The following is a 55,455-nucleotide window of genomic DNA, read 5'->3' as shown; positions in this document are numbered from 1 at the left end:
CTATGTCGTCTGCATCTGAAATGGGGCCGGACGGGGCTTGGCCCAAGTCCAGCGCGGCGACGATGTCCTCGGCCTGCGGCCGCGCCGCGTCGGGGATGCCGACCCGCAGTACGCCGAACAGCGGCAGCTCGCCCATCCCGCCCAGCAGCTGCTCGCCGAACACGAAGGCCGGGATGCCGGCGTCTTCCAATGCGTGCTTGACCAGGTGGGCGTCGAACAGGTTGTCGGCCTTGTACACGATGTGCATGCGGCGGCTCCGTGGGACAGGGTTCCAGCATACGCCCGGGGGCTGAATGGTGGTGGTGCGTTCTGCCGGCCAGCGGCCGGCACTACCGGAAGAGGGGGTGCCGGCACTACCGGAAGAGGGGTTGGTAGTGCCGGCCGCTGGCCGGCATTCCCACACCCCGCCGGGCAGCCCTGCCCCTTACGCGCTAAACTGTTGGTCTTTCTGCCTTTCTCTTCGCCGACTCATGTCCGAGCACACCCCCGCCAGCCCCGAGACCCCCGCCGACAGCCACGAGAAGCGCGATTTCATCCGCCAGATCGTGCGCGAGGACCTGGCCAGCGGAAAGCACCAGGCGATCAAGACCCGCTTCCCGCCGGAACCGAATGGCTACCTGCACATCGGCCATGCCAAGTCGATCTGCCTGAACTTCGGCATCGCCGGCGAGTTCAGCGGCGTCTGCAACCTGCGCTTCGACGACACCAACCCGGCCAAGGAAGACCCGGAATACGTGGCCGCGATCCAGGACGACGTGCGCTGGCTGGGTTTCGAATGGAACGAGCTGCGCCACGCTTCTGACTACTTCCAGACCTATTACCTGGCCGCCGAGAAGCTGATCGAACAGGGCAAGGCCTATGTCTGCGACCTGTCGGCCGAGGAAGTGCGCGCCTACCGCGGCACCCTGACCGAGCCGGGCCGTCCGTCGCCGTGGCGCGACCGCAGCGTCGAGGAGAACCTCGACCTGTTCCGCCGCATGCGCGCCGGTGAATTCCCGGATGGCGCGCGCACCGTCCGCGCCAAGATCGACATGGCCAGCGGCAACATCAACCTGCGCGATCCGGCGCTATACCGCATCAAGCACGTCGAGCACCAGAACACCGGCAACGCGTGGCCGATCTACCCGATGTACGACTTCGCCCACGCCCTGGGGGATTCGATCGAGGGCATCACCCACTCGCTGTGCACGCTGGAATTCGAAGACCACCGCCCGCTGTACGACTGGTGCGTGGACAACGTCGATTTCGCCCATGACGATGCGCTGACCCAGCCGCTGGTCGACGCCGGCCTGCCGCGCGAAGCCGCCAAGCCGCGCCAGATCGAGTTCTCGCGCCTGAACATCAACTACACGGTGATGAGCAAGCGCAAGCTGATGGCGCTGGTCACCGAACAGCTGGTGGACGGTTGGGAAGACCCGCGCATGCCGACCCTGCAGGGGCTGCGTCGCCGTGGCTACACCCCGGCCGCGATGCGCCTGTTCGCCGAGCGCGTCGGTATCAGCAAGCAGAATTCGCTGATCGACTTCAGCGTGCTCGAAGGCGCGCTGCGCGAAGACCTGGACAGCGCCGCGCCACGCCGCATGGCGGTAGTCGACCCGGTCAAGCTGGTGCTGACCAACCTGCCGGAAGGCCATGAGGAGCAGCTGACCTTCAGCAACCACCCGAAGGACGAAAGCTTCGGCAGCCGCCAGGTGCCGTTCGCGCGCGAAGTGTGGATCGACCGCGAGGACTTCGCCGAAGTGCCGCCGAAGGGCTGGAAGCGCCTGGTGCCGGGTGGTGAAGTGCGCCTGCGCGGCGCCGGCATCATCCGCTGCGACGAAGTGATCAAGGATGCCGACGGCACCATCACCGAACTGCGTGGCTGGCTGGATCCGGAATCGCGTCCGGGCATGGAAGGCGCCAACCGCAAGGTGAAGGGCACCATCCACTGGGTCAGCGCCGTGCATGGCGTGCCGGCGGAAATCCGTCTGTACGACCGCCTGTTCTCGGTGCCGAACCCGGACGACGAATCGGAAGGCAAGACCTACCGCGATTACCTGAACCCGGAATCGCGCCGCACCGTCACCGGCTATGTCGAACCAGCTGCGGCCAGCGCTGCGCCGGAACAGTCGTTCCAGTTCGAGCGTACCGGCTACTTCGTCGCCGACCGCCGCGACCACACCGAGGCCAAGCCCGTGTTCAACCGCAGCGTGACCCTGCGCGACACCTGGTCGGCCTGAGGACCTGCGCGGGCGCCAGGACGGCGCCCGCACGACCGCGACGATGATCACCGCCCTGTCCGTCCTGTTCTGGTTCATCTCGCAGCATCCGCTGCTGACGTTCTTTGCAGCGATGGTGCTGGCCGGCCTGGTGTCGTGGTGGCGGCGCTTCCCGGGCTACGCCATCGTGGTGTTCCCGCTGGCGATGCTCAACATGTTCCTCGGCCACTTCCTCAACGCCACCTTCCTCAATGCGGTGGGCGAGCGCGGTGAGGCGGTGATCGTCAAGGCCGAGGAAACCAATTCCACGCTCAACGAACAGTACATCTGGCGTTACGAAGCGGTGGTGCGCACCGCCGAGGGCCGCGATGTGGAAGTGGTGTTCCACACCAACACCGCCTCGCTGTGGCCGCTGGAAAACGCCATCCGCATCCCGGCGCAGAACCAGCCATTCGTGGTGAAGTACACGCCGGGCTTCCCGCGCAACTTCGTCATCCTCACCAACGAATCCCCGCACGGCATCGCCCAGGCCCGCGCCAGCGCACGCGAGCGCGTGGAGGTGGCGGCACGCAAGCTGCATTTCAGCCCGGGCAATGCCGACTTCCGTGCGGACTATCGCCGCGAGCTGGACACCTGGCTGCGTGATCATGGCAACGATCCGCAGCAGCAGTCCGACGCGCAGCGCTATCGTGCCGAGCGCGACGCACTCGACCATTGACACCCGGCCCAGCCTGGATGTCCCACCCGATCCATCCACAGGCCTGACATGACCACCACCTCCACCGCGCTCCTCCCGCTGCTGCAGCAGGTCCTGCAGGACGCCGGCATCGCCTGCCGCATCGACGGCGGCGCACTGCTGCTGGACAGCGGGCTGCGCCTGACCCCTCACGCAATGGCCGCGCACGCGCGCGACAATGGCGGCTGGCAGACGTCCACGGTCATCGAGGCACAGCACCCCATCCTGTTCGCTGATGGCCTGTTCGAGTACCAGCACGCCAACGGTGCCGACGAACGGGCCTCGCTGCTGTCCGGCTTCCAGGCCTGGGTGCGGGTGGACCTGGCGACCCTGCAGACTGCAGTGGGCGCCGACGACGCACAGGGCCTGCCGATGATGGGCCTGACCTACCCGACCGGCGACGACGGCGAGGAACACGAGCGCACCGTGGTGCTGGGGCCGTTGGCGCACTACCGCGCGCAGGACGTGGATGCCTCCACCTGCAGCGAAGACGATCATGGTTCCTGCCCCTGCTGCCTGTTCACCAGGAGCATGGACGCCTTCGACGAACTGCTGAAGGCGCGCCAGTTCCTGGCCATCCGCCTGTTCGCCTCGCGCGATGCCGATGGCCTGTGCGAGGCCGATTGCCGGGTCAACGGCCACGACTTTGCCGCCGCTCTGCCCCTGTTGCGCGCCTACGCGGCCAGCTGGCCGCAGGCCGGGCTGGAATTCCGCAAGCAGTACGTGGTGATCCGCACCGGCTCGCCGGGCTGACCCACCGCCACGCCCGATACAGGCCGGTGCGGCTACACTGCGCGCCGGTTTCCCAAGCAACCGCACTTTTTCCCATCCCACACGAGGCACCCCCGCGATGCTGTACGCGCAAGTCCACCTGACCCTTCCCGCCTGGATCCACGACCAGATCGACCTGGATCGTCGATATCCGGGCGATGAGGCCAAGGTCGCGCTGGCGATCGAGCTGTCGCGGCTGAACGTCGAGCACGCCAGTGGCGGCCCGTTCGGTGCGGTGGTGTTCGGCCCGGACGACAAGGTCATCGCCGCAGGCGTGAACCGGGTGATGCCGCACGCGACCTCGCTGGCGCACGCCGAGAACATGGCCTACATGCTGGCCCAGCAGCGCCTGCAGACCCCGCGCCTGAATGCGGTGCTGTCGCCGGTCACCCTGGCCACCAGCTCGCAGCCGTGCTGCCAGTGCTACGGCGCCACGGTGTGGGCCGGCATCGACCGCCTGCTGATCGGCGCCAACTCGGCCGATGTCGAGGAACTCACTCCGTTCGACGAAGGCCCGCTGCCGGCCGACTGGGTGGGTGAACTCAACAAGCGTGGCATCGAAGTGGTGCAGGGCCTGAACCGCGACGCCGCGCGCAGCGTGCTGCGTGCCTATGGGGAAAGCGATGGCGCCCGTTACTGAAACCGGCATCGGCCTGCTGTGCCTGTGCCGGCAGGGCTTCGAGCCCGAGCTGGCCGGCGAGCTGCAGTTCCGCGCGGGCGAAGCCGGTTTCGCCGGCTATGCGCGCACCCAGCGCAATGATGGCTACGTACTGTTCATGTGCGACGAAGCCGCCGCGCTGGCGCCCCGCCTGCGCTGGCGCGAGCTGATCTTCGCGCGGCAGAAGCTGGTGGTGCTGGCCGAACTGCCGCAGCTGGACCCGGCCGACCGCATCACCCCGATGCTCGACGTGCTGGCCGATGCGCCGCGCTTCGGCGACCTGTGGGTGGAACACCCGGACTCGGACGCCGGCAAGCCGCTGTCCGGGCTTGCCCGCGCCTTCGGCAACGCGCTGCGCCCGGCGCTGCGCAAGGCCGGCAAGCTGACCGACAAGCCGAACAACCGCCTGCCGCGCCTGCACGTGGTGTTCGTCGACGGCACCCATGCCTTTGTCTGCGTGGCCGACCCGGCCGACAGCGCGCCGTGGGCCTTGGGCATTCCACGCCTGAAGCTGCTGCCCGAAGCGCCCTCGCGTTCGGCACTGAAGCTGGACGAAGCGCTGCTGACCCTGCTGACCCCGGAAGAACGTGAAGCGCTGGCCAAGCCTGGAATGCGCGCGGCCGACCTTGGCGCCGCTCCCGGCGGCTGGACCTGGGTGCTGACCCGCCAGCACATGCACGTGCTGAGCATCGACAATGGCCCGCTGCGCCAGCACGTGCTGGACACCGGCCTGGTCGAGCACCTGCGCGCCGATGGCTTCCACTGGCATCCCGAGCAACCGCTGGACTGGATGGTCTGCGACATGGTCGAGCAACCGCGCCGCGTCGCCGAGCGCATGGCCACCTGGTTCCGCGAAGGCTGGTGCCGGCACGCGATCTTCAACCTGAAGCTGCCGATGAAGAAGCGCTGGGACGAGACCCGGCTGTGCCTGGACCTGTTCCAGGACCAGGCCGGCAAGCCGCTGGTGGTACGCGCCAAGCAGCTGTACCACGACCGTGAGGAGATTACGGTACTGGCCTCGCCGCTGCGTTGAGGGACATGCACGCCGGGCATGGCCCGGCGCTACCAAGGAGGAAGAACCCATGCAAGGTCGTTCGATTGCACTGCTGGCCGTTCTGCTGATGAGCACAACGGCGATGGCCCAGCAGCTGCCGCACACCCCTGCGCAGAGCCAGCCGCTGGGCCCCACCGGCGGCGCGATCCGCCAGCAACCGCTGGATGCCGGCCGGGTCAGCGGCAGCGTCGAGATTGCACAGCCGGCCGGTGAGGCACAGGTAACCGTACGCTCGCTGGAACCAAGCAGCGTGGTCGGCCAGTACCGCATCCACTTCGCTGCGCTGGACGTGAATGGCGATGGTTTCATCAGCCGCGAGGAAGCGCAGGCCAACCCGGCGCTGGCCGATGAGTTCAATGCGTTGGACGTGAAGCGTCGCGGCAAGCTGGATCGTGCCGACCTGGCCGGTTGGCTGGTTGATTGAAAAAGGGGACGGAGGGGATTAAGTCGCATGTGCACATACGACTTAATCCCCTCCGTCCCTTTTTTGCATCAGACCCCGGCGGCGCGCTTCCAGAACGCCTGCACCAGCGGCGGCCATCTGCCGACGCAGCCCAGCGCGCGGCCGCGGGCCAGGGTCAGGTGCATTTCGTCGTTGGAGAACAGGCGGTTGATCGCGTCGAAGCTGTAGGCGGCGATCTGGTTGTCGCTGCGGCGTTCGCGCGCCCAGCGCTGCAGGCGCTGCGGCGACAGGCGCGGCTGGCCGCGGCGTTCGGCCGACGGCGCCAGCCACTGCTGCAGGGCGGCGACATCGCGCAGGCCCAGGTTCACGCCCTGCCCGGCCAGCGGATGCACCACATGCGCGGCATCTCCCAATGCCAGCACGCGGCCGGCCACGTAGTGGCGGGCCAGCTGGCGGCGCAGCGGGAACGCTGCACGCGGTGATGCCAGGCGCAGGTCTCCCAGGCGTGCAGCGAAGGCGCGGGTCAGTTCGCGGTTGAACGCATCCTCGTCCAGGGCGAGCACGCGCGCGGCCTCATCCTCGGGCAGGGTCCAGACGATCGAGCTGCGACGCTCGGCCACCGGCAGCAACGCCAGCGGACCGGTCGGCAGGAAGCGCTGCCAGGCGGTGGCCTGGTTGGGAAGATCGCTGTCCACGTAGGCCACCACGCCACGCTGGTGGTAATCGTGCCGCTCCACCTCGATCCCGGCCAGCTGGCGCAGGGTCGATTCGGCACCATCGGCGGCCACCGCCAACGACGCTTCGAGGCGACGACCGTCGTCCAGGCGCAGGCGCACGCTGTCCTCGTCCTGCTCCAGCGCTTCCACCCGTGCCGGGCAATGCAGCTGCACGCCCGCCGCGGGCAGCGCCGCCCACAGGCGGTCCTGCAGCAGTCCGTTCTCGACGATGTAGCCCAGCTCACGACGGCCGAAGCGATCAGCGTCGAACAGCAGATCCTCGCCACCCGCAGCATCCCATACCTGCATGCGCCGGTAAGGCCAGGCGCGGGCCTGCGCGATCGCCGGCCACACGCCAAGGCGGTTCAACAGCTGCACGTTGTCGGCAGCGAACGCGAACACGCGCAGGTCCGGTTGTGCAACCTGCCACGCTGCCGGTTCACGGCCTTCCACCAGTGCAACCGACAGGCCGGCGTCGGCCAGCGCCAACGCGCAGGCGGCACCGACCACGCCACCGCCGACGATGGCCACATCCAGTCGTGCGCGGCGGCTCATGCGGCTTCTCCGCGGCACAACCGCGGTACTTCGCCACGGAAGCCCATCGCGCCACCGACCAGCATCGACTGTACCGAGGCACGTTGTGCGGCCACCAGGCCGAGACTGCGCAGCGGCCGCATCAGCGGCGCCGGGTTGCTGGTCAGCCGCGCCAGGCCTCCGGAGAACGCCACGGTCTGCCGGCGATCCTCCACGCGGCGCGCGACATAGGCCTGCAGCAACGCATCACTACCGGCATCATCGATGGAATCTTCCAGCAGTTCGGCCAGGGTCAGCGCATCGCGCAGGCCCAGGTTGAAGCCCTGTGCCCCCAGCGGGTGGATGGTCTGCGCGGCATTGCCGAGCAGCACCGTGCGTTCACCGGCCAACGCGCGCGACAGCACCTGGATCAGCGGATAGGCACTGCGTGGGCCGGAGTCGAGCAGGCGGCCGGCACGCCAGCCGATCGCATCCTGCAGGCGCTGCAGCCAGGCCGCATCGTCCAGCGCCATCACGGCATCGGCCTGATCACGAGCGACGCCATGCACGGTACCGAAATGGCGGTCGCCGCGTGGCAGCAGGGCGGTCGGGCCGGTGTCGGTGAAGCGCTCCCAGGCCGTGCCGTCCGGCGCACGCTGGCTGCGCACGCGGGCCACGAACAGGGTCTGCTGGAAATCATGGCGATCGACCTCGATGCCCAGCGCACCACGCACGCCACTGGTCGTACCGTCGGCACCCACCACCAGCCGTGCCAGCACTACGCGCTCGCCGGCCTCGTCGGCGACCCGCACCTGGCGGTAGCCGTCGACCACCTCGCCCAGGCCCAGGAACCGCATCGGCCGGTAACGGTGCAGCCGCGGCAGCTCCTGCAGGCGCGCTTCCAGCGCCTGGCCGAAGTCGCGGGCGACCACCACCTGGCCGAACCATGGCCGGTCATAATCGGCCGCCTCCAGCTGCACACGGCCGAAATCGCCGGCGCGGCTGACGTGGATGCGCCGGATGGGGCCCGGCGCCATCGCCAGTTTCTGCATTACCCCCAGCGCGGTCAGCGCGTTGACGGTGGCTGCGGCGAAACTGAGGTTGCGCTGGTCGAACACCGCCGGCAGCTCGCCGGCCGGGCTGGCCTCGAGCAGGCCCACGTCGCGGCCGAGGCGGTCCAGGGCAATGGCCAGGCTGGCGCCGACCAGGCCACCACCGACAATCAGCACGTCATGTCGTTCACTCATGTGTTCATGATACGCGCTCGCCCCGTCTGTACGCCGAACGGCCGGTCCTGCGCCAACCCGCGCGGCGGGCTAGAATGAAACCTGAATCCGCTCCGGGCCCGCCTCCATGTCCGACACTGCCAACCGCGCCTTCGTCCTGTCCGTACTCGTACTGGTGCTGGCGGCGACCCGGGTCAACCACTTCGCGGCGATCCCCGATGCCTCGTGGGCGGTGTTCTTCATCGGTGGCTTCTACCTGGCGCGCTGGACGCGCTGGGCGTTCCCGCTGCTGATGGTGTTCGCGGTGCTGGTCGACTGGATCGTGATCCGCAGCAGCGGCCTGGACTTCTGGCAGCACTACTGCGTGTCGCCGGGCTACTGGCTGCTGCTGCCGGCGTATTTCTCGCTGTGGGCCGGCGGCATGCTGCTGGGCCGCAACTATCAGACCGCGCGCTGGCCGGTGCTGGCCAAGGGCGCGCTGCTGCTGGTGGCCTCGGTGGCGGTCTGCCACCTGCTGGCGCAGGGCGGTTTCTACTGGAGCAGCCGCAACGTGGCCGAGCCGACCCTGGCCGGCTGGGCGCAGAACTACGCGCAGTGGTTCGGCCCCTACCTGCGCACCACCGCCATCTACGTGGCGCTGGCCGCCGCGCTGCAGCTGGCCGTGGAGCAGGTGCTGAAGCTCCAGCAGGCCCGCCGCGATATCCGGCACTGAGCCACGCCATGGGTCATCGCCTCTCGCGCATCTACACCCGCACCGGCGACGACGGCAGTACCGGCCTCGGTGACGGCCAGCGCGTCGCCAAGGATGACGCCCGGGTGGCGTCCTACGGCACCGTCGACGAGGCCAACGCCGCGCTCGGCCTGCTGCTGGCGGCGCCGTTGCCGGAGGACGTACGCGCACTGGTCGTGCACCTGCAGCACCAGCTGTTCGACCTGGGTGCCGAGCTTTGCATCCCCGGCCACGCCGCGATCCACGCCGCCGATGTCTCGGCACTGGAGCAGCAGCTGGACCACTACAACGCCGGCCTGCCGATGCTGAAGGAGTTCATCCTGCCGGCCGGGGGCGAGGGGGCTGCGCGCTGCCATCTGGCGCGCACCATTGTCCGCCGCGCCGAGCGCGAGACGGTCACCCTGGCCCGCCACGAAGCCGTGCGCAGCGAGGCGCTGCAGTACCTCAACCGGCTGTCGGACCTGCTGTTCGTGCTGGCCCGGGTGCTGGCCCGTGCCGACGGCCAGGGCGAGGCGCTGTGGCAACCGCAGCAGCGACAGCGCTGAGTCGGCACGATGCTGGTCTACACCCATCCGTCCTGCCTGCTGCACGACCCCGGCCGCGGCCACCCGGAGTGCCCGCAACGCCTGCAGTACGTACTCGATGCGCTGCATGCGGCCTTCCCTGGGCAGCTCGAATGGCGCGAGGCGCCTCCGGCCAAGTTCGGTGAGCTGACCCGGGTCCACGACAGCGCCCTGCTGGACTTCGTGCTGCAGCCGCAGAGCGTGCCGCTGCGCCAGCTGGACATGGACACCTGGACCTCGCCAGGCTCGGCCAGTGCCGCCGTGCACGCCGCCGGTGCCGGCGTGGCCGCGGTCGATGCGGTGATGCTGGGCGACGACCCTGTGGCCTTCTGCGCGGTGCGTCCGCCCGGCCACCACGCCACCAGCAGCACGGCGATGGGCTTCTGCCTGCTCAACAACATCGCCATCGCTGCTGCCTATGCCCGCGACCGTCATGGCCTGGAGCGGATCGCGGTGGTCGATTTCGACGTGCACCACGGCAATGGCACCCAGGACATCTTCCAGCACGATGCCCGGGTCTCGTACTACAGCACGCACCAGGCCGGGCTGTTCCCCAACTCCGGCCTGCGCCGCGACCGCGGCGCAGGCAACCTGATGAACATCCTGCTGCCCCCCGGCAGCGGTGGCTTCCGCTTCCGCAACGTCTGGGCCGACGAGATGCTGCCGGCCATCGACGACTTCCGCCCGCAGCTGTTGCTGATTTCGGCCGGCTTCGACGCCCACCTGCGCGACCCGCAGGCCGACCTGATGCTGGAAACCGAGGATTTCGCCTGGATCACCGGTGAACTGCATGCGCTGGCACGCCGCCACGGGGCCGGCCGGGTGGTGTCGATGCTGGAGGGCGGCTATGACCTGCAGGCACTGGCCGAGTGCAGTGTGGCCCATGTCCAGGCCCTGATCTCAGCTGCTGGCGGCAACGCTGCCGGATGAACCCGAACCGGCAACCTCCGGCGCCCTTCATTGCCCCTATGCAAGGGATGGGGCAAGCTACCGTCCGTTTTCGCCCGAATCCGAACCGCGTGCGCCGAGCCCTCCGCCTGCTTCCCCTGCCTCTGAGCATCGCCATCAGCCTGCCGGTGATGGCCGATGAAAAGCCGCTCAACTGGGGCCTGTGCCCGGCCACCGACGTCATCCCCGCGTTCACCGACGCCCCGACCCCGGTCCCCGGCCAGGACAAGGCCAGCGCCGCCGCCGCGCGCGAGCAGCAGCCGACCGACATCGAGGGTGACCAGCTGCTGGGCACCACCACCGTGCCGCAGTACGAAGGCAACGTGGCGCTGCGCCGTGGCGACCAGTTCGTCGGTACCGACAAGCTCAGCTTCGATACCGAGACCGGCAACTACATCGCCGACGGCAATGTGCGCTACCAGGACGGGTCGATCCGGATGGTCGCCAAGCGTGCCGAGGGCAACCAGGAAAGCGACACCCACAAGATCACCGACATCCAGTACCAGCTGGTGTCGCGCCGCGGCAACGGCGATGCCGAATCGGTCGACCTGCAGGGTGCGGTCGGCCAGATGCACCGCTCCACCTACACCACCTGCGACCCCTCGCAGCCAGTGTGGAAGCTGTCGGCACCGCAGATCGAAGTGGACAACGACGAGGGCTTCGGCACCGCGCGCAACGCCGTGCTGCGCATCGGCAAGGTGCCGGTGCTGTGGGCGCCGTACTTCAAGTTCCCGATCGATGACCGCCGCAAGACCGGCCTGCTGTTCCCGCAGCTGGGCATGTCCGGGCGCAACGGCTTCGACTACGCCCAGCCGATCTACTTCAACCTGGCGCCGAACTACGACGACACGCTGACCCCGCGCTACATGAGCCGGCGCGGCCTGCTGCTCGACAACGAGTTCCGCTACCTCTACAACGGCGGCCGCGGCGAGGTGTTGACCTCGTTCATGCCCAACGACCGCCTGCGCGACCGTGACCGCGGCCGGGTGATGTTCAGCGGCTACCACAACGTGGACAGCCACTGGCAGGCCCGTGCCAACCTGGCCTGGGTCAGCGACGAGCGCTATGTCGAGGATTTCGCCAACCGCCTGGTGGGGGTGACCGCCTCCAACCTGCAGAGCACGGTGGGCCTGTATGGCACCGGCACGAACTGGACGGCCGGCATCATGGCCGACCGCTGGCAGCTGACCGACTACACCCTCGACGAGCGCGCCCTGCCCTACAACCGCCAGCCGCGCCTGTACTTCAACTGGGACAAGCCGGTCCGCTCATGGCTGGAAACCGGCATCTACGCCGAAGCCGTGCGCTTCACCCACGACGACATCAACTTCAAGAACGCCGTCGGCACCGGCGAGGATCTGCAGTACACGCGGACGGGCCAACAGCTCACCTCCGGCGTTGGTGTCAGCGGTGGTTCGCGACTGGACGTGAAGCCGTATGTGTCGTTCCCGATCAGCGGCGCAGCCTGGTATGTGACCCCGACCCTGGCCTACCGCTACACCGCCTACCAGCTGGATCGCGGCCTGGTCGACGGCGTCAACGGCATCCAGGCCCAGATCCTGCGTTCGCAGGGCATCGACCCGAACACGGCCACGCCCGAGCAGCTGCGCGGCAATACCTCGCCCAGCCGCAGCCTGCCGATCGGCAGCATCGATGCCGGCCTGTTCTTCGACCGCGAAACCAGCATCCGCGGCAAGTCCTTCCTGCAGACCCTGGAACCGCGCCTGTTCTACTTGCGCACGCCGTACCGCAACCAGGACGAGCTGCCGATCTTCGATACCCGCGACTTCACCTTCAGCTGGGGCCAGCTGTTCCGCGACTCGCGCTATACCGGCGCCGACCGCCAGAACGACGCCAACCAGCTGACCCTGGCGCTGAGTACCCGCTTCATCGACCAGACCACCGGCAAGGAACGTTTCTCGGCCTCGATCGGCCAGATCCAGTACTTCGATGAGTCACGGGTGAGCGTCACCCCCGGCGGCGCGCCGGTGGAAAAGGGCAAGTCGGCCTGGATCGCCGACGGCAACTACATGATCAACGACCGCTGGACCCTGGGCGCCACCTACCAGTGGGACCCGAAGTACAAGCGCGAGGATCTGGCCAGCGTCCGTGCCCGTTACCTGATGCCCAACGACGGCGTGGTCAACCTGAGCTACCGCTACCGCATCAATGCCGGTGCCCTGCCGGGTGCCAACAAGCATGACCGCACCCTGCTGGAGCAGGCCGACCTGTCGTTCCTGTACCCGCTGAATGCGCGCTGGAGCCTGGTCGGCCGCTATTACTACTCGCTGCAGGACAAGGAGCCGCTGGAAATCATCGGCGGTGTCCAGTGGGACAGCTGCTGCCTGGCCGTGCGTGTGGTCGGCCGCCGCTATGTCCGCAATCGCGAAGGCGAGATGAACAACTCCATCCAGGTGGAGTTCGTCCTGAAGGGCCTGAGCTCCATCGGCCAGGACACGGACCGCACTCTGCGCCGTGCTATCCTCGGCTACAACCGCGACGACCTCTATCTCGTGCCGCCCAGCAACACCGGAGCGACCCGTGATGACTACGATCCGAATCTGATCCCATGACCAAGCGCTTCCCCGTTCTACTCGCCTCGCTGCTGGCGGTGTCCAGCGTGTCCGCCCCCCTGCAGGTGCTTGCCCAGGAGGCGCAGCCGCTCGACCGCATCGCCGCCGTCGTCGATGAGGACGTGATCCTGCAGAGCGAGCTCCAGCGTGCGATCGCCAACATCAAGGCGCAGTACGCCGGCCGGGAAAACCAGCTGCCGCCGGAAGACGTGCTCAGCCGCCAGGTGCTCGAGCGCCTGGTGCTGGTCAAGCTGCAGGTGGCCCGCGCCCAGGGCAGCGGCATCCGTGTCGGCGACCAGGAGCTGAACCAGGCGATGAACTCCATCGCCCAGCAGAACGGTTCGAACCTGGATGCCCTGCGCCAGCGCCTGGCCCACGACGGCATCGATTTCAACGATTTCCGCGCCTCGGTGCGTGACGAGATCACCGTGCAGCGCCTGCGCCAGAGCTTCGCGCAGAGCCGCATCAGCGTCAGCGAGGGCGAGGTCGATGCCGCGCTGAAGCAGCAGGCCACTGCCGGCAACCAGTATCACCTGGCACACATCCTGGTCGCGCTGCCGGACGGCGCCAACGCCGACCAGATCGCCACCGGCCAGAAGAAGGCCGACGGTGTGAAGGCGCTGCTGGACAAGGGCGAACTGGACTTCAACGCGGCCGCCGTGCGCTATTCGGACAGCCCCAACGCGCTGGAAGGCGGCGACCTGGGCTGGCGCAGCCTGGATGAGATCCCGCAGGCGTTCGCGCAGATGATGGAAAAGATGAAGCCCGGCGAAGTGGTCGGCCCGATCCGCGGCCCCAGCGGCTTCCAGCTGCTGAAGCTGGTGGAAGTGCGCGATGCCAGCGCCGCTGCCGGCGCCAGCACCGTCACCGAGTACCACGGCCGCCACATCCTGGTGCGCGTGGACGATCATCAGACCGACGCGGCCGCCAAAGCCAAGATCGATACCCTGCGTGCCCGCATTGCAGGTGGCGCGGACTTCGAGACCGTGGCCAAGGAGTCCTCCGAGGACAACAACAGCAAGGGCCAGGGCGGCGATCTGGGCTGGTTCCCGGCCGATGCGTTCGGTCCGGCCTTTGGCCAGCAGGTGGCCGGTATCCAGGACGGCGGCGTCAGCCAGCCGTTCCGCACCGATGCCGGTTGGCACATCCTACAGCGCGTGGCTACCCGCCAGACCGACGTGACCAACGACAACCAGCGGGCCCAGGTCCGCGAGACCATTGGCCGCCGCAAGCTGGAAGACGAGTACAACCGCTTCCTGCAGGAACTGCGTGGCGAAGCCTACGTCAGCTTCCGCAGCGGTGACCGCGCGGAAAACACCGCCACGCCGCCGCAGTCCTGATCGATGCGCCCCGAGCTCGCTCTGGTACCGGGCGAGCCCGCCGGGATCGGCCCGGAGCTGTGCGTCCGCCTTGTCCAGCAGCCGCGTGAAGATTGCCGGCTGCTGGCCTTCGCCGACCCGGACACCCTGCGCGCGGCTGCCGCCGCGCTGAACCTGCCGCTGCAACTGTTGCCCGAGGATGCCGAAGCGCGTGTCCCCGGCGACCTGCGCCTGCGCGTGGTGGCCAATGCCGCCCCGAGCCACTTCGGCCGTGCCGATCCGGCCAATGCCGGCGCGGTCATCGGCGCCCTGCTGGGTGCTGGCCAGGCCTGCCTGTCCGGCGAACTGCACGGCGTGGTGACCGGCCCGGTGCACAAGGCGGTCATCAACGAGGGCGGCATCGCCTACAGCGGCACCACCGAACTGCTGGCCGACCAGGCCGGGGTGAAGGTGGTGATGATGCTGGCCAACCCCATCGTGCGCGTGGCCCTGGCCACCACCCACCTGCCGTTGCGCGAGGTGGCCGACGCGATCACCGCGCCCCGCCTGGAACACATCCTGCGCACCCTGCATGCCGCACTGCGGCGCGAATTCGGCCTGCCTGCACCCCGCATCGCCGTGCTCGGCCTGAACCCGCACGCCGGCGAAGACGGCCACCTGGGTCGCGAAGAGCTGGACCTGATCATTCCCCTGATGCAGCGCCTGCGCGCAGAGGGCATGGACCTGATCGGGCCACTGCCGGCCGATACCGCGTTCCTGCCGGCCAAGCTGGCCGGCTTCGACAGTGTGCTGGCGATGTACCACGACCAGGGCCTGCCGGTGCTGAAGTACTCGGGCTTCGAGCAGGCGGTGAACCTGACCCTGGGCCTGCCCTACCCACGCGTAGCGGTGGACCATGGCACCGCGCTGGACCTGGCCGGCCGCGGCATCGCCGATCCTTCCAGCCTGCAGGCGGCAACGACGTTGTGTGCGCAGCTTGCGCGGCAACGTACACTGAGCGCATGAATTCCCCGCATTCCCCCTCCGGCCCGGTGTTCACCGCCCCGGCCAAGAAACAGCTTGGCCAGCATTTCCTGGCCGATCGCCACTACATCGACAAGATCGTGATGGCGGTCAACCCGAAAGACGGCGACCGGCTGGTCGAGATCGGTCCCGGCCAGGGCGCGATCACCCTGCCGCTGCTGCGCGTGCACCCGAAGCTGACGGTGATCGAGTTCGACCGCGACCTGATCGCGCCGCTGACCGCCGCCGCCGAACCGCTGGGCGAGCTGACCATCGTCCACCGCGACGTGCTGCGCGTGGACTTCACCGAGCTGGCCGCCGGCCAGCCGATCCGCCTGGTCGGCAACCTGCCCTACAACATCTCCTCGCCGATCCTGTTCCATGCTCTGGAACATGCCGCGGTGATCCGCGACATGCACTTCATGCTGCAGAAGGAAGTGGTCGACCGCATGGCCGCCGGCCCCGGCAGCAAGGTGTACGGCCGGCTCAGCGTGATGCTGCAGGCGTACTGCCAGGTGACCTCGCTGTTCGTGGTGCCGCCGGGCGCGTTCCGGCCGCCGCCGAAGGTCGATTCGGCCGTGGTGCGGCTGGTGCCGCGCGACCCGGCAACGATCAACATCCTCGATCACAAGCGCTTCGCCGAGGTGGTCAAGGCCGCCTTCGGCCAGCGCCGCAAGACCCTGCGCAATGCGCTCAACAACGTCGTGACGGCCGAGCAGTTCGTGGCCGCCGGCGTGCGCCCCGATGCCCGCGCCGAACAGCTGGATGTGGCTGAATTCATCGCTTTGGCCAATGCCTCCTGATTACACTGCCGGTATGGAAGACGCTGACGTTTATGCCATCTCCGTCGAAGTCGCACCGCGCTTCCTCGACGATCAATCCGCGCCGGAAGACGGGCGCTATGCGTTCGCCTACACGATCCGCATCCACAACCAGGGGCGTGTTGCCGCGCGCCTGGTCGCACGCCACTGGCGCATCACCGATGCCAACGGCCGCGTCGAGCATGTCGATGGCGACGGGGTGATCGGCGAGCAGCCGCGCCTGCGCCCCGGTGAAGACTTCCATTACACGTCCGGTGTCATGCTGGGGACCGATCACGGGACCATGCAGGGCCACTACGACATGGTCGCCGACGACGGCACCGAATTTGCCGCGCCGGTCGCACCTTTCGTGCTGGCCATCCCGCGTACCCTGCACTGACACGGAGGCCGAACGATGAGTGTGTGGGCGATCGGCGACCTGCAGGGCTGCTATGACGTCACCCAGCGACTGCTGGAGAAGATCCGCTTCGATCCGGCGCAGGACACCCTGTGGTTCTGCGGCGACCTGGTGAACCGCGGTGGCCAGTCACTGGAAACACTGCGGCTGGTCCACTCGCTGCGCGAGCACAGCGTGGTGGTGCTGGGCAACCACGACCTTTCGCTGCTGGCCGTCGGTGCGCGCACCGAAGAGGAACAGCGCAAGGTCAACCCGGACCTGCTGCGCATCGTGCAGGCCGAGGACCGCGACGAGCTGCTGGACTGGCTACGCCTGCAGAAGCTGGTGCACGTGGACCGCGAGCTGGGCTGGATGATGGTGCACGCCGGCCTGGCGCCGAAGTGGACCACGCAGATGGCCGAGAAGCATGCCGCCGAAGTCGAGGCACAGCTGCACGGCGCCGGATACCGCAAGCTGTTCCGCAACATGTACGGCGACAAGCCGAGCTGGGCACCGAACCTGTCCGGCTACGACCGCTCGCGCGCGATCATCAACGTGCTCACCCGCATGCGCTACTGCACCCCGCGTGGGCGCATCGGCATCGAGGACAAGGGCACGCCGGGCACCCAGGAACAGGGGCTGTACCCGTGGTTCGAAGTGCCGGGCCGGGTCGAGCGCGACCTCAAGGTCGTGTGCGGCCACTGGTCGGCGCTGGGCCTGACCATCACCCAGGGCGTGCACGCCATCGACACCGGCGCGGTGTGGGGCGGCAAGCTTACGGCGATCCAGCTCGATACCGATGAACTGCGTGTTGTACAGGTGCCGGGCCGCGATGTACCGGCACCGGTGCCCAACGCACGCCCGCCGGCACGACCGGCGCACGAGCGCTCCGCCGCTTCGGCGCCGGGCAAGGAACAGGGCAGCGGCAGCACGCCCGCGGCAAACCCCGGCAACCGCGGCCCCCGTCGTCGTCGCCGTCGTGGTGGCGGTGGTGGTGGTGGTGGCTCCGCCGGTCCTGGCAACAACGGCGCAGCGCCGCAGACATGACGTGGGTGGGCCGGGCACCATGGAGGGTGCTGCTGCTGACGCTGGCTCTGGCCGGCGGCTGCCAGCCCGGTTCGGCTCCTGCTCCCACGGCCGCGGAGAACACCGCAGCCACGCCGGCGCAACCGCAGGCGCCTTCGCCGCCACTGGTGGCTGCGGCGCGCGCGCAGATCGGCGTCACCACCCGCTACGACCCTGCCTATCAGGTGCTGGCCTATCCCGGTGGAGATGTCCCGGTTGATCGCGGCGTCTGCACCGATGTGGTGGTGCGCGCGCTGCGCAGCCAGGGGCTGGACCTGCAGGCACGCGTGCATGAGGACATGCGCGGGAATTTCAGTGCCTATCCAGCGATCTGGGGCCTGTCACGGCCGGACCGCAACATCGATCATCGTCGCGTACCGAACCTGATGCGCTGGTTCGAACGCCAGGGCTGGCAGCAGCCGATCACGGCCGCCGCCGCCGACTACGCGGCCGGCGACATCGTCGCCTGGAAGCTCAACGGCAACGGCCTGCTGCACGTGGGCATCGTCTCCGACCGACGGCTGGCCGATGGCACGCCACTGGTGCTGCACAACATCGCGCGCGGCACGCGCGAAGAGAACCTGCTGTTCCGGCACACCATCATCGGGCATTACCGGATGCCGTAGCGGCAGTCCCGGTAGAGTCGACTGTTAGTCGACTGCTCCTGGCCCCCCTGAAAACCCCGCGCTGCGCGCGATAGTCGACTAACAGTCGACTCTACCCCGTCGGTGTTTTCGTTGGCATTTCCGCGATCACCGGCGCACGTAGTGCACGAAGCGGAACGCGTAGGCGTGGCGCTCATCGGCCGGGTGCGGCTCGCTGCTCACTTCCTGCCAGTCCTGCGCATCCACCTCGGGGAAGTGGGTATCGGCAGGGACTTCGGCATCGACCCAGGTCAGGTACAGGTCACTGGCCTGGTCGAGCAGCTGACGGAAGATCTCGCCACCGCCGATGATGCACAGCTCGCTGGCGCCCTCGCCTTCGGCGATCGCCTTGGCGTCGTCCAGCGTCGCCACTGCGCGCATGCCCGCGAACGGCACCTGGCCGCTGCGGGTCAGCACCAGGTTGGTCCGCCCCGGCAGCACGCGGCCGATCGACTCGGCCGTCTTGCGCCCCATCAGGATCGGCTTGCCCAGCGTGAGCGCCTTGAAGTGCTTGAAGTCGTCCGGCAGATGCCAGGGCATGGCATTGCCCTGGCCGATGCCACGGTTACGGTCCAGCGCCACGATCATCGAGAGCTTCATGGCCCTCATACCGCCACCGGCGCCTTGATGGCCGGGTGCGGGTCGTAGCCGTCGATGCGGATGTCGTCGAACTGGAAGCCGAACAGGTCGCTCACCTCCGGGTTCAACCACAGCTTCGGCAGCGCGCGCGGTTCACGCGACAGCTGCTCGCGGGCCTGCTCGAAGTGATTCGAATACAGGTGCGCATCGCCCAGCGTATGCACGAAATCGCCCACGCCCAGGCCGGTGGCCTGCGCCACCATGTGGGTCAGCAGCGCGTAGCTGGCGATGTTGAACGGCACGCCGAGGAAGATGTCGCCGCTGCGCTGGTACAGCTGGCAGCTGAGCTTGCCATCGACCACGTAGAACTGGAACAGGTTGTGGCACGGCATCAGCGCCATCTGCGAGAGCTCGCCCACGTTCCAGGCGCTGACCACCAGCCGCCGCGAATCGGGGTTGCGTTTGATCTCGTCCACCAGCCACTGCATCTGGTCGATCTCGCGGCCATCGGCGGTGGCCCAGCTGCGCCACTGCTTGCCGTATACCGGGCCGAGATCGCCGTTGTCGTCGGCCCACTCGTCCCAGATACGGACCTGGTTGTCCTTCAGGTAGCCGATGTTGGTGTCGCCCTTCAGGAACCACAGCAGTTCGTGGATGATCGAGCGCAGGTGCAGCTTCTTGGTGGTGACCAGCGGGAAGCCGTCGGCCAGGTCAAACCGCATCTGCCAGCCGAACACGCTGCGGGTGCCGGTACCGGTGCGGTCGCTCTTCTCCGCACCGTGTTCCAGCACGTGCGACAGCAGGTCCAGGTAGGCCTTCATGCCTTGCCCTCGGCAGCCACCGGCAGCTGCGGCTGCAGCACCGGCGCACGGCGCGACATCGCCAGCAGCACCAGGCCGAAGGCGATCAGCGGCAGGCTGAGGATCTGGCCACGGGTCAGCCAGTCGAAGGCCACGTAGACGCCGTTGTCGGGCATGCGCACGAACTCCACCGCGAAGCGGAACAGGCCGTACATCAGCGCGAACAGGCCACCCACCAGGTAGCGGTGGCGCGGCTTGGCCGACACGGCCCACAGCACCACGAACATCACCAGGCCTTCCAGGAAGGCTTCATACAGCTGCGACGGATGGCGCGCGAACTGGTTCAGCGCGCCAGTGGCGAACTGCGCCTGCAGGGTCGCGTGGTCCAGCTGGTTCAGCGGCGCCGGCAGGCCGGACGGGAACACCACGCCCCACGTACCGTCGGTGTACTTGCCCCACAGCTCGGCGCCGATGAAGTTGCCGATGCGGCCGAAGCCCAGGCCCAGCGGCACCAGCGGCGCCATGAAATCCATGGTGTCGAAGAAGTGCAGCGCGTGCTTGCGCGACCACCACCAGCAGGCGCCCAGCACGCCCAGCAGGCCGCCGTGGAAACTCATGCCGCCATCCCACACCTTGAACAGCAGCAGCGGGTTGTGCAGGAAATCGCCCAGCGCGTAGAACAGCATGTAGCCGATGCGCCCGCCCAGCACCACGCCGAGCATGGCGTAGAACAGCAGGTCGGAGAAGCCATTGGCATCGACGCCCGGCAGGCGACCGGCGGCGATGCGCCTGCGGCCCAGCAGCCAGGCGGCGGTGAAGCCGAGCAGGTACATGATGCCGTACCAATGCACCTTGATCGGCCCCAGCGAGAGGGCGATGGGGTCGATGTCGTGGAAATAGATCATGGAAGGTGCCTTGCGGTTGAACGCCTATTCTCGGGCCAGTGCCGCCCCGGCTCAACCAAGGAGCTGGGGCGAGTTCGGCAACGCGTCATCGTTCGACCGCGTCGAGGCCGGAAAGTGCCCTTCCACCAGGCTGGAGACCTCATCGATCGCATCCTGCAGCGCTTCCACCGGGTTGGAACCGCGCAGTCCCTCGCGCAGATGGGTGCAGACCCGCTGCCACTGCGCCGGGCTGACCCGCCCATGCAGGCCCCGGTCGGCGACAATCTCGATGGCGTGGTCGGCCAGCAGCAGGTAGATCAGCACGCCATTGTTGTGGGTGGTATCCCAGGTGCGCAGGCGCGCGAAGGCATGTTCGGCAGCCTGGCGCGGGGTGACCTTGTGCCACAGCGCGGCCAGCGGCAGGTCCGCTTCCACCGCGAACATCACCTGGCCGCCGTGGCGCTGCTCACCGGCCGCGATGGCCTCGGTGATCGCCTGCAGCGTGGCCGGCGGGAACGCACGCCGTACCGACGGCGAAAATACATGACGACACAGTCGTTGGATCATCACCAGCCCCCCGAAGCACCGCCACCGCCGGAACGGCCACCACCCCCGCCCCAGCCGCCGCCGCCGAATCCACCACCGCCACCGAAGCCGCCTCCGCCGCCCCAGCTGCCACCACCCCAGCCGCCGCCACCGGCAAAGCGGCCCGGGTGACCGGAGAGCATGGCAACGACCAAGCCCACAACGCCGGCCAGGCCACTGGCCAGCAGCGTGGAGGTGAACAGGAACGCCGCCAGTGCTGCACCGGCACCACCGAGCAGGCCACGCAGCGGTCGCGGCACCCGCGAGAACACGCCGCGCAGGATGCTGCCGGCGAACACGCCGATGAACAGCGCCAGGAACCAGGTATCGCCCCCACCCTCGGGCTCGCGGCCACGCTGGCTGCTGATCGGCGCAGGCAGTGCTTCACCATCGACGATCTTCACCAGCACGGCCGTGGCATCGGTGATGCCGCCGGCGTAGTCGCCGGCACGGAAACGCGGCACCAGGTATTCCTGGATGACCCGGTTGGCGATGGCATCGGGAATCGCTCCCTCCAGGCCGTAACCTGGTTCAATGCGCACGCGCCGGTCGTCCTTGGCCACCACCAGCAGCACGCCGTCATCCACGCCCTTGCGGCCGATCTGCCACTGGTCGAAGACCCGCGTGGTGTACTGCGCGATGTCTTCCGGTTGGGTCGTGGGCACCACCAGCACCTGCAGCTGGCTGCCCTTGCGCTGCTGAAGGTCCAGCGCCTGCTGCACCAGCGCCTGCTTCTGCGTGGCATCCAGCGTGCCGGTGGTATCGACCACGGGCGAGTCCAGCGCCGGAATCGGCGCCAGCTGCTGCGCCTGCGACGCCAGCGGCAGCCACAGCAGCAGGGCCAGCAGCGCAGTGGCCAGGCGCATCGGTCAGTGGCCCGGCTGCGGTGCCGGCTGCTGCTGCGGCGCGTTGCCGAAATCGACCGCCGGTGCGTTGGAGATCTGCGCTTCGTTGTCCACGGTGAAGTTCGGCTTGGTCTTGTAGCCGAAGATCTTGGCGGTGATCACCTGCGGGAACGAACGGATGTAGGTGTTGTAGTCCTGCACCTGCTGGATGTAGCGGCCACGCGCAACCGTAATGCGGTTTTCGGTGCCTTCCAGCTGCGCCTGCAGGTCGCGGAAGTTCTGGTCCGACTTCAGCACCGGGTAGTTCTCGGTGACCACCAGCAGTCGCGACAGCGCACTGCCGAGTTCGCCCTGGGCCTGCTGGAACTGCTTCAGCGAGGCTTCGTCATCGGCGTTGACATTGATCTGGCCAACCCGCGAGCGGGCGTTGGTGACTTCGGTCAGCACGCGCTCTTCCTGGCTGGCGAAGCCCTTGACGGTCTGTACCAGGTTGGGCACCAGATCGGCGCGGCGCTTGTACTGGTTGAGCACTTCGGACCAGCTGGCCTTGACCGCCTCATCCTTCTGCTGGATGGCGTTGTAGCCACAGCCGGAGAGCAGTGAAGCCAGCAGCATCAGGGGCAGGACGCGGGTGAACAGGCGCATGGCGAAGATTCCGGGTGGGCTTGGCGCCGAGCATGCCATGGTTGGGGTGAAAGACCGGCCATCGGGCGCGGCCCCCTCCGCGGTGGCCATGCTCATGGATCGCCTGAGTAGTCCGGGCGGGTGGGCATGGCGGGGGACGCCGTGAATCCGTCCCTGGAGGCTTAGCCGCGCCATCCATGGCGCGKATACCCCCGCCACGCCCACCCGCCCGGCCTCATACGGTTTCCTGCGCACCGCGGGAAGATCAAAAGAAAAAATCAAAAGCAAAAGCCGGTTCTTCAGGCATTCGTGTCGACCAAGGTCGACACCTACCAGAGCGGAACGCCGTTGCGACAGATCGCGGAAAACTGTCGAAGGCGGGGTGGGTCCGGTGGCGGGGGTGTCCGCGGCATGGATGCCGCGGCCAAGCCCCCATGGACGGGTTTACGGCGTCCCCCGCCACCGGACCCACCCCGCCAACCCACGGAATGCACGCTGTTGCTGTTGCTGTTGCAGTGGCCTCGGCGGGTGCAGGGCTGCAAGCCCTGCCGGAACCCCACATCACTCAGCAGGCTTCAGCCACCGCAGTGCGCGGACGCCCCAGCCATGCCAGCAGCAATCCCGCCGCCGCCAGCAGGCCCCCCGCCACCGGAATGGCCGCGTAGCCCAAGCCCAGGCTGATCACCGCCCCGCCCAGCGCAGCCCCCAGCGCATTGCCCAGGTTGAACGCACCGACGTTGATCGACGATGCCAGGCCAGGCGCCTCGCTGGCCGCTTCCATCACCCGGATCTGCAGCGGCGGCACGATGGCGAACGTCGCGGCACCGAACAGCAGTACACCCAGCGCCGCAGTCGCGTGGCTCATGAAGGCCAGCGGCAGCACGAACATCAACATGGCCAGGACGGCCAGCAGGATGCGCGTGGCACCGTCCAGCGACCAGTCGGCCATGCGCCCGCCGATGCCATTGCCGAACGTGAAGCCGATACCGATCAGCGCCAGCGACATCGCGATGAAGGCGTTGGAGGCACCGGTCAGCTCGGTCAGCACCGGCGCCACGTAGGTGTACAGGGTGAACATCGCGCCCGCGCCGAGCACCGTGGTGCCCATCGCCAGCAGTACCTGCGGCTGCAGGATGGCCTTCATCTCGCGGCGCACGTCCGGGCGCGGTCCCGGCGCCGATGCCGGCAGCGCCAAGCCCAGCGCGGTGATCGCGACCAGGCCCAGCACCGCAGTACCGGCAAAGGACAGGCGCCAGCCCAGCTGCTGGCCGACCCAGGTCGCCAGCGGCACGCCACCGATGTTGGCGATGGTCAGGCCCATGAACATGGTGGCGACGGCAGCAGCCTGCTTGTCCTTGGGTACCAGGCTGGCGGCGACCACCGCGCCGATGCCGAAGAAGGCACCGTGGTTGAGGCTGGTGACCAGGCGTGACAGCAGCAGCAGGCCGTAGTTCGGCGCCAACGCGGACAGCAGGTTGCCCACCACGAAGATCGACATCAGCAGCATCAGCGCGGTGCGCTTGCCGAAGCGGCCCATCAGCAGGGTCATCACCGGTGCGCCCAGCATCACGCCCACGGCGTAGGCAGTGATCAGCATGCCGGCGGTGGGAATGCCCACGCCGACGCCGTCGGCGATGACCGGCAGCAGGCCCATCGGGGCGAATTCAGTGGTGCCGATGGCGAAAGCGCCGACGGAGAGGGCCAGCAGGGCGGCTCTAGAGTTCATGGGGGTTCCTGGGGGCGGAAACGGACAGGTGCGTAGCCTGCGCGCTTTGCCGCAGGCGATTAAGCCTCGCCCCGGGAAAACACTGTTGATTCCAGTTCACAGACGGGCACGCCTGCCCCGCCGGGCATGGCCCGGCGCAACCGGGGCTGGGCCATGCCCAGGGAATCCGGCGCCGGGTAGCGCCGGGCCATGGCCGGCGAACGCAGCGGCCCCACAACGAAGAACCCCCGGCAGGGCCGGGGGTTCGGGGTCACGCGTTTACCAGTCGCCGGCACCCGGCACGTGGTGGTCGCGTGCGCGGCGGCGCATCAGCAGGTTCAGCCACTCCACCAGCACCGAGAAGCCCATCGCGGCGTAGATGTAGGGCTTGGGCACGTGCACGTCCAGGCCGTCCAGGATCAGCACGGCGCCGATCAGCAGGATGAAGGCCAGCGCCAGCATCTTCACGGTCGGGTTGGCATCGATGAAGCGGCCCAGCGGGTTGGCGGCCAGCAGCATCACCAGCACCGACAGCAGGATGGCGGCGACCATCACCGGGATGTGGTCGGCGATGCCCACGGCGGTGATCACCGAGTCCAGCGAGAACACGATGTCGATGATCGCGATCTGCAGGATGACCATGCCGAATACACCGGACGCCTTGCTGGTGGCCGGGTTCTCGTCTTCGCCACCGGTGATCAGTTCCTTGATCTCCATGTAGCCCTTGATGATCAGGAACAGGCCGCCCACGATCAGCACCAGGTCGCGGATGGAGATGCCCATGCCGGCCACGGTGAACAGGTTGGCCGACATGTGCGCCAGGTAGGCCAGCGACACCAGCAACGCGATGCGGGTGATGCAGGCCACCGCGATGCCGAGCTTGCGCGCGAACGGGCGGCGTTCTTCCGGCAGCTTGCTGACCGCGATGGAAATGAACACCAGGTTGTCGATGCCGAGCACGATTTCCAGCGCGCTGAGGGTGAACAGGGTCACCCAGGCGTTGGGGTCGGCGAGGAACTCAAAGGACATGGAAACTCTTCAAGGCAGTGGGGGAATGGGGTTTCAGCCGTAGCTGCCGGCCAGCGCGTGCGGAACCACGACCAGGGCCCAGCACAGCAGCACGTTCATCATCAGCACGAACACCGCCGCCGAGCCCATGTCCTTGGCGCGGCCAGCCAGCTCGTGGATTTCGCTGCCGTACCGTTCGATCACCGCCTCGATGGCCGAGTTGGCAAGTTCCATCGCCAGCACCAGCAGCATCGAACCGATCATCAGCGCACGCTCGACCGGCGTCTGCCCCAGCCAGATCGCGACCGGGGTCAGCAGGATCAGCAGGTAGACCTCCAGCCGGAACGAGGATTCGTGCAGCCAGGCGGCGCGCAGGCCCTGCCAGGACCAGCGGGCGGCCTGGAAGATGCGGCGCGGGCCGCGGGGCAGGTGGCCGAACTGGTCAGCCACGGGTGGAACATCCAGCAACAGGGGCGCGGCGCAGCGACCGCTCAGACGCACGGCAGGGAATCATGGGTGCACAGGAATAGGCAGATGGCCGCCATTTTGCCACAAGGCTGCCCCCCATACCCTCGGCAGTCCGGGCGAATGGCCTGCCCGGGGAAAGCGCCATGCCGTGCCGTGCTCCTATGATGACCCTCCCCTTCCCTGCTGGAGCGCCTGATGTCCCGTCGCCGTACCTGCCTGCTGATGCTGGGCCTGCTGACCGTCGCACCGCTGGCGCAGGCCCTGGGCCCGGCCACGTCGCCCCGGGTGCCCGAACAGGTCTCCAACGTGGCCTGGGCCGGCGACATGGCGCGCTTCGCCAGCGCCGACCAGGCCACCCCGCCGCCGCGCGGTGGCATCGAATTCATCGGCAGCTCCTCCATCCGCTTCTGGGAGAGCCTGGCCACCGACTTCCCCGGCCAGCCGGTGTTCAACCGCGGTTTCGGCGGTTCGGAAGTGCGTGACAGCACCTGGTATGCCGGCCAGATCGTGGTGCCGTATGCGCCGTGCAAGGTGTTCTTCTACGCCGGTGACAACGACCTCAACAGCGGCCGCACCGCGACCCAGGTGCGCGACGACGTGGTCGCCTTCGTGAAGCGCGTGCACCGCGACCTGCCGAAGACCAAGGTTGAATACCTGTCGATCAAGCCGAGCCCGTCGCGTGCGCACCTTCTGCCGGCGATCAACGAGGCCAACACGCTGATCAGGGCCGCGCTGGCCAGGCTGCCCAACACCGGTTTCACCGACATCTACACGCCGATGCTGGGTGCCGACGGCCAGCCGGATGCGAAGCTGTTCCGCGAGGACATGCTGCACATGACCCCGGCCGGCTATGCGATCTGGACCAAGGCGCTGGCGCCGAAGGTGAAGTGCAACTGAGCAACCCCGTCCACGCATGGCGTGGATCTACTGCGGATCGCGGGAAACTGTCGAAGGCGGGGCGGTGTGGGTTTGCAGGACCGTTGGCGCCATGGATGGCGCCATCGAGCCCCCATGGACGGGTTTACGGCGTGTCCTGCAAACCCACACCGCCCCGCCATTTCACGGAATGCCCGCTTTTGATGTTGATGTCGCCTCGGCGGGTGCCGGGCGCAGCCCGGCAAAAGCCCTCTACCGGAAGATCACCGTGGCTTCGGTGCCCTGGCCCGGCTCGCTGGCCAGGCTGACCTTCCAGCCGAAGCGGTCGCACAGACGGCGCACGATCGACAGGCCCAGGCCGGTGCCCTGGGGGCGGCTGGGTTCGGCGCGGTAGAACGGCTCGAACGCCCGTGACAGCGCTTCGGGAGACATGCCGATGCCGGTATCGCGCACCACCACCCGATCGTTGTGCACATGCACGTCGATGCGCCCTTCGTCGGTGTAGCTGCACGCATTGCGCACCAGGTTGCTGACCACTACCTGCAGCACCCGCGGCGGCGCATGCAGCTGCACCGGACCATCACTGTGCAGGTGCACCGACACCGGGCGAGACCCCAGCAGTTCGTTGGCGTTGTCCACTTCATAGCGGACGATGTCATTGACGTCGAACAGCTCGATCTGCGGTTCGACGTCGGCCTCACGGGCCAGGATCAGGAACGCATCGATCACCGCTTCCATGTCGCGGCCGGCACGCTGGATGCGCTGCAGGCTGCGGCGCAGGCGCGGCTCCAGGCTGTCATCGCCCAGCGCCATGTCGCTGGCCACGCGGATGACGGTCAGCGGTGTGCGCAGTTCGTGGCTGGCGTCGCGGGTGAAATTGCGCTCGCGCGCCACATGCGCGCTGACCCGGTTGGCCAGCGAATGCAGCGCGGCCGCCAGCTGCCGGGTCTCGCCCTGCATGTCGGCGGGCAGCTTGTTGGGCTCCAGGTCGGCCGCCTCCGGATGACCCGGGTCCCAGCGCGAGACGCGCCGCGCCAGCCAGTTCACCGGCGATACCAGGCGCTTGGACGCGCGATAGGTCACCCAGCTGGCGCCATACACCGCCAGCAGGGTCAGCAGCACCGGTACGATGCCGAACCAGAACGCCAGCATCTCCGCGCGCGAGCGCAGGAATACCAGGTACAGGCGGCCGGCCGGGCGCACGTCGACCAGCACCAGCTGGTCGTCCTTGGGCAGTTCGTGGAAGCCGGGCTCCAGGTTGCGCAGGTTGGCCGGCAACGACAGTGCAGACTGCCCGCTTTCCAGCAGGTAGCCGCGGATGTTCTGGGTATTGGGCGGCGGCTGCACCGGCGACGCTTCGTGCAGCGTCCAGTAATAGGCCGCCTCCTCGCGCAGGGCAGCGCCCACCAGGCTGTGCTTGATCACCAGCGAGACCAGCCACGCACCCAGCAGGATGCCCAGGCTGGCCAGCACTGCCTGCAGGATGAAGGCGATACGGATCTTGCGCGGCAGGCCGTGCGGCATTGCGGGGTCCCGGTCAGAGCGCTGCGATTATAGGCAGCGCGCCACGCCGTGCGGGTGCATGGGCGATGACCGGCGACAACGCCGGCCGGTCATGCCCTGCCCTCGTACGTGGCCACAACCCGGCCGGGCCTGCCACTGCACCGGCGAGTATCCTGCTCAGGCCATTGGCTGGGCGATGTCGGCAATGCGGTAGCCGGCACTCTGCACGGTGTGCAGCAGCGGACGGTCGAACGGCTTGTCGATGATCTTGCGCAGGTTGTACAGGTGGCTGCGCAGCGTGTCCGAATCCGGAAGGCCATTGCCCCAGATCTCGCGCTCGATCTCCTGGCGGGTGACCACGCGCGGCGATTCGCGCATCAGGATGGTCAGCAGGCGCAGGCCGATCGGCGAAAGCTGCAGCTCGGTGCCGGCACGGGTCGCACGCATGCTGACCGGATCGAGCACCAGGTCGGCGACCTTCAGCACTTCCGAACCCACCTGGCGACGTTCGCGGCGGATCAGCGCGCGCAGGCGGGCTTCCAGCTCCTGGATCGCGAACGGCTTGGTCAGGTAGTCATCGGCACCGAAACCCAGGCCGGTGAGCTTGTCGTCCAGCGTGTCGCGTGCCGTGAGCATCAGCACCGGGGTGGACTTGCGCGCATCGTTGCGCAGGCGACGGCACACTTCGATGCCATCCAGGCGCGGCAACATCAGGTCGAGCACCACGACGTCATAGCTGTTTTCCGCCGCAAGGCGGTAGCCATCCAGGCCGTCCTGTGCATAGTCGACTTCGAAGCCGCGACCTTCCAGGTATTCCCCGATCATCTCGGAGATGTTGCGGTTGTCTTCGACCACCAGCACCAAGCCGGAGGTCTCCTTCGTCTGACGCATGTGATTCCCTCTAACTTCAGCTTTGTGAAACATGCCGGATCGACGGTGGACGCGATGTGAAGTTCCGTCAAGAGGGAATCAAACGGTTCAGAGCAGCGGCCTGAGCAGCGGCCAGACGTTGTCCAGCACCTTCGGCTGCGCCTGCGCGGTCGGGTGCAGGCCGTCGGCCTGCATCATGCCCGGCTGCAGGGCCACACCCTCAAGCAGGAACGGCAGCAGCGGCACCTTGTACTGCGTGGCCAGCGCCTTGTAGGCCGCCGCCAGGCGCTGCCGGTAGGCCGGCCCGTAGTTGGGCGGTACGTCGATGCCCAGCAGCAGCACCTTGGCACCGGCCTTCTGGCTGGCCTGCACCATTTTTTCCAGATTGCCCTGCACCTGCGCCGGGGTCAGCCCGCGCAGCGCGTCGTTGCCGCCCAAGGCAATCACCACCACGGTCGGTTTTTCCTTGGCCAGCAGGCCCGGCAGCCGGGTCAGCGCGCCGGCGGTGGTCTCGCCGCTCATGCTGGCGTTGACGATGCGCGCCGGCGTTTTCGACTGCTGCCTGACCCGCTGCTGCAGCAGGCTGACCCAGCCGGCGTCGGCGGGGATATTGTGGGCAGCACTGAGGCTGTCGCCGAGTACCAGCACGGTGCCGGCCGGACCTTTGGCACAGGCCAGCCCCGGCAACAGCAGGAACGCTAGCAGCAGCACCATCATCGCGCCGGCTCGCCGGCTCCATCCCGTCTTGCGCATTGGAGTCTCCTCATCGACAGCCTGTCCCCCCGCAGCGCGCCCGTCGCCATCGCCGTCGACCAGGTCGGCAAGTCCGTGCAGGGCCCGGAGGGTGAAGTCCACATACTGGACAACATCACCCTGACCGTCCATGAAGGCACCAGCGTGGCCATCGTCGGCGCCTCCGGTTCCGGCAAGACCACCCTGCTCGGCCTGCTGGCCGGGCTGGACCTGCCCAGCCGCGGGCATATCGCGCTGGCGGGCCAGGACCTGGGCCAGCTTGACGAGGAAGCACGTGCGCAGCTGCGCGCGCGCGAGGTCGGCTTCGTGTTCCAGAGCTTCCACCTGCTGCCGGCGCTGACCGCTGCCGAGAACGTCGCGTTGCCGCTGGAACTGGCGGGGCGCGAGGATCGCGCGCGGGTCGATGAAGTGCTGGCCCAGGTCGGCCTCTCCCATCGCGCCCGCCACTACCCGCGCCAGCTGTCCGGTGGCGAGCAGCAGCGCGTGGCACTGGCGCGTGCCTTCGTTACCCGTCCACGCATCCTGTTCGCCGACGAACCGACCGGCTCGCTCGACCATGCCACCGGCCAGCACATCAGCGACCTGCTGTTCGAGTTGAACGCGGGCAGCGGCACCACCCTGGTGCTGGTCACCCACGACCTGCGCCTGGCCCAGCGCTGCCAGTACATCCATCGCATCGACGACGGCCGGCTGCTGCCGGTTGAACATGGGGCCCAGGCATGAACCTGCTGCGGCATGCGTGGCGCGCGCTGCGCCGCGAGGCCCTGGCCGGCGACCTGCTGACCGTGTTCGCCGCGCTGGTACTGGGCGTAGCGGTGATGACCGCGGTCGGTACGCTGGTGAACCGGGTGAACCTGGCGCTGACCGGCAGCGCGGCTGAAATGCTTGGCGGCGACCTCGGCATCGCCGGCCGCGACGACCCGCCGCAGGCATTCGCCGAAGAGGCACAACGGCGTGGACTGGCCTACACCCGTATCGCCAGTTTCGGCAGCGTGCTGTTCAACGGCGATGCCAGCCAGATGGCCAGCATCAAGGCCGTGCAGGCGGGCTACCCGCTGCGCGGCACGCTGCGGGTACGCAGCACGCCTGGCGGCGCACTGATCGCCAGCGCCGGCATGCCACCCAAGGGCCAGGCCTACGCTGATCCACGCCTGCTGCAGGGGCTGGGACTGAAGGCCGGCGATGATCTCGAGTTCGGCGCTGGCACGCTGCGCATCGCCGGCATCATCGAGGCCGAACCGGATACCGGGGGCGACCTGCTGACGCTCTCCCCCACCCTGCTGGTCAACCGCGCCGACGTGGAAGGCACTGGCCTGCTTGGCCCCGGCAGCCGCATCAACTACAGGCTGATGTTCGCCGGCGCGGCGGAGCCGATCACGGCGCTGCGCCAGTGGCTGCTGCCGCAGGTGAAAGGCCTGCGCCTGCTGAGCGTGGACGACACCCAGCGTGGCGTGCGCCAGGCCTTCGACCTGGCCGGCCGCTTCCTCGGCCTGAGCGCGCTGCTGGCGGTGCTGCTGGCTGGCGTGGCCACCGCACTGGCGGCCAACCGCTTCGCACTGCGCCGCATCGACCAGGTGGCGATCCTGCGCTGCCTCGGTGCGCGCCAGCGCGACATCCTGCTCGGCCTGGCACTGCAGCTGCTGATGCTGGCGGTACCGGCCTGTGCGCTTGGCATCGGCCTGGGCATGGCCGCGCAGGAAGGGCTGGTTCAGGTGCTGGGCAGCCTGGTGCCGCAGCGCCTGCCGCTGCCGGAAGCGATGCCGGCGCTGACCGGTGCCGGCATCGGCCTGTTGCTGCTGTTCGGCTTCGGCCTGCCGCCGCTGCTGCGCCTGCGTGGGGTGCCGCCGATGCGGGTGCTCAACCGTTCCTTCGCTGCCCTGCCGCCGGCCTCGCTGCTGGCCTATGTGGCCGCGCTGGGGGCGAGCCTGTTGCTGGCGGTGCAGGTCACCGGTGACCTCAAGCTGGCACTGTGGGTGCTGGGTGGCCTGGCCGCGCTGGCGGTGGCGGCCGGGGTGGTCGGCTTCGTGCTGCTGCAGTTGATGCGCGGCCTGCAGCATCGCCTGCATGGCAACTGGCGACTGGGCCTGGCCGCACTGACCCGACGCCGGCTGCTGGCGGTGATGCAGCTGGTCGGGCTGTCGCTGTCGCTGTGCGCGTTGCTGCTGCTGGCAGTGACCGGCCCGGGCCTGCTGCAGCAGTGGCGCGAGCGGCTGCCGGCGGACACGCCTAACTACTTCCTGATCAACATCCAGCCCGAACAGCGCGATAGTGTGCTGGCAACGCTGCGCGGGCTGGGTGCCAACGACGCCAGCATCGAACCGATGGCCACCGGGCGCCTGATCGCCATCAACGGCAAGCCGCCGCTGCGCGTGGACCGCGAGCCCGGTCAGGACGGGCAACCGGCGCAGGGCGGCCAGCGCGATGACGATGACGAGAACCGGCCACTGAACTTCAGCTGGCGAAGCACCTTCCCACCGGCCAATACGCTGGTCAATGGCACGTTCTGGAAGGCCGACAGCACCGCACCGGAAGCCTCGGTGGAAATCGGCTGGGCCAAACGCTACGGCGTGTACCCCGGCGACCGCATCACCATTGCGGTGAGCGAGCAGGAACGCGAGTTCACCGTCACCAGCGTGCGCAAGGCGGACTGGAACACCTTCCGACCCAACTTCTTCGTGCTGTTGAACCCGAACGCCGTGGGTGACACCCCGCACAACCTGCTGTCGGCATTCCACCTGCCGGCCGGCAAGGCGGCCGGGCTGGGCGAGCTGGTGCGCGCGCAGCCGAACCTGTCCCTGCTGGATGTGGATGCGGTGATTTCGCAGGTGCGCGATGTGATGGAACGCGTGGCGCAGGCGGTGCAGCTGGTGATGGTGTTCAGCCTGCTGGCCGGCGTGCTGGTACTGCTGGCCGCGCTGCAGGCCACGGCGGGCGAACGCCGCTACGACAGCGCGGTGCTGCGCACACTGGGCGCGACCCGTCGCCAGCTGCGCGGAGCGGTACTGGTCGAATTCGGCGCACTGGGCACGCTGGCCGCATTGCTGGCAGTCGGTGCCGCCGCTGCCATCGGCGTGGCGGTCTCGCAGAAGGTGTTCGAGCTGCCGTTGCTGCCACCGTGGCCAGGACTGCTGCTGGGCGGCGTGGTCGGCATCGGGCTGAGCCTGCTGGCCGGCTGGTGGGGCACCCGGCGCATCCTGCACACCTCGCCGGCCCTGGCCCTGCGCGAGGCCTGACGCGGCCGTGACACGCATCGAGGGGCGCCAGCGCTATGCTGCGCGCCCCACCCCACGAGATCGCCCGGATGCCCGGCACGTCGTTCGCCGCCTACCTGTACCCGGTACTGCTGCTGCTCGGCAGCAACATCTTCATGACCTTCGCCTGGTACGGCCACCTGAAGTACAAGAGTGCGCCGCTGATGACGGTGATCCTGGTCAGCTGGGGCATCGCCTTCTTCGAGTACTGCCTGCAGGTGCCGGGCAACCGGCTGGGCAGTGCGGTGTATTCGGCGCCGCAGCTGAAGGGCATGCAGGAAGTGATCACGCTGCTGGTGTTCGCGGTGTTCTCCGCGTTCTACCTGGGCCAGCCGCTGAAGTGGAACCACTACGCCGCGTTCGGGTTGATCGTGGCGGCTGCGTTTCTGATGTTCAAGGAATAGCAATGAGACACGGCTTCTGCCTGCGCGTCCTTCTCGTCGGCGTGCCGCTGCTGGTGGCGATGCTGCCCGCGCATGCCCGGGCTTCGCTTGGCCATGTTCCGGACCCGGTGCAGGCCTTCGTGCTGGAAACGGTGCTGGCCGATGAGATGCGCGCCTTCCATGAGGGCCGCCAGACCTATCTGCTTCCGGCCAATGCAGCGCACACGCGTGGCGATGCCGAGGTGCTGGCCGACCTGCGCGCGGAGTTCGACCGGTTCTACCGGGGGCAACCCAGGCCGAGAAAGGAAGTGGCGCACATGGCGGTCCTGGTCGCACAGACTGCGCTGCTGCTGCCCGACCCGAATGCGTGCAGCGTCGATCGCGTGCGCTGCAACGAAGCCATCATGGGCGTCCGCACCCGCGATGACGAGGCGAGCCTGCAGGCCACCCTGCGTGCTTTCCAGGACGCAGGGCTGGACCTGACCACGCTGGGTGGACCGGCGTCCTGAGCGCAGTGCATCCACGCATGGCGTGGATCTACTGCTTCCCGGTAGATCCACGCCATGCGTGGATGCGGTGCCGGGCAAACCCGGCACCCACCGGAGCCGTGGCAATCAACCTTCCTTCGGCGCCTTTTCCACGTACTTGGCGAACACGTCGTCAATCTGCTTGTCCTTCACCTTCTTGCCGGACTGGATCTCTTCGGCCTGGGTGAACAGCGGGATGATCATCGCCATGCCATCAAGCTTGGTCTTCAGGTGCACGCCCGGGGCCTGGCCGAGGAAGCCGTCCCAGCGCTGGCGCACCTTGGCCCAGTAACCGGCGGTGGCCTTCCAGTAGTCGCGCGCCGGGGTGAAGTCGATCTCGGTGGTCTTCACATAGTCGTTGAAGCCGAACTCACGTGCGATCTCCACCTGGCTGCCGTCGGCATTGCGCTGCACCTTGGTGTTGAACTGCTCGTGGGTCCAGCCGTTCGGGGTCAGGGTGTGGCGGTTGACCACAGCCAACGCGTTGTAGTCGCTGCGCTTGGTGTACTCACGACGCGGCAGCGGGCGCCAGCTCAGGTCGCTGGTCCAGCTCGGCACGTTGTTGGTGTAGGTCCAGGTGCCGGTGCCGCAGTAGCGCGGCGCATCGCTCACCTCGTACACGCACTGGGTCCAGGCGCCCTGGTTCACCGCGGCCGGGATGCTGCGCACCTGCCAGGTCTGGTCGGCACTGAACTCGAAGCGGTTCGGGGCCTCGTAGACCCAGTCCTGGCGCCAGTGCTTGGTGATGTGGCCGCTCTTCTCGTCCAGCAGCAGGTGCTGCAGCACGATGCGCTTGGGGGTGTCCTCGACCACGATGACCACTTCGCTGCCGCCGCTGCGCATCGCCGGCGCGCGCTCGTAGCCCGGCTTCAGCAGCACGGTTTCGTCGAAGGCGAAATCCACGGTGTACTCGCCCTGCATGGCCAGGATGCTGTCGTGGTCGCGGGCGATGTCGGAGGGCTGCGCGCTGGCCACGCCGCTGGCGGCGAGCAACAGCAGGACGCTGGCTGTCTGGAGTTTCATCGGGGTCTTCCTTCGGGGTTGCAGGTTCGTTGAGAGGCCATCCATGGCCGTCGGGCGTTCCATCAGAAAAAGTTCAGAGGCGGATCAGCGGCAGGTCGCCGGGCATCCTTGGTGCCGGCCGGCGCGCGGCGTCGGCACAGCAGCAGTCGTCGATGGCCAGCTCGCCCTCGGCGCCTTCCAGGCGGGCGATGCGGCGTGCGGTGGCCGCGCCCAGCGACGACAGCGTCGACAGGCTGGCCGCCAGGGTGCGGCCATCATCGGCGGCATGCAGGCGCAGCGCGCACAGGCGCCAACGCTGGCCGCCGAGATGACCGGCCAGGCGCCGCCAAAGGCGTTCGCCGACACTGCCGTCGCTGTCGTGCTGCGGGCCCGGCGGCAGCGCGGCCACCAACCGGTCCCAGGCCAGGAAATCGCTGTCCGGCAGCAGGTACAGGCGCCACACGCAGCGGCCACGGCCATCAAGGAAGCACAGGCTTTCGCGCAGGCCCTCGCTGTCCACGCCCTGGCAGGCATGCACGCGCACCGCCTGGCGCCAGCCGCCAAGCTCGTTGCCGTCGGCGTGGTAGAGACACAACACGGTGCCAAGCGTGGCCAGCTGTGCCGGGGTCGGCCATGCCGCGCGGTGTGGCGCGGCGATGGAGTCATTCCTGCGTGCGGACAATGCTCGGCTCATGAGGTCACCAGGAAACGGCAAGGCTGGCGGAGAAGGTACGGCCCGGGCTGGTGTAGCGATCCAGCACGCGGCTGGTCGGCGACAGCGTCGAACCCACGTTGGACCAATCGATGTAGCGTTTGTCGCCCAGGTTGAACACGCCTACGTTGAAGGTCGCACCGGGGGCGAAGTTCCAATGTGCCATCAGGTCGGCCACGCCATAGCCGGCCGGGCGGTACACCGTGGCCGAGGCGACGCGGTCCTTGCGCTTGACGAAGGTGCCGGCCAGTTCGACACCCCAGGCATCGGTGTCGTACATCAGGCCGACGGTGCCGCGCAGCGGGTCCACCGAATCCAGCGGGGTGTCCTCGGTCTTGTTGTCGCCGCGCGACCAGGCCACGGAACTGCGCAGTGCCCAGCCCTGCAGGGTCGGGCTGATCTGGCCGAAGTCGACGCCGGCCTTCAGTTCAGCGCCGTAGATGCGGGCGTCGGCGATGTTGCGCGACTGGAACACCATCAGGCCCTGCGCGTTGGTACCCACCAGCGACTGCGACTCGATGAAGTCCTTGTACTCGTTGTAGTAGCCGCTGACGCTGACGTAGGCAGCCGGCGACAGGAAGCGCAGGCCCAGTTCCATGCCATCACTGGTTTCCGGCTTCAGGTCCGGATTGGGAATGGCGGTGTAGCCGAAGGCGAAGTTGGTGAAGCCGAGATTGACGTCGTTGTACGGCGGCGAGCGGAAGCCGTGCGAGTAACCGGCAAACAGCGACCATTCGTCGGTGAAGCGATAGACCATGCCGAGCTTGGGCGAGACGCTGGTCTTGGTCAGCTTCGCCACCGGCACGCCGGGGTTGTCGTCGGCGAAGATGCTGTCCACTTCCGGCTTCAGCTCGTAGCGGTCCACGCGCACGCCCGGCACCAGCGACAGCTTGCCGCCGGCCATGCGCATTTCATCCTGTGCGTACAGGCCCAGCTCGGTGGTCTTGCTGATCGGGAAATCGCGTACCGGGAACGCATCGGGCAGGATGGTGGTGCTGGTCTGGCCGTTGGCCAGTACCTGGAAACCATCGCGCTTCTGGCGGATCTCGGTGCGTGCACCCTCGAAGCCATAGGTCAGCGCGTGCTCGACGCTGCCGGTGCTGAAGGCCTTGTTGAACTGCGCCTGCAGGCCATACACGCGCTGGTCGAAATTGAACTCGCGGTGGCGGCGGCTGCGGTTGGCACGGTCCTCATCGGTGATCTGGGTGGTTTCGCTGTGCTGGGTATACAGCTGCCAGTGCAGGCTGTCGGCGAAGCCCTTGTCCAGCGCATCCATTTCATGCGCGAACGACACGCGGGTGCGATTCTGCTTGTCGCGCGCCTTCATGCCGGTGGTGGTGGTACGGTCGATCGAAGACAGCACGTCGGTCTCGGTCTTGTCTTCGTTGCCTTCCACGGTCAGGCGGAAGCGCTGGTCCTCGCTCGGTGCATAGACCAGCTTGGCCAGGCCGCTGCGACCGTCGCGGTCCTGCGGGTTGGGGGCGGTGCGGGTGTTGTCGTTGCTGCGCACGTCACCCTTGTTGTCGGTTTCCTGGCCCTGGCGATGGTTGATGTTGACCATGCCGCTCCAGTGTTCGCCGCCGAACGCCGTGGTGACACCACCGAGCAGGCCCTTCCATTCACCGTCGTAGCCGAACTTCAGGCCGACGTAGCTGTCCTTGCCATCCTTCAGGTAATCGGCCGGATCCTTGGTGACGAAGGCGACCACGCCGCCCAGCGCATCGGAACCATACAGCGAGCTGGCCGGGCCGCGCACGATCTCCACGCGCTTGAGCGTGTCCAGATCGGTGAAGTTGCGGTTGGCGTTGGAGAACGAACCGATGTTGAAGCTGGTCGGCATCGCGATGCCATCGGTCTGCACCCGCACGCGGTTGCCGTCCAGGCCACGGATGCGGATGCTGCCCAGGCCGAAGCGCGCGGCGCTGCGGCTGACCGACAGGCCCGGCTCGTAGCGCAGCAGGTCCTTGATGTCCTGCACCAGGTGCCGGTCCATCTGCTCGCGGTCGATCACGTCGACCGTAGCGGCGACGTCGCTGACCGCACGTTCGGTGCGCGTGGCGGTGACCTGCACGCGATCAAATTCGCGCGCATCGGGCGCGGCGCTGGCGGCGGTTGCAGCGTGGGCGGACAGCGGCAGCGCCATCCAGACAGCAAGGCAAAGGGCGGTATGGCGGGTCATCGGGTTCGTTCGGTCAGGCAGGGGAACCCCCGGTTACCGGCACACCCGGAAGGTGCACGCGGTAGACCGAGGGGGAGAGAGCGGGAGCGGACGGGTCGCCCACCCTGTCGGCGCAGCCGGCAGGAGGGAGGGAGGCGGGCGACCAGACCGCGATTACTTGGTCAGGATCAGCTTGTCGTTGCTGGTGTGCCGCAGGCGATAGAAGCGGTCGCCATGCTGGATCAGGATTTCACGACGGCCCTTGAGCAGGGCTTCGCTGTCGATGACCTCTTCCGGCGGAACGACGCGGACCGGACGATCGCGGAGGGTCAGCGTTTCGGGGCGCAGCAGTACAGGTTGAGCATTCATGAGCATCTGGACTCGTGCGAGGGACGAGTTAAATGATAATGATTCTCAGTTGACAATCAACAACCATTCTCAATTTGATTGATGAGATTAATGATCGAATTCTTAAATTCGATAGATTTTGTCAATTGAACGACGACTCAGATTTGTAGAGTCGACTGTCAGTCGACTGCTGTTGCTCGAAGCAATCGGTTATTCGAAGCAGTCGACTATTCGAAGCAGTCGACTAACAGTCGACTCTACCGATCCCGATCCCGATCCCGATCCCGAGTTCGATCCCGATCCCGAGTTCGATCCCGATCCCGACCCCTCGCCCGAGCTGGCCCGACCGAGGCCCCGAGGCCCGGTCGGCCCTGGGGTTCAGCCGAAGACAGCCTCGACCTCGGCCCAGCTGGCGGCATCGACCTGCTCCAGCACCTCCAGCGCCTGCAGGTTCTGCAGCAGCTGGCTGACCCGGCTGGCGCCGAGGATCACGCTGGAGACATTCGGGTTGCGCAGGCACCAGGCGATGGCCAGCGTGGCCGGGGCCTGGCCCAGCGCGCGTGCGACTTCGCTGAAGCGGCGTACCTGGCCCAGGCGGGCCTCGGCGTCGGCACCCAGCACCAGGTCCTGCAGCCATTCCATGCCTTCCCGGCCCAGCCGCGCATCGGCCGGAATGCCCTGATCGTACTTGCCGGTCAGCAGGCCCGAGGCCAGCGGCGAGAAGATGGTGGTGCCCAGCCCGGCGCGGGCGTACAGCGGTGCGTACTCGACCTCCACCCGCTGGCGGTGCAGCAGGTTGTACTGCGGCTGCTCCATCGACGGGCCCTGCAGGTTGTGCCCTTCGGCGAAATCCAGCGCCTGCTGGATCTGTACCGCCGACCACTCCGAAGTGCCCCAGTAGAGGATCTTGCCCTGCCGCACCAGGGTATCCATGGCGTGCACGGTCTCGGCGATCGGCGCGTCCGGATCCGGGCGGTGGCAGTAATAAAGGTCCAGGTAATCCACCCGCAGGCGCTTGAGCGCAGCATGGCAGGCGTCGGTCACATGCTTGCGCGACAGGCCGCGCTGGGTCGGCAGTGGGTCCTTGGCACTGCCGAAGAACACCTTGCTGGACACGCAGAAGCCATCGCGGGGCAGGCGCAGGTCGCTGATCACGTCACCCATCACCTGTTCGGCGCGGCCGTTGGCGTAGCCCTCGGCGTTGTCGAAGAAGTTGACGCCATGATCCCAGGCGGCGGCCACCAGGTTGCGGGCCTCATCGCGCGGGATCTGGTCACCGAAGGTCACCCAGGCGCCGAAGGAAAGGGCGGAAATCGGCAGGCCGGTGGAGCCCAGGCGACGGTATTGCATGCGAATCTCCTGCTGCGGGCCCGCATCCGGGCCGGGATCGATCCCCATTCTACCTGCCGCCACCGGCCGCAAGCCCTTGCCGTTGCTGGCCTGATCGGTACCGATGGGTGCGCGCACGCTGCTTTTCCTTGCCCCGGCCCCGGCCCTGCACTAGGCTTCCCGTTTTTCGCGACGCCCCAGGGGAGTCACTCACATGGTCGAAGGTTTGGGCAGGATCGGCTTCGGCCTGTTCGGGTTGGCGGTGCTGATCGGCATCACCTGGTTGTTTTCCAATAACAAGCGTGCGGTTGACTGGAAGCTGGTTGCCACCGGTATCACCCTGCAGATCGCCTTCGCGGCGCTGGTGATCCTGGTGCCGGGCGGGCGCGACGTGTTCGACGCGCTGGGCCACGGCTTCGTCAAGGTGCTGAGCTTCGTCAACGAGGGTTCGGGCTTCATCTTCGGCTCGTTGATGGACACCAAGAACTACGGCTTCATCTTCGCCTTCCAGGTGCTGCCGACCATCATCTTCTTCTCGGCGCTGATGGGCGTGATGTACCACCTGAACATCATGCAGGCGATCGTGCGCGTGATGGCGTGGGCGATCACCAAGGTGATGCGTGTGTCCGGTGCGGAAACCACCAGTGTCTGCGCCAGCGTCTTCATCGGCCAGACCGAGGCGCCGCTGACCGTGCGCCCGTACATCGCCAGGATGACCCAGTCCGAGCTGCTGACCATGATGATCGGCGGCATGGCGCACATCGCCGGCGGCGTGCTGGCCGCCTACGTGGGCATGCTCGGCGGCGGCGACCCGGCGCAGCAGGCCTTCTACGCCAAGCACCTGCTGGCGGCGAGCATCATGGCTGCGCCGGCCACCCTGGTCGTGGCCAAGCTGCTGATTCCGGAAACCGGCACCCCGCTCACCCGCGGCACGGTGAAGATGGAAGTGGAGAAGACCTCCAGCAACATCATCGACGCGGCCGCCGCCGGCGCCGGTGACGGCCTGAAGCTGGCGCTGAACATCGGCGCGATGCTGCTGGCCTTCATCGCCCTGATCGCGCTGCTGAACGCCCCGCTGACCTGGATCGGTGAAGTGACCGGCCTGGCCGCGCAGATCGGCAAGCCGACCAACCTGTCGACCATCTTCGGTTACGTGCTGGCCCCGATCGCCTGGGTGATCGGCACCCCGTGGGCCGATGCCACCACCGTCGGTTCGCTGATCGGCCAGAAGGTCGTGATCAACGAGTTCGTGGCCTACACCGAGCTGTCGCAGATCGTGAACGGCCAGATCGCCGGCGTGACCCTGTCCGACGAAGGCCGCCTGATCGCGACCTACGCCCTGTGCGGCTTCGCCAACTTCAGCTCGATCGCCATCCAGATCGGCGGCATCGGCGGCCTGGCCCCGGAACGTCGCCACGACCTGGCCAAGTTCGGCCTGCGCGCGGTGCTGGGCGGTACCATTGCCACCTTCATGACGGCGACCATCGCCGGCGTGCTGACGCACTTCAGTTGAACCCTTGGTTGAGAAAAGATTCCCTATGAGCAGCAGTGTCGTTGTCGTCGGTTCCTTCAATGTCGATCACGTGTGGCGGTGTGAATCGCTGCCGGCACCGGGTGCGACCATTGCCGGCCGCTACAGCACCGGCCCGGGTGGCAAGGGCTTCAACCAGGCCGTGGCCGCCTGCCGTGCCGGCGCCGAGACGCACTTCGTGTGCGCGCTGGGCGATGACGCAGGCGGCACCACCGCGCGCGAACTGGCTGCGCAGGATGGTTTCGGCCTGATCGCCGAAGCCAGCAGCGAGCCGACCGGCACCGCCGGCATCTATGTGGACGCGCGCGGCCGCAACACCATCGTGATCGGCCCGGGCGCCAACGCCGCGCTCAGCACCGACTTCCTGCAGCAGCAGCAGGCGCTGCTGGCCGGCGCCAAGGTGGTGCTGGTGCAGCTGGAATCGCCGGTGCAGACCATTGAAGCGGCGCTGGCCACGGCGCGCGAAGCCGGCGTCACCACGGTGCTCAACACCGCGCCGGCCGACGCCCCCTCGACCATCGGCCTGCTCAAGCTGGCCGATGTGATCACCCCGAACGAGACCGAGTTCGCCGCCCTGCTCGGCCGCCATGTCGGCGAGCGCGTGGATGCCAACGACGTCGCCGCGCTGGATGGCGCCAGCCTGCATGCACTGTGCCGCAAGCTGGTCGGCAACGGCACCGTGGTGGTGACGCTGGGTTCGGTGGGTGTGTTCGTCTCGCATGCCGACGAGAACCTGCGCGGCGATACCCAGCCGTACTACCGCGTGGGTGCCGAGCAGGTACAGGCCATCGACACCACCGGTGCCGGTGACGCCTTCAACGGTGCGCTGGCCGCGTCGCTGGCGCAGGTGGCCGACGCCCCGTTCGCCCGCCACGTGCGCTTCGCCAACCAGTTCGCCGGCCGTTCGACCGAGAAGGAAGGCGCCGCTGCGGCGATGCCGCGCTTCACCCCGGCTGATTCCGAAGCAAAGTAAATCCACGCTTCGCGCGGATGATGTAGATCCACGCCATGCGTGGATGAAGAAGCCCGGGTGTGCAGACACCCGGGCTTTTTCGTTTGCCTTTCAATGGGGTAGATCCACGCCACGCGTGGATGAACGAGACCGGGCAAGCCATCGCAGCAACAGGCCTGCGGCAATCGCCAGCAACGCGACGGCCGCGCCCACCGCGCCCAGCGATGCCAGGCCGAAGCGTTCGATGGCCCCACCCCCCAGCAGCGCGCCCAGGCCGATGCCGGCATTGGCCGCCGAGACGTTCAAGGTTCCGGCCAGCGCCTGGGCCTGCGGCGCTGCACGCATCACCCGCACTTGGCACAACGGAAACAGCGCGGTATGGGCCACGCCCCATGCCGCCAGCGCGATGAGCGCGAATGCTCCCTGCCCGGCCAGCCCGACGCTGCCCAGCATGCCCAGCGCCAATACTCCGCAGAACGCCAACGTCGCACCTAGCGGCGCGCGATCCACCCAGCGGCCACCCACCGCGTTGCCGATCAATCCAACCGCACCGAAGCCCATCAGCCACCACCCCACCTGTGCGGCAGGAACCCCCAGCAGTCGTTCCAGTACATCGGCAAGATAGGTATAGGCAGCGAACATCGCGGTGAACACCAGCACCGACAACAGCACATTGCCCTGCAGCCAGGGCTGGCGCAGCACGCGTGCCTGCTCGCCCAGCGCGCGCCGCGGCCCGGCAACGGTATCGGGCATCCACAACGCCAGTGCAGCGGCCATCAGCAGTGACAACGCCGCCAGCAACCAGAAGCTGCCGCGCCAACCGATGGCATCGGCGGCCAGCGTGCCCAGCGGGATCCCGAACAGCATCGCGGCGGTGATGCCCAGATAGACCCGTGCCACCGCACGCCCCCCCTGCCCCGCAGGTGCCAGCTGTGCAGCGGTCTCGCTGGCCGTGCCCCAGAACACCGGCAGCGCCAGCGCCGGCAGCACCCGCGCCAGCACCAGCAGCCATGGCTGCGTGGACATCGCGGCCAGCGCGTTGGAGCCGGCGAACAGCAGCAGGATGGCCACGAACAGGCGGCGCCGGTCGACGTGTGCGAGCAGCGCAGTCAACGGTGGCCCGGCCAGCATCACGGTGAACGCGAACAAAGTGACCAGTTGCCCGGCAGGGGCAATGCCCAGGCCCAGGTCGCGGGCCAGTGCCGGCAGCAGGCCGACGATCAGGAACTCGGTGGTAACGATGACGAAAGCGGACACCGCCAGCAGGGCGGCCGAAAGCTGTCGGCGCACATTGGCGTGGCCGGCGGCCACGGGAGCATCGGGGGAGGACATGGAGAAGCACCAGAACAGGAGCCTCCAGCCTATTTATTCCCGTAGTTCCGATTACTGCTATTTTCTCCATCCATTCAAGACAGAATTTCCCATGCTTCCCACCGAGCGCCTGCGCGGCATCGAGGCCTTCGTCGCCACCGCCGATGCCGGCAGCTTCACCGCTGCCGCCGAGCGCCTGCATGTAACCAGTTCGGCGGTCGGCAAGACCATCGCACGGCTCGAGGCACGGCTGGGAGCCAGATTGTTCGAACGCAGCACCCGGCGCTTGCGCCTAACCGAAGCCGGCGAAGGTTTCCATCGCACCTGCGTGCGGGTGCTGGCCGAACTGGCTGATGCCGAATCAGTGCTGGCCGCACATGGCGGTGCGCCCGTGGGGCGCCTGCGCGTGGATGCGCCGGCCACCTTCGGGCGCCTGAAAGTCTGGCCGTTGTTGTTGCAGCTGGCCGATGCGTTCCCGCACCTGCGGCCGCAGGTGACTTTCAGCGACCGCTTCATCGACCTGGCCGAGGACGGCATCGATCTGGCCGTGCGCATCGGTGGCCCCGAGCCGCTGCCAGCGACCCTGGGCAGCCGCCTGCTCGGCTACGAGCGCCTGTGCTTCTGTGCGTCGCCGGCCTATCTGGAACAGCACGGCCGGCCCCGTTCGAGCTCCGACCTGGCCGACCACGACGGCGTGATGTTCGGCCGCGCCGACGGCAGCATCGGGCCGTGGCAGGTGGCGGACGCCGGGAATCGCAGCGCATGGCTGCAGGCCCGCGCACGCCTGGTGGTCGGCAGTGCCGAAGCGCAGGTGGCCGCGGTCGAGGCCGGCTTTGGCATTGCCCAGCTGGCCACCTGGCTGGTCGATGACGCGCTGGCACGCGGCAGCCTGGTCTCGATCCTGCCGGCGCTGGACGGCCGCGGCCTGCCCCTGCGCCTGTTGTGGCCGCAGGGCCGGCAGCTGTTGCCGCGCGTGGATGTGGCATTGGAACGACTGGCGGCGGGATTGGACGTCGATCCAGCACGCTGACCCGCGACGCCACCGATCCGGCCACATCCAGCCGCCCACCATCGCCCGCTCCTGGGGGCGACGGAAGCAACCGTCAAGCATCTGCTGATGCCGGTACGGCATGAGGTCGGTGCCGATCGGCCTGAACCCGGGCCGCGCCGACACGACCATGCCGCTGCCCGCGCCCTACAATGGGCACATGCAGATCGGCCCGTACACCATTGCCCCCAACGTCGTGCTGGCGCCCATGGCCGGCGTCACCGACAAGCCCTTCCGCCTGCTGTGCAAACGGCTGGGCGCGGGCCTGGCCGCCTCGGAAATGACCATCAGCGACCCGCGCTTCTGGAACACGCGCAAGTCGATCCACCGCATGGACCATGACGGCGAGCCGGCACCGATCAGCGTGCAGATCGCCGGTACCGAACCGCAGCAGCTGGCCGAGGCCGCGCGCTACAACGTCGATCACGGCGCGCAGATCATCGACATCAACATGGGCTGCCCGGCCAAGAAGGTGTGCAACGCCTGGGCGGGTTCGGCGCTGATGCGCGACGAGCAGCTGGTGGCACGCATCCTCGAAGCCGTGGTCAACGCGGTGGACGTGCCGGTCACGCTGAAGATCCGCACCGGCTGGGACTGCGACCATCGCAATGGCCCGCTGATCGCGCGCATCGCCGAGGACAGCGGCATCGCGGCGCTGGCGGTACATGGCCGCACCCGCGACCAGCACTACACCGGCCAGGCCGAGTACGGCACCATCGGCGAGATCAAGGCCGCCCTGCGCATTCCGGTCATCGCCAACGGCGATATCGATTCGCCGCAGAAGGCTGCCTACGTTTTGAAGGAAACCGGCGTGGACGCGGTGATGATCGGGCGTTCCGCACAGGGCCGGCCATGGATCTTCCGCGAAGTGGCGCATTACCTGGCCACCGGCGAGGAACTGCCACCGCCGTCACTGGCGGAAGTACGCGACATCCTGCTTGGCCACCTGCACGCACTGCATGCGTTCTACGGCGAGCCGCAGGGGGTGCGCATCGCGCGCAAGCACCTGGGCTGGTATGCCAAGGACCGGCCAGAGAACGCCGCTTTCCGCGCAGTGGTCAACCGTGCCGAAGATCCGCAGAGCCAGATCGCACTGACCACCGAGTACTTCGACCGCCTGATCGCCGGGGAACCGGTGCTGTCTTCGGCGGCCTGAGCCGCCCGCCCCGCGTTTCCGAACAGTCGAGCCAGCTCGACGCTACAAGAGCCCGCCGTCATGACCCCGCCGATCTCCTCCCCGACCTACCTGCACGGGTTCTCCGGCACCGAGCAGCAGCGCCTGATGACCCAGGCGCGCCTGCTGGAATCGAGCATCTTCGGCCAGATCGACTACAGCGGCGCGCGGCGCCTGCTGGAAGTCGGCAGCGGCGTGGGTGCGCAGACCGAGATCCTGCTGCGCCGCTTCCCGGAACTGCACGTGACCGGCGTGGACCTGAGCGAGACCCAGCTGGAAACCGCGCGCGGGAACCTGTCGCGCACACCCTGGTGCAGCGACCGCTACACCCTGCAACAGGCTGATGCCGGCGAACTGCCCTTCGAAGCGCGCAGCTTCGATTCAGCGTTCCTGTGCTGGGTGCTGGAACACGTCCCGTCACCGGCACGCGTGTTGAGTGAAGTGCGCCGCGTGCTGGCCCCGGGGTCGCCGGTCTACATCACCGAGGTGATGAACGCCTCGTTCCTGCTCGACCCGTATTCGCCGCATATCTGGCGCTACTGGATGGCCTTCAACGATTTCCAGTACGACCATGGTGGCGACCCGTTCGTCGGCGCAAAGCTGGGCAACCTGCTGCTGGCCGGCGGCTTCCGCGACGTGCACACCGAGATCAAGACCATCCACCTGGACAACCGTGAACCGGCGCGTCGCAAGACGATGATCGCGTTCTGGGAACAGCTGCTGCTGTCGGCGGCCGACCAGCTGCTGCAGGCCGGCAGCGTCGATGAAGAAACCGTGGAAGGCATGCGCCGCGAATTCCGGCTGGTGCAGAACGATCCGAACGCGGTGTTCTTCTATTCGTTCGTGCAGGGCCGCGCCACGGTGTATTGAGGCCTGGCCTCACCCCAGGGCGGCCAGCGGCTGCGATGGCAACCGGCTAGAATCCCGCAGTCCCGGCCTCGGAACGGCGCGTGCCGGGGCCTCCCCCGTGCGGCAGCAGAGCATCGGTGCGTGAGCCTGTCGCGCACGGATGGACCTGACCTGCGGGAGCATGATGAACGAAAACCGCCGAACGCCTTTCCCTGCCCAGAGCCCGGGCCTGACGGGCGGGCTTCGCCCTGGCCAGGTTCGCCTGCTTGCAGGGATCATCGCGCTGCTGTGCATCCTGTATGTCGCGCTCGCACTGACGCCTTCTTCCTACTCGCTGGCCTACGAGTACCTTGGCCTGACCCCGCAGCAGCCGCTGCTCGGTACCGCCCGCTACATCCGCACCGACGAATGGATGGTGTTCACGCCGTACATCCAGATCGCGGTCAACAACGACTTCGGGCAGGTCAATGCGCACTCCGCGTACCACGAGTCACTGCGCACCTTCCAGGCGCTGCCGCTGCTGGACTGGGGACTGCTGTTCAAGCCGTACCACTGGGCGTTCTTCATGCTGCCTGCAGCGAATGCCTACTCGTTCTTCTTCATGTTCATGGCCATGGCCTTCCTCGGCGGCTGGGCCCTGCTCCTTCGCCAGCTGCGATTGCCGGCACTGGCAGCGGTGCTGCTGTCGACCACGTTGTTCTTCGCGCCCTTCGTGCAGGTCTGGTGGACCAGCAACGCCGGTGCCTTCGCGCTGGCGCCCTGGGCTGCGGTGGCATGGCTGGGCATCAGCCATCGCGCGCTGCGCATCGTGGCCAGCGCCTATGCGCTGGCGGCATGGCTGATCGCGGTGTCCTACCCGCCTTTCATCATTTCCTCGGCGTTGGCCCTGGCGGTGCTGGTGCTGGCGGTCCGGCGCGATGCCATCACCGCGGTACGTCTGGTCGATGCCGCCATCGCCGGCGCGATCGCATTGACGGTGTTCGTCGGCTACTTCCACGACATCATCCCGATCGTGCGCAACACGGTGTACCCCGGCCAGCGCCAGAGCGCCGGTGGCGGTGTGGGCCTGACCAGCCTGCTTGCACACCTCTTCCCGAACCTGATGACCTACCGGTTCGCACCGCTGCCAATGTTCAAGGCATCCAACGATTGCGAAATCGCGGTGCTGGGCAGCCTGCTGCCGCTGTTTACTCTGGTGCTGGCCGATGGCGCACGGCTGCGCGAATGGGCGAAAAGCCACCGCAGCTCCCTGCTGATCCTGGCCGCCGGCCTGCTGTTCATCGCCTGCTGGATCTTCCTGCCTGTGCCTGCCGTGGTTGGCAAGCTGACCACCTTGTCGATGGTGCCCCCCGCGCGCGCACTGCTGGCCTTCGGCCTGTTGCTCAACATCGCCTGCGCGATGATCCTGGTGCACTGCGGCGTGCGCCTGCAGCGCTGGCGCCTGCTGCTTCTGGCGGTGCTGCTGATGGTCGGCAGCCTGGCCAAGTTCCTGTTCGGTGAAGGCCAGTTCAGCCGCCTGCACAGCGCTGCCGATGCCGTTCCCTACCTGTGCCTGGCGGGGCTGGCCGTTGCTGCACGCCGTCCAAAGCTGTCGGCGCATGCCGCCACCCTGGTCCTGGCTACCGCCGCCCTGTCCAATCTACTGGGCAATGGCTTGTTCAACCCTGTGCAGCCCGCCGGCCCGATCTTCGCGATGGACCGCGCTGCCGTCCTGCACTCCCTGCAGGCCCGCGGCTCAGCCACCACGACCGAAGGCGTGCTGGTGGCTCCCGGCGGGTTCGGGGGCCTCCTGCCGGGTGTTGGCATTCCCGCCGTGAACCATGTGCTGTACCTGCCACAGATGGATTACTTCCGCCGGTACTTCCCGTCGATGTCCGACGACGACTTCAATTTCACCTTCAACCGCTACCACCACATCACCGTAGCGCCTGACGGCGACGCGCCACGGGTGCTGCAGGGGGATCTGGTGGAACTGCCTGCAAAACCCCTGCTGGCCACTCCAGCCCGATGAATCCGATGACCACCACCTCGCCCTCCGCATCCATGCCAGCACGGATCGCCGTGATCATCCCCTGCTACAAAGTGACCCGCCACGTGCTGTCCGTGCTGGCGGCGATCGATGATGCGGTAACGGCGATCTACTGCGTGGATGATGCGTGCCCCGACGGCAGCGGCCGCCTGATCCAGGCCGAAGCCAACGACCCGCGCATCACCGTGCTGTTCCATCAGCACAACCGCGGCGTCGGCGGCGCGATCAAGACCGGGTACCGCGCGGCCATCGCCGATGGCATGGACATTCTGGTCAAGGTCGATGGCGATGGGCAGATGGACCCGGCACTGCTGATGGACTTCGTCGCGCCGATTGCCGACGGCCATGCCGACTACACCAAGGGCAACCGATTCTGGAACCTGACCCACATCCGCCGCATGCCCCCGGTGCGGCGCCTGGGCAACCTGCTGCTGTCGTTCATGACCAAGGCTTCGTCCGGGTACTGGCAGGTGTTCGATCCGACCAACGGCTACACCGCCATCCATGCCAGGGTCGCCAGCCACCTGAAGCTCGAGGCGGTCAGCGACCGCTATTTCTTCGAGACCGACATGCTGTTCCGACTGAACACCGTGCGCGCGGTCGTGCAGGATGTGGCAATGGATGCCCACTACGGCGACGAAACCAGCAACCTGCGCATCGGTCGCATCCTGGGTGAGTTCACCTTCAAGCACCTGCGCAACACGCTCAAGCGCATTGCCTACAACTATTTCCTGCGCGACCTCAGCATCGCGTCGCTGGAGCTGGTCGCCGGCAGCAGCCTGCTTGCCTTCGGGGGGCTGTTCGGCCTGTACCACTGGGTGCGGTCGGCCCAGGCCGATGTCGCCACGCCGGTGGGTACCATCATGATCGCGATGGTCGCGCTGATCTCCGGGCTGCAGTTCCTGCTGGCGTTCGTTGGCTTTGACATCGCCAACGTGCCGCGCCAGGTGCTGAACCGTTCGATCAAGCTCAACCGCCAGCCGCAGTAGAGCCACGCCATGCGTGGCTGTTGTTCGCCCCATCCCCGCATGGCGGGGATCTACGGGTGTGCAGCTCCCGGCGCGGCGGCGGCTGGCTCGTGCCAGATGCGTTGCCACATCGCGGCCAGCCGGCGCCCGGCGTCGGCGCGTGCCGCCGGGCTGCTGTAGTCCACGCGCAGCTGTTCGGGCACGATCGGCCGCCACTGCCCGTCCACCTGTTCGGCCACGGCGAAGTTGAAGGTGTAATCCGGTTCCAGCCCCATGCGCAGATCACTCAGCACCAGGCGCCCGTCAACGACCTGCGCACGCATGAAGCCGCGGTTGAACCACTGCAGGCGCTGCACCGCCGGAATCGCCTGCGCCTCGCGCAGTGCCTGCACGTTGGAGGGATGGCCTTCGAACTGCATCGGCCCATGATCGGCGACCAGCGAGCGGTCTCCGACCACGTAGCCATTGGGCGTCATCGCCACTACCCGCCATAGCAGCGTATTGAACGGCATCGGCACCGAGAAGCGCGGTGCGTCGGCCAGGCCCATCGCGGCCAGGCTCTGCTGCGCGGCGCGGTCGACCTGTGCCTTGGCTACCAGGCCCCAGCCCAGGTAGCCACTGCTGAGCAGCAGCGCGACGCCCAGCACCTTGCCCGCCCACGGCCGGGCACGACCGAACCAGGCCAGCACGCAGCCCAGCAGCAGCCATGCCGTGTATGCAGGATCGATGATGAAGACGCTGGAGCCCATGGTTGGATGTGGCCGCAGCGGCCACCACAACTGGGTGCCGTAGACGGTGAACGCATCCAGCACCGGGTGGGTCACCAGCGCCAGCTGGATCGCCCAGAACCAGCGTAGCGGTGACTGCGCGACCCGGCCATTTCCAAAGCGCTTGAACAACCACCAGATCAGCGCCGCGACCCAGGGCAGCACCAGCAACGAGTGGCTGAAGCTGCGGTGCTCGACCATGTTCGCCACCGGGTCGGTGGCGGTGAAGCCGAGCCACAGCGCGTCGAGGTCCGGCAGGGTGCCGAGCGCGGCACCGGCAAGCAGGGCCGCACGGCGATGGCCGGGCGGAGCAATGGCAGCGGCGACGGCGCCACCGAGTACGATCTGGGTCAGGGAATCCATTGGCCGATGCTAGCGGCTTGCGGGCGTGCCGTCTCACTCCCGGACACCGCTTCTGTAGAGTCGACTGTTAGTCGACTGCTCTTCCATCAGGCTGCGGACACCGCGCGCTACGCGCGATAGTCGACTAACAGTCGACTCTACGGAAACGGGTTACGCCGCCTGCGACATGCGCGCGCCCGGCAGCTCCACCAGGGTCTGGCCATTGTGGTCGAGCAGGCGCAGCGCGCCGTCGTGATCCTCGACCAGCGCGGTCAGGCTTTCCACCCAGTCACCATCGTTCGCATAGACCAGGCCGTCACGCTCCACCAGCGCGGCGCGGTGGATATGGCCACAGACGATGCCATCCAGGCCACGCCGGCGCACGTCATCCAGCCCGGCCTGCACGAAGCGCTCGATATAGCGCTCGGCCGCACCGCTGCGCTTCTTCAGGAACTCCGACAGCGACCAGTAGCGCATGCCGAGCTGGCGCCGCACTGCATTCAGCGCCTGGTTGCCGGTCAGGATGCGGTAGTACAGCCAGTCGCCGAACTTTTCCTGCAGGCCACCGAAGTGGGTCACGCCGTCGTACTCGTCACCGTGCGCGACCAGCAGGCGACGGCCGTCGGCGGTCACGTGGATGGCGCGGCGGCGCACCTGCATCGCCGGCAGCATCAGCCCGCACACGTGGCGCAGCGAGGCGTCATGGTTGCCGGGGATGTAGATGATCTCGGTGCCTGCACGGCGCAGCGCGTGCAGGGCCTGGATCACTTCGCTGTGCGACTGCCGCCAGTTGGCACGGCGATGGGCCATCCACCACAGGTCGATGATGTCGCCCACCAGGTACAGCCGTTCACAGCGCAGCTGCGAGAGAAACCGTGCCAGTTCGGTGGCATGGCAGTGACGTGACCCCAGGTGTACGTCGGAGACGAACACTGCGCGCCGGTGTGGCGACAGGTTCGCCAGCGTGCTCATGCCGGCGTCCCCGCGTCACGCAGGTAGCGTTTGCGTTTGTTCGGCCGGATCGCGCACAGGTCCACTTCGATCAGGCCGTCGATCGAATCGCTGAAATCCGGATCCACGCCGAAAGCGAGGAAGCGCGCGCCCCCCGGTTCGCACAGGTCGGTGTACTGGCGGTACAGCGTGGGCACGCCGGTACCGAGAGCAGCCAGGTTGGCTTTCAACACATCGAACGCGGCACCGGCATCCAGCTCACCGAAACTCGGTGGCGCGGCGAAGTACTGGAACGGGCGGTTCGATTCGGCCAGGCCAACGGTACCGCCGTAGTAGCGCTGGTAGTACGCCACCAGCTGCTCGCGCGCATCGCGCGGCAGCGCCGCACTGATCGACACCGCGCCGAACAGGTAGCGGATGCCCGGCCGGCACTGCAGGTAGGCGCCGATGCCCTGCCACAGGTAGTCCAGGCTGCGGCTGCCCCAGTAATCGGGCACCACGAAGCTGCGGCCCAGTTCCAGGCCTTCGGCGATGTGGGTGATCGCATCGTCGGAATAGCGGAACAACGATGCGCTGTAGAGCCCGGACAGGCCGTGCCGGGCCAGCGCCTGCGCACCGCGCATGATGCGGTAGGCGCCGGCGATGCGCTGTGCGGCCGCGTCCCAGATCACGATGTGCTCGTACTGCGGGTCGTAGTCGTCCAGGTCGCGGCTGCGACCGGTGCCCTCGCCCACCTGGCGGAAGGTCAGTTCGCGCAGCCGGCCCAGTTCCAGCAGCAGCGGTGAATCGGCGCTGCAGGTGGCCAGCAGGATCTGCTTGCCGTCGGCGGTCTGGCCCAGCTGGGTGGCTGCAGCAATGCCAGCGGCAACCTGCGAAGGTGGCACCGGGGACGCCAGCGGCTCGGGGCCTGCAACGACAGCGGCACCGCCCGCCGCGCCATTGCGGCCCAGCGCATACAGCGCGCGGCGCACGGCCAACAGCTGCGCACCGGGATCGCCGCCCGTGCCCAGCTGCATCGGCTCACCGATGCTCAGGCGCAACGGGCGGCCACGACGGGTGAACATCTCGCGCGCCAGCAGCGCAGTACCGGCCGGCTTGAACAGGGTCGAGGCGCCATAGAACAGCGCCGAGTTGCGCGCCTCCACCCGCACCGGCAGCACCGGCGCACCGGCGGCGCGGGCAAAGCGCACGAACCCCCGCTGCCAGCGGCCATCGCGGATGCCACGCAGCGACAGCCGAGAGACCTCGCCGGCCGGGAACACGATCACGCACTGCTCGGCGGCCAGCGCCTCCTCCACGGCGTGCAGGCTGCCACGCTGGGCCTTGCCGCCGAGGATGCGTACCGGCAGCAGCAGGTCCTGCAGCGGCGCGATGGCCCCCAGCAGGTCGTTGGCCACGATCCGCACATCGCGGCGGATGCGGCCGACCGCGTCCAGCAGCGCCAGCGCATCCAGCGCCCCGGACGGATGATTGGCAACAATCAGCAGGCGGCCCGTGGCCGGGATCTTCGCCAGCGCGGCCGGGTCCACCTGGTACTGGCCATCGATGAACTCCAGCCCGGCGGCGACGAAGCCGAATCCGCGCAATCCTGAACTGCGCTGCAGGAAAGCTTCAATCTGGTCCAACCGCGACCAGCGCCCGACGCTGCGCAGCAATGGCCGCGCCAGCTGGCCGCGACGGCCATGGAACCAATCGGGAAAGCGTTGCTGGAGACGCTGTTCAAGTTCCTGCATGGCGGATCCACTCATGCCCGGCGGCCGGATTGGCCGACAGCGTGCGCCCGGCAGGCGGCAGCCAGATGGCGGTTCTGGGGCAGAACGATGACGGTCGACCCGCCCGGAGGGGAGGCCGCAACCGGCCCCACTGGCCACCCGGCCGGTTGTCACGCTGGTGGAACACTGGGCCTCGAGGCTGGGGCACAATCCCGTCAGGACGGCCCCTGCCGGGCCTACGCGGGCTTAACCACCGGCAACCGGTACAGGTTCACAATGCACAGGCGGCGCACCCCGTGTATCATTCGCGCCCATCTTTCCATCCGAATCAAGGGATATTACGCCTGATGTCCAGCTATCTCTTCACCTCCGAGTCGGTCTCCGAAGGCCATCCGGACAAGGTTGCCGACCAGATCTCCGATGCGGTGCTGGACGCGATCCTGACCCAGGACCAGCGCGCCCGCGTGGCCTGCGAGACCATGGTCAAGACCGGTGTTGCCATTGTCGCCGGTGAAATCACCACCAGCGCCTGGATCGACCTGGAAGCCCTGACCCGCAAGGTCATCACGGACATCGGCTACGACAGCTCCGACGTCGGCTTCGACGGCGCCACCTGCGGCGTGCTGAACCTGATCGGCAAGCAGTCGCCGCACATCGCCCAGGGCGTGGACCGCAAGAAGCCGGAAGAAATGGGCGCTGGCGACCAGGGCCTGATGTTCGGCTACGCCACCAACGAGACCGACAGCTACATGCCGGCCGCGATCCACCTCTCGCACCGCCTGGTCGAGCAGCAGGCCAAGATCCGCAAGAAGAAGAACTCGCCGCTGTCCTGGCTGCGCCCGGACGCCAAGAGCCAGGTCACCCTGCGCTATGAAAACGGCGTGGTCTCGGCCATCGACGCCGTGGTGCTGTCGACCCAGCATGCCCCGGGCATCAAGCAGAAGGACCTCATCGAGGCCGTCCGCGAAGAGATCATCAAGCCGGTGCTGCCGGCCAAGTGGCTGCACAAGGGCACCAAGTTCCACATCAACCCGACCGGCAAGTTCGAGATCGGTGGCCCGGTGGGCGACTGCGGCCTGACCGGCCGCAAGATCATCGTCGACACCTACGGCGGCTGGGCCCGTCACGGTGGTGGCGCCTTCTCCGGCAAGGACCCGTCCAAGGTCGACCGCTCGGCTGCCTATGCTGCCCGCTACGTCGCCAAGAACGTGGTTGCCGCCGGCCTGGCCGACCGCTGCGAAGTGCAGGTCTCCTACGCCATCGGCGTGGCTGAGCCGACCTCGATCTCGGTCACCACCTTCGGCACCGGCAAGATCAGCGACGACAAGATCGAGAAGCTGATCCGCAAGCACTTCGACCTGCGCCCGTACGGCATCATCAAGATGCTGGACCTGGTGCACCCGATGTACCAGCAGACCGCGGCCTATGGCCACTTCGGCCGCAAGCCGAAGGAGTTCAGCTACCTCAACGGCGAAGGCGAGACCGTCAACGCCACGGCCTTCTCGTGGGAGAAGACCGACCGCGCCGCCGCCCTGCGCGCCGATGCGAAGCTGAAGTAAAGCCGGCTGGTAGAGCCGACTGGTAGAGCCGACTGTTAGTCGGCTCTCCTGAAAGAAGGGCCGCGCAAGCGGCCCTTCTGCTTTCTGGTAGAGCCGGCCGCDGGCCGGCKTTTTMATGGTTTMCGKAAACCATCGCGTGGTTGCCGGCCMGCGGCCGGCACTACCCGGTAACCGATACAATCGGCGCATGTCGACCGAACTGAAAACCCACCAGCTGTCCATGACCGTGCTGATGTCGCCGGAGATGGCCAATTTCTCCGGCAAGGTCCACGGCGGCGCCGTGCTGCGCCTGCTCGACCAGGTGGCCTACGCCTGTGCCAGTCGCTATGCCGGCAGTTACGTGGTCACCCTGTCGGTGGACCAGGTGATGTTCCGCCAGCCCATCGCGGTGGGCGAACTGGTCACCTTCCTGGCCTCGGTGAACTACACGGGCACCTCGTCGATGGAGATCGGCATCAAGGTGGTGGCCGAGGACATCCTCAAGCGCAGCGTGCGCCACGCCAACAGCTGCTTCTTCACGATGGTGGCGGTGGACGAGGAAGGACGGCCGACGCCGGTGCCGCCGTTGCAGCCGGCCACCTCCGACGAGAAGCGCCGCCAGGCCGCCGCGCAGATCCGCCGCCAGCTGCGCCAGGAAATGGAACAGCGCCACCTGGAACTGCTGGCGTCGAACCCGCCTTCGCCGGAGGAATGAGGTAGTGCCGGGGGGGGGGGGGGGGGCCGGGGGGGGGGGGGG

At 67.7% G+C, this 55,455-nt stretch carries 54 protein-coding genes (1 of these 54 only partly in view); 30 read left to right on the top strand and 24 right to left on the bottom strand.

From position 1 onward, the window contains the following. A protein-coding gene (locus tag D7T59_RS16470) for a putative signal transducing protein (protein WP_164138983.1) crosses the window boundary here: on the bottom strand, positions 1-247 show its 5' portion. The gene continues 17 nt to the left of window position 1, outside the view; 247 of the gene's 264 nt are visible here — the first part of the coding sequence; the start codon lies at positions 245-247; its stop codon lies beyond the left edge, outside the window. A 223-nt stretch (positions 248-470) separates the two neighbouring features. On the opposite strand from D7T59_RS16470, the gene D7T59_RS16465 reads away from it, so the two are divergent. From D7T59_RS16465 to D7T59_RS16440, 6 genes are all read left to right on the top strand, one after another. After that, positions 471-2,219 (top strand): glutamine--tRNA ligase/YqeY domain fusion protein, encoded by a 1,749-nt coding sequence (locus D7T59_RS16465; RefSeq protein ID WP_180852891.1) that lies wholly within the window; start codon positions 471-473, stop codon positions 2,217-2,219. A gap of 43 nt (positions 2,220-2,262) precedes the next feature. Beyond that, complete coding sequence (locus tag D7T59_RS16460) at positions 2,263-2,916, top strand: hypothetical protein (RefSeq protein WP_164138980.1); 654 nt, start codon at positions 2,263-2,265, stop codon at positions 2,914-2,916. Between the two features lie 48 nt (positions 2,917-2,964). Further along, positions 2,965-3,687 (top strand): DUF6348 family protein, encoded by a 723-nt coding sequence (locus tag D7T59_RS16455; RefSeq protein WP_180852890.1) that lies wholly within the window; start codon positions 2,965-2,967, stop codon positions 3,685-3,687. 97 nt (positions 3,688-3,784) lie between these two features. Next, on the top strand, positions 3,785-4,345 hold the full coding sequence (locus D7T59_RS16450) for a nucleoside deaminase (RefSeq protein WP_004154307.1): 561 nt from the start codon (positions 3,785-3,787) through the stop codon (positions 4,343-4,345). Then, entirely contained in the window at positions 4,329-5,396 is a 1,068-nt protein-coding gene (rlmM, locus tag D7T59_RS16445) for a 23S rRNA (cytidine(2498)-2'-O)-methyltransferase RlmM (RefSeq protein WP_005408149.1), read from the top strand. Before D7T59_RS16450 ends, rlmM begins: the two co-directional genes overlap by 17 nt. 49 nt (positions 5,397-5,445) lie before the next feature. Then, positions 5,446-5,841, top strand: a complete 396-nt coding sequence (locus tag D7T59_RS16440; protein ID WP_164138976.1) for an EF-hand domain-containing protein — start codon at positions 5,446-5,448, stop codon at positions 5,839-5,841. 68 nt (positions 5,842-5,909) lie between these two features. Here D7T59_RS16440 and D7T59_RS16435 read toward each other — a convergent pair whose 3' ends face one another. Further along, entirely contained in the window at positions 5,910-7,091 is a 1,182-nt protein-coding gene (locus D7T59_RS16435; RefSeq protein WP_180852889.1) for a UbiH/UbiF family hydroxylase, read from the bottom strand. Further along, on the bottom strand, positions 7,088-8,296 hold the full coding sequence (gene ubiH / locus D7T59_RS16430) for a 2-octaprenyl-6-methoxyphenyl hydroxylase (protein ID WP_180852888.1): 1,209 nt from the start codon (positions 8,294-8,296) through the stop codon (positions 7,088-7,090). Before ubiH ends, D7T59_RS16435 begins: the two co-directional genes overlap by 4 nt. 106 nt (positions 8,297-8,402) lie before the next feature. Here ubiH and D7T59_RS16425 point away from each other — a divergent pair, with 106 nt between their 5' ends. The 10 genes from D7T59_RS16425 (at position 8,403) to D7T59_RS16380 (ending at position 18,298) form a co-directional block, all read left to right on the top strand. Beyond that, on the top strand, positions 8,403-8,987 hold the full coding sequence (locus D7T59_RS16425) for a hypothetical protein (RefSeq protein WP_049428818.1): 585 nt from the start codon (positions 8,403-8,405) through the stop codon (positions 8,985-8,987). Between the two features lie 8 nt (positions 8,988-8,995). Then, entirely contained in the window at positions 8,996-9,550 is a 555-nt protein-coding gene (locus D7T59_RS16420) for a cob(I)yrinic acid a,c-diamide adenosyltransferase (protein ID WP_164138970.1), read from the top strand. 9 nt (positions 9,551-9,559) lie between these two features. Further along, positions 9,560-10,498 (top strand): histone deacetylase family protein, encoded by a 939-nt coding sequence (locus tag D7T59_RS16415; protein ID WP_180852887.1) that lies wholly within the window; start codon positions 9,560-9,562, stop codon positions 10,496-10,498. Positions 10,499-10,587: 89 nt separating this feature from the next. Continuing rightward, complete coding sequence (gene lptD, locus D7T59_RS16410; protein ID WP_180852886.1) at positions 10,588-13,089, top strand: LPS-assembly protein LptD; 2,502 nt, start codon at positions 10,588-10,590, stop codon at positions 13,087-13,089. Further along, a complete protein-coding gene (locus D7T59_RS16405; RefSeq protein WP_099552754.1) occupies positions 13,086-14,429 on the top strand; it encodes a peptidylprolyl isomerase in 1,344 nt (447 codons plus the stop codon). The genes lptD and D7T59_RS16405 overlap by 4 nt, the downstream gene beginning before the upstream one ends. Before the next feature lie 3 nt (positions 14,430-14,432). After that, a complete protein-coding gene (gene pdxA, locus D7T59_RS16400) occupies positions 14,433-15,413 on the top strand; it encodes a 4-hydroxythreonine-4-phosphate dehydrogenase PdxA (RefSeq protein WP_164138965.1) in 981 nt (326 codons plus the stop codon). Next, entirely contained in the window at positions 15,410-16,213 is an 804-nt protein-coding gene (gene rsmA, locus D7T59_RS16395; protein WP_164138964.1) for a 16S rRNA (adenine(1518)-N(6)/adenine(1519)-N(6))-dimethyltransferase RsmA, read from the top strand. The genes pdxA and rsmA overlap by 4 nt, the downstream gene beginning before the upstream one ends. Before the next feature lie 13 nt (positions 16,214-16,226). Further along, complete coding sequence (apaG, locus tag D7T59_RS16390) at positions 16,227-16,610, top strand: Co2+/Mg2+ efflux protein ApaG (protein WP_005412297.1); 384 nt, start codon at positions 16,227-16,229, stop codon at positions 16,608-16,610. Positions 16,611-16,625: 15 nt separating this feature from the next. Then, complete coding sequence (locus D7T59_RS16385; RefSeq protein WP_180852885.1) at positions 16,626-17,654, top strand: symmetrical bis(5'-nucleosyl)-tetraphosphatase; 1,029 nt, start codon at positions 16,626-16,628, stop codon at positions 17,652-17,654. Next, positions 17,651-18,298: a DUF1287 domain-containing protein gene (locus D7T59_RS16380; protein ID WP_180852884.1), complete on the top strand. Its 648-nt coding sequence runs from the start codon at positions 17,651-17,653 to the stop codon at positions 18,296-18,298. The genes D7T59_RS16385 and D7T59_RS16380 overlap by 4 nt, the downstream gene beginning before the upstream one ends. A 126-nt stretch (positions 18,299-18,424) precedes the next feature. Here D7T59_RS16380 and D7T59_RS16375 read toward each other — a convergent pair whose 3' ends face one another. The 9 genes from D7T59_RS16375 to D7T59_RS16335 all read right to left on the bottom strand — a co-directional run bounded on the left by D7T59_RS16375 (position 18,425) and on the right by D7T59_RS16335 (position 25,796). Next, on the bottom strand, positions 18,425-18,916 hold the full coding sequence (locus tag D7T59_RS16375) for a dihydrofolate reductase (RefSeq protein WP_164139502.1): 492 nt from the start codon (positions 18,914-18,916) through the stop codon (positions 18,425-18,427). Between the two features lie 5 nt (positions 18,917-18,921). Next, entirely contained in the window at positions 18,922-19,716 is a 795-nt protein-coding gene (locus D7T59_RS16370) for a thymidylate synthase (protein WP_180852883.1), read from the bottom strand. Further along, complete coding sequence (gene lgt, locus D7T59_RS16365; protein ID WP_180852882.1) at positions 19,713-20,600, bottom strand: prolipoprotein diacylglyceryl transferase; 888 nt, start codon at positions 20,598-20,600, stop codon at positions 19,713-19,715. The genes D7T59_RS16370 and lgt overlap by 4 nt, the downstream gene beginning before the upstream one ends. A gap of 51 nt (positions 20,601-20,651) precedes the next feature. After that, positions 20,652-21,146, bottom strand: a complete 495-nt coding sequence (locus tag D7T59_RS16360) for a TPM domain-containing protein (RefSeq protein ID WP_106550120.1) — start codon at positions 21,144-21,146, stop codon at positions 20,652-20,654. After that, positions 21,146-22,030, bottom strand: a complete 885-nt coding sequence (locus tag D7T59_RS16355; protein WP_180863271.1) for a TPM domain-containing protein — start codon at positions 22,028-22,030, stop codon at positions 21,146-21,148. The genes D7T59_RS16360 and D7T59_RS16355 overlap by 1 nt, the downstream gene beginning before the upstream one ends. A gap of 3 nt (positions 22,031-22,033) precedes the next feature. Continuing rightward, the gene (locus D7T59_RS16350; RefSeq protein WP_005415338.1) at positions 22,034-22,654 is read right to left on the bottom strand and encodes a LemA family protein; all 621 of its coding nucleotides are present in this window, start codon (positions 22,652-22,654) and stop codon (positions 22,034-22,036) included. Positions 22,655-23,198: 544 nt separating this feature from the next. Beyond that, positions 23,199-24,359, bottom strand: coding sequence for an MFS transporter (locus D7T59_RS16345; RefSeq protein ID WP_180852878.1), 1,161 nt, complete (start codon positions 24,357-24,359; stop codon positions 23,199-23,201). Between the two features lie 258 nt (positions 24,360-24,617). Next, positions 24,618-25,367 carry a TerC family protein gene (locus D7T59_RS16340; RefSeq protein WP_004144462.1) on the bottom strand — a complete coding sequence of 250 codons (750 nt, stop codon included), beginning with the start codon at positions 25,365-25,367 and terminating at the stop codon, positions 24,618-24,620. Between the two features lie 33 nt (positions 25,368-25,400). Beyond that, on the bottom strand, positions 25,401-25,796 hold the full coding sequence (locus D7T59_RS16335) for a diacylglycerol kinase (RefSeq protein ID WP_106550125.1): 396 nt from the start codon (positions 25,794-25,796) through the stop codon (positions 25,401-25,403). 213 nt (positions 25,797-26,009) lie between these two features. Here D7T59_RS16335 and D7T59_RS16330 point away from each other — a divergent pair, with 213 nt between their 5' ends. Beyond that, positions 26,010-26,711, top strand: a complete 702-nt coding sequence (locus D7T59_RS16330) for an SGNH/GDSL hydrolase family protein (RefSeq protein WP_180852877.1) — start codon at positions 26,010-26,012, stop codon at positions 26,709-26,711. A gap of 231 nt (positions 26,712-26,942) precedes the next feature. On the opposite strand, the gene D7T59_RS16325 is transcribed toward D7T59_RS16330, so the two are convergent. The 3 genes from D7T59_RS16325 to D7T59_RS16315 all read right to left on the bottom strand — a co-directional run bounded on the left by D7T59_RS16325 (position 26,943) and on the right by D7T59_RS16315 (position 29,816). Beyond that, positions 26,943-28,214: a sensor histidine kinase gene (locus tag D7T59_RS16325; protein ID WP_180852876.1), complete on the bottom strand. Its 1,272-nt coding sequence runs from the start codon at positions 28,212-28,214 to the stop codon at positions 26,943-26,945. A 156-nt stretch (positions 28,215-28,370) separates the two neighbouring features. Beyond that, positions 28,371-29,084 carry a response regulator transcription factor gene (locus D7T59_RS16320; protein WP_002811889.1) on the bottom strand — a complete coding sequence of 238 codons (714 nt, stop codon included), beginning with the start codon at positions 29,082-29,084 and terminating at the stop codon, positions 28,371-28,373. 87 nt (positions 29,085-29,171) lie between these two features. Next, positions 29,172-29,816: an arylesterase gene (locus D7T59_RS16315; protein WP_164139159.1), complete on the bottom strand. Its 645-nt coding sequence runs from the start codon at positions 29,814-29,816 to the stop codon at positions 29,172-29,174. A 75-nt stretch (positions 29,817-29,891) separates the two neighbouring features. On the opposite strand from D7T59_RS16315, the gene D7T59_RS16310 reads away from it, so the two are divergent. The 4 genes from D7T59_RS16310 to D7T59_RS16295 all read left to right on the top strand — a co-directional run bounded on the left by D7T59_RS16310 (position 29,892) and on the right by D7T59_RS16295 (position 33,959). Then, positions 29,892-30,539 carry an ABC transporter ATP-binding protein gene (locus D7T59_RS16310; RefSeq protein ID WP_106550129.1) on the top strand — a complete coding sequence of 216 codons (648 nt, stop codon included), beginning with the start codon at positions 29,892-29,894 and terminating at the stop codon, positions 30,537-30,539. After that, a complete protein-coding gene (locus tag D7T59_RS16305; RefSeq protein WP_180852875.1) occupies positions 30,536-33,049 on the top strand; it encodes an ABC transporter permease in 2,514 nt (837 codons plus the stop codon). Before D7T59_RS16310 ends, D7T59_RS16305 begins: the two co-directional genes overlap by 4 nt. A 68-nt stretch (positions 33,050-33,117) precedes the next feature. Beyond that, positions 33,118-33,471, top strand: coding sequence for a DMT family protein (locus D7T59_RS16300; RefSeq protein ID WP_106550131.1), 354 nt, complete (start codon positions 33,118-33,120; stop codon positions 33,469-33,471). Positions 33,472-33,473: 2 nt separating this feature from the next. Further along, positions 33,474-33,959: a hypothetical protein gene (locus tag D7T59_RS16295; protein ID WP_180852874.1), complete on the top strand. Its 486-nt coding sequence runs from the start codon at positions 33,474-33,476 to the stop codon at positions 33,957-33,959. A gap of 105 nt (positions 33,960-34,064) precedes the next feature. Here the strand turns inward: D7T59_RS16295 and D7T59_RS16290 are convergent, their stop codons facing one another. From D7T59_RS16290 to D7T59_RS16270, 5 genes are all read right to left on the bottom strand, one after another. Beyond that, positions 34,065-35,000: a DUF6607 family protein gene (locus tag D7T59_RS16290; RefSeq protein WP_180852873.1), complete on the bottom strand. Its 936-nt coding sequence runs from the start codon at positions 34,998-35,000 to the stop codon at positions 34,065-34,067. A 73-nt stretch (positions 35,001-35,073) separates the two neighbouring features. Continuing rightward, positions 35,074-35,673, bottom strand: coding sequence for a ChuX/HutX family heme-like substrate-binding protein (locus D7T59_RS16285; protein WP_180852872.1), 600 nt, complete (start codon positions 35,671-35,673; stop codon positions 35,074-35,076). A 4-nt stretch (positions 35,674-35,677) separates the two neighbouring features. After that, a complete protein-coding gene (locus D7T59_RS16280) occupies positions 35,678-37,870 on the bottom strand; it encodes a TonB-dependent hemoglobin/transferrin/lactoferrin family receptor (protein WP_407070875.1) in 2,193 nt (730 codons plus the stop codon). Positions 37,871-38,023: 153 nt separating this feature from the next. Further along, positions 38,024-38,218, bottom strand: coding sequence for a hemin uptake protein HemP (gene hemP / locus D7T59_RS16275; protein ID WP_005412278.1), 195 nt, complete (start codon positions 38,216-38,218; stop codon positions 38,024-38,026). Between the two features lie 357 nt (positions 38,219-38,575). Next, positions 38,576-39,547 (bottom strand): aldo/keto reductase, encoded by a 972-nt coding sequence (locus tag D7T59_RS16270; protein WP_180852871.1) that lies wholly within the window; start codon positions 39,545-39,547, stop codon positions 38,576-38,578. A 193-nt stretch (positions 39,548-39,740) separates the two neighbouring features. Between D7T59_RS16270 and D7T59_RS16265 the strand changes: the two genes are divergently transcribed. Both D7T59_RS16265 and D7T59_RS16260 read left to right on the top strand, forming a co-directional pair. Continuing rightward, on the top strand, positions 39,741-41,039 hold the full coding sequence (locus tag D7T59_RS16265; RefSeq protein ID WP_180852870.1) for a NupC/NupG family nucleoside CNT transporter: 1,299 nt from the start codon (positions 39,741-39,743) through the stop codon (positions 41,037-41,039). Positions 41,040-41,064: 25 nt separating this feature from the next. After that, a complete protein-coding gene (locus tag D7T59_RS16260; RefSeq protein WP_164138788.1) occupies positions 41,065-42,030 on the top strand; it encodes a ribokinase in 966 nt (321 codons plus the stop codon). A 90-nt stretch (positions 42,031-42,120) separates the two neighbouring features. On the opposite strand, the gene D7T59_RS16255 is transcribed toward D7T59_RS16260, so the two are convergent. Further along, on the bottom strand, positions 42,121-43,341 hold the full coding sequence (locus tag D7T59_RS16255) for an MFS transporter (RefSeq protein WP_164138790.1): 1,221 nt from the start codon (positions 43,339-43,341) through the stop codon (positions 42,121-42,123). A 91-nt stretch (positions 43,342-43,432) separates the two neighbouring features. Here D7T59_RS16255 and D7T59_RS16250 point away from each other — a divergent pair, with 91 nt between their 5' ends. From D7T59_RS16250 to D7T59_RS16230, 5 genes are all read left to right on the top strand, one after another. Then, on the top strand, positions 43,433-44,350 hold the full coding sequence (locus tag D7T59_RS16250) for a LysR family transcriptional regulator (RefSeq protein WP_164138791.1): 918 nt from the start codon (positions 43,433-43,435) through the stop codon (positions 44,348-44,350). Positions 44,351-44,528: 178 nt separating this feature from the next. Continuing rightward, positions 44,529-45,524, top strand: coding sequence for a tRNA dihydrouridine synthase DusB (gene dusB / locus D7T59_RS16245; RefSeq protein ID WP_180852879.1), 996 nt, complete (start codon positions 44,529-44,531; stop codon positions 45,522-45,524). A 60-nt stretch (positions 45,525-45,584) separates the two neighbouring features. Continuing rightward, complete coding sequence (locus D7T59_RS16240; protein ID WP_099553661.1) at positions 45,585-46,412, top strand: class I SAM-dependent methyltransferase; 828 nt, start codon at positions 45,585-45,587, stop codon at positions 46,410-46,412. Positions 46,413-46,575: 163 nt separating this feature from the next. Continuing rightward, complete coding sequence (locus D7T59_RS16235) at positions 46,576-48,402, top strand: DUF3292 domain-containing protein (RefSeq protein WP_258013150.1); 1,827 nt, start codon at positions 46,576-46,578, stop codon at positions 48,400-48,402. Beyond that, positions 48,399-49,409, top strand: a complete 1,011-nt coding sequence (locus D7T59_RS16230; RefSeq protein WP_180852868.1) for a glycosyltransferase family 2 protein — start codon at positions 48,399-48,401, stop codon at positions 49,407-49,409. The genes D7T59_RS16235 and D7T59_RS16230 overlap by 4 nt, the downstream gene beginning before the upstream one ends. Before the next feature lie 50 nt (positions 49,410-49,459). Here the strand turns inward: D7T59_RS16230 and D7T59_RS16225 are convergent, their stop codons facing one another. The 3 genes from D7T59_RS16225 to olsF all read right to left on the bottom strand — a co-directional run bounded on the left by D7T59_RS16225 (position 49,460) and on the right by olsF (position 53,181). Then, positions 49,460-50,518, bottom strand: coding sequence for a metal-dependent hydrolase (locus tag D7T59_RS16225; protein WP_164138796.1), 1,059 nt, complete (start codon positions 50,516-50,518; stop codon positions 49,460-49,462). A gap of 150 nt (positions 50,519-50,668) precedes the next feature. Next, complete coding sequence (locus tag D7T59_RS16220) at positions 50,669-51,469, bottom strand: UDP-2,3-diacylglucosamine diphosphatase (RefSeq protein ID WP_164138798.1); 801 nt, start codon at positions 51,467-51,469, stop codon at positions 50,669-50,671. Beyond that, on the bottom strand, positions 51,466-53,181 hold the full coding sequence (olsF, locus tag D7T59_RS16215) for a bifunctional ornithine lipid synthase OlsF (RefSeq protein ID WP_180852867.1): 1,716 nt from the start codon (positions 53,179-53,181) through the stop codon (positions 51,466-51,468). Before olsF ends, D7T59_RS16220 begins: the two co-directional genes overlap by 4 nt. Before the next feature lie 326 nt (positions 53,182-53,507). Between olsF and metK the strand changes: the two genes are divergently transcribed. Both metK and D7T59_RS16205 read left to right on the top strand, forming a co-directional pair. Then, the gene (metK, locus tag D7T59_RS16210; protein ID WP_010481882.1) at positions 53,508-54,719 is read left to right on the top strand and encodes a methionine adenosyltransferase; all 1,212 of its coding nucleotides are present in this window, start codon (positions 53,508-53,510) and stop codon (positions 54,717-54,719) included. 187 nt (positions 54,720-54,906) lie between these two features. Next, positions 54,907-55,413 carry an acyl-CoA thioesterase gene (locus tag D7T59_RS16205; protein WP_099553699.1) on the top strand — a complete coding sequence of 169 codons (507 nt, stop codon included), beginning with the start codon at positions 54,907-54,909 and terminating at the stop codon, positions 55,411-55,413. Positions 55,414-55,455: the final 42 nt, after the last annotated feature.

It is taken from the genome of Stenotrophomonas maltophilia (assembly GCF_013464915.1).
In the GTDB taxonomy this organism is placed as follows: Bacteria; Pseudomonadota; Gammaproteobacteria; order Xanthomonadales; family Xanthomonadaceae; genus Stenotrophomonas; species Stenotrophomonas maltophilia_AT.
Note: the sequence above shows the minus strand (reverse complement) of the source record. Positions and strands in the feature narration are given on the sequence as shown.

Excerpts from the sequence above, each read along its gene's own strand:
- D7T59_RS16465 (WP_180852891.1), top strand. The coding sequence starts at position 471 with ATGTCCGAGCACACCCCCGCCAGCCCCGAGACCCCCGCCGACAGCCAC.
- D7T59_RS16460 (WP_164138980.1), top strand. The coding sequence starts at position 2,263 with ATGATCACCGCCCTGTCCGTCCTGTTCTGGTTCATCTCGCAGCATCCG.
- D7T59_RS16455 (WP_180852890.1), top strand. The coding sequence starts at position 2,965 with ATGACCACCACCTCCACCGCGCTCCTCCCGCTGCTGCAGCAGGTCCTG.
- D7T59_RS16450 (WP_004154307.1), top strand. The coding sequence starts at position 3,785 with ATGCTGTACGCGCAAGTCCACCTGACCCTTCCCGCCTGGATCCACGAC.
- rlmM (WP_005408149.1), top strand. The coding sequence starts at position 4,329 with ATGGCGCCCGTTACTGAAACCGGCATCGGCCTGCTGTGCCTGTGCCGG.
- D7T59_RS16440 (WP_164138976.1), top strand. The coding sequence starts at position 5,446 with ATGCAAGGTCGTTCGATTGCACTGCTGGCCGTTCTGCTGATGAGCACA.
- D7T59_RS16435 (WP_180852889.1), bottom strand. The coding sequence starts at position 7,091 with ATGAGCCGCCGCGCACGACTGGATGTGGCCATCGTCGGCGGTGGCGTG.
- ubiH (WP_180852888.1), bottom strand. The coding sequence starts at position 8,296 with ATGAGTGAACGACATGACGTGCTGATTGTCGGTGGTGGCCTGGTCGGC.
- D7T59_RS16425 (WP_049428818.1), top strand. The coding sequence starts at position 8,403 with ATGTCCGACACTGCCAACCGCGCCTTCGTCCTGTCCGTACTCGTACTG.
- D7T59_RS16420 (WP_164138970.1), top strand. The coding sequence starts at position 8,996 with ATGGGTCATCGCCTCTCGCGCATCTACACCCGCACCGGCGACGACGGC.
- D7T59_RS16415 (WP_180852887.1), top strand. The coding sequence starts at position 9,560 with ATGCTGGTCTACACCCATCCGTCCTGCCTGCTGCACGACCCCGGCCGC.
- D7T59_RS16405 (WP_099552754.1), top strand. The coding sequence starts at position 13,086 with ATGACCAAGCGCTTCCCCGTTCTACTCGCCTCGCTGCTGGCGGTGTCC.
- pdxA (WP_164138965.1), top strand. The coding sequence starts at position 14,433 with ATGCGCCCCGAGCTCGCTCTGGTACCGGGCGAGCCCGCCGGGATCGGC.
- rsmA (WP_164138964.1), top strand. The coding sequence starts at position 15,410 with ATGAATTCCCCGCATTCCCCCTCCGGCCCGGTGTTCACCGCCCCGGCC.
- apaG (WP_005412297.1), top strand. The coding sequence starts at position 16,227 with ATGGAAGACGCTGACGTTTATGCCATCTCCGTCGAAGTCGCACCGCGC.
- D7T59_RS16385 (WP_180852885.1), top strand. The coding sequence starts at position 16,626 with ATGAGTGTGTGGGCGATCGGCGACCTGCAGGGCTGCTATGACGTCACC.
- D7T59_RS16380 (WP_180852884.1), top strand. The coding sequence starts at position 17,651 with ATGACGTGGGTGGGCCGGGCACCATGGAGGGTGCTGCTGCTGACGCTG.
- D7T59_RS16375 (WP_164139502.1), bottom strand. The coding sequence starts at position 18,916 with ATGAAGCTCTCGATGATCGTGGCGCTGGACCGTAACCGTGGCATCGGC.
- D7T59_RS16370 (WP_180852883.1), bottom strand. The coding sequence starts at position 19,716 with ATGAAGGCCTACCTGGACCTGCTGTCGCACGTGCTGGAACACGGTGCG.
- lgt (WP_180852882.1), bottom strand. The coding sequence starts at position 20,600 with ATGATCTATTTCCACGACATCGACCCCATCGCCCTCTCGCTGGGGCCG.
- D7T59_RS16360 (WP_106550120.1), bottom strand. The coding sequence starts at position 21,146 with ATGATCCAACGACTGTGTCGTCATGTATTTTCGCCGTCGGTACGGCGT.
- D7T59_RS16355 (WP_180863271.1), bottom strand. The coding sequence starts at position 22,030 with ATGCGCCTGGCCACTGCGCTGCTGGCCCTGCTGCTGTGGCTGCCGCTG.
- D7T59_RS16350 (WP_005415338.1), bottom strand. The coding sequence starts at position 22,654 with ATGCGCCTGTTCACCCGCGTCCTGCCCCTGATGCTGCTGGCTTCACTG.
- D7T59_RS16345 (WP_180852878.1), bottom strand. The coding sequence starts at position 24,359 with ATGAACTCTAGAGCCGCCCTGCTGGCCCTCTCCGTCGGCGCTTTCGCC.
- D7T59_RS16340 (WP_004144462.1), bottom strand. The coding sequence starts at position 25,367 with ATGTCCTTTGAGTTCCTCGCCGACCCCAACGCCTGGGTGACCCTGTTC.
- D7T59_RS16330 (WP_180852877.1), top strand. The coding sequence starts at position 26,010 with ATGTCCCGTCGCCGTACCTGCCTGCTGATGCTGGGCCTGCTGACCGTC.
- D7T59_RS16325 (WP_180852876.1), bottom strand. The coding sequence starts at position 28,214 with ATGCCGCACGGCCTGCCGCGCAAGATCCGTATCGCCTTCATCCTGCAG.
- D7T59_RS16320 (WP_002811889.1), bottom strand. The coding sequence starts at position 29,084 with ATGCGTCAGACGAAGGAGACCTCCGGCTTGGTGCTGGTGGTCGAAGAC.
- D7T59_RS16315 (WP_164139159.1), bottom strand. The coding sequence starts at position 29,816 with ATGCGCAAGACGGGATGGAGCCGGCGAGCCGGCGCGATGATGGTGCTG.
- D7T59_RS16305 (WP_180852875.1), top strand. The coding sequence starts at position 30,536 with ATGAACCTGCTGCGGCATGCGTGGCGCGCGCTGCGCCGCGAGGCCCTG.
- D7T59_RS16300 (WP_106550131.1), top strand. The coding sequence starts at position 33,118 with ATGCCCGGCACGTCGTTCGCCGCCTACCTGTACCCGGTACTGCTGCTG.
- D7T59_RS16295 (WP_180852874.1), top strand. The coding sequence starts at position 33,474 with ATGAGACACGGCTTCTGCCTGCGCGTCCTTCTCGTCGGCGTGCCGCTG.
- D7T59_RS16290 (WP_180852873.1), bottom strand. The coding sequence starts at position 35,000 with ATGAAACTCCAGACAGCCAGCGTCCTGCTGTTGCTCGCCGCCAGCGGC.
- D7T59_RS16285 (WP_180852872.1), bottom strand. The coding sequence starts at position 35,673 with ATGAGCCGAGCATTGTCCGCACGCAGGAATGACTCCATCGCCGCGCCA.
- D7T59_RS16280 (WP_407070875.1), bottom strand. The coding sequence starts at position 37,870 with ATGACCCGCCATACCGCCCTTTGCCTTGCTGTCTGGATGGCGCTGCCG.
- hemP (WP_005412278.1), bottom strand. The coding sequence starts at position 38,218 with ATGAATGCTCAACCTGTACTGCTGCGCCCCGAAACGCTGACCCTCCGC.
- D7T59_RS16270 (WP_180852871.1), bottom strand. The coding sequence starts at position 39,547 with ATGCAATACCGTCGCCTGGGCTCCACCGGCCTGCCGATTTCCGCCCTT.
- D7T59_RS16265 (WP_180852870.1), top strand. The coding sequence starts at position 39,741 with ATGGTCGAAGGTTTGGGCAGGATCGGCTTCGGCCTGTTCGGGTTGGCG.
- D7T59_RS16260 (WP_164138788.1), top strand. The coding sequence starts at position 41,065 with ATGAGCAGCAGTGTCGTTGTCGTCGGTTCCTTCAATGTCGATCACGTG.
- D7T59_RS16255 (WP_164138790.1), bottom strand. The coding sequence starts at position 43,341 with ATGTCCTCCCCCGATGCTCCCGTGGCCGCCGGCCACGCCAATGTGCGC.
- D7T59_RS16250 (WP_164138791.1), top strand. The coding sequence starts at position 43,433 with ATGCTTCCCACCGAGCGCCTGCGCGGCATCGAGGCCTTCGTCGCCACC.
- dusB (WP_180852879.1), top strand. The coding sequence starts at position 44,529 with ATGCAGATCGGCCCGTACACCATTGCCCCCAACGTCGTGCTGGCGCCC.
- D7T59_RS16240 (WP_099553661.1), top strand. The coding sequence starts at position 45,585 with ATGACCCCGCCGATCTCCTCCCCGACCTACCTGCACGGGTTCTCCGGC.
- D7T59_RS16235 (WP_258013150.1), top strand. The coding sequence starts at position 46,576 with ATGAACGAAAACCGCCGAACGCCTTTCCCTGCCCAGAGCCCGGGCCTG.
- D7T59_RS16230 (WP_180852868.1), top strand. The coding sequence starts at position 48,399 with ATGAATCCGATGACCACCACCTCGCCCTCCGCATCCATGCCAGCACGG.
- D7T59_RS16225 (WP_164138796.1), bottom strand. The coding sequence starts at position 50,518 with ATGGATTCCCTGACCCAGATCGTACTCGGTGGCGCCGTCGCCGCTGCC.
- D7T59_RS16220 (WP_164138798.1), bottom strand. The coding sequence starts at position 51,469 with ATGAGCACGCTGGCGAACCTGTCGCCACACCGGCGCGCAGTGTTCGTC.
- olsF (WP_180852867.1), bottom strand. The coding sequence starts at position 53,181 with ATGCAGGAACTTGAACAGCGTCTCCAGCAACGCTTTCCCGATTGGTTC.
- metK (WP_010481882.1), top strand. The coding sequence starts at position 53,508 with ATGTCCAGCTATCTCTTCACCTCCGAGTCGGTCTCCGAAGGCCATCCG.
- D7T59_RS16205 (WP_099553699.1), top strand. The coding sequence starts at position 54,907 with ATGTCGACCGAACTGAAAACCCACCAGCTGTCCATGACCGTGCTGATG.